56 protein-coding genes and 3 pseudogenes (1 of these 59 only partly in view) are annotated in these 56,238 nt (G+C 63.1%); 34 read left to right on the top strand and 25 right to left on the bottom strand.

Annotated elements, in window-relative coordinates; all coding sequences use genetic code 11:
* Positions 1–1,423: the 5' portion of an alpha-keto acid decarboxylase family protein gene (locus DN412_RS25860; RefSeq protein ID WP_115214189.1), read on the bottom strand. Its footprint begins 329 nt before the window's first position; the window shows 1,423 of its 1,752 coding nt (coding positions 1–1,423); the start codon lies at positions 1,421–1,423; its stop codon lies off the left edge, out of view.
* A gap of 200 nt (positions 1,424–1,623) precedes the next feature.
* Here DN412_RS25860 and DN412_RS25855 point away from each other — a divergent pair, with 200 nt between their 5' ends.
* Positions 1,624–2,310, top strand: a complete 687-nt coding sequence (locus DN412_RS25855) for a Crp/Fnr family transcriptional regulator (RefSeq protein WP_115214188.1) — start codon at positions 1,624–1,626, stop codon at positions 2,308–2,310.
* Here DN412_RS25855 and DN412_RS25850 read toward each other — a convergent pair.
* A complete protein-coding gene (locus DN412_RS25850; RefSeq protein WP_115214187.1) occupies positions 2,291–3,682 on the bottom strand; it encodes an MFS transporter in 1,392 nt (463 codons plus the stop codon). The genes DN412_RS25855 and DN412_RS25850 overlap by 20 nt on opposite strands.
* A gap of 354 nt (positions 3,683–4,036) precedes the next feature.
* Here DN412_RS25850 and DN412_RS25845 point away from each other — a divergent pair, with 354 nt between their 5' ends.
* The 3 genes from DN412_RS25845 (at position 4,037) to DN412_RS45945 (ending at position 5,945) form a co-directional block, all read left to right on the top strand.
* Positions 4,037–4,792: a class II aldolase/adducin family protein gene (locus tag DN412_RS25845; RefSeq protein ID WP_115214186.1), complete on the top strand. Its 756-nt coding sequence runs from the start codon at positions 4,037–4,039 to the stop codon at positions 4,790–4,792.
* Positions 4,793–4,843: 51 nt separating this feature from the next.
* Positions 4,844–5,560 (top strand): haloacid dehalogenase type II, encoded by a 717-nt coding sequence (locus DN412_RS25840; RefSeq protein WP_115214185.1) that lies wholly within the window; start codon positions 4,844–4,846, stop codon positions 5,558–5,560.
* A 76-nt stretch (positions 5,561–5,636) separates the two neighbouring features.
* Entirely contained in the window at positions 5,637–5,945 is a 309-nt protein-coding gene (locus DN412_RS45945; protein WP_244222784.1) for a DUF302 domain-containing protein, read from the top strand.
* Positions 5,946–5,977: 32 nt separating this feature from the next.
* Here the strand turns inward: DN412_RS45945 and DN412_RS25830 are convergent, their stop codons facing one another.
* On the bottom strand, positions 5,978–7,114 hold the full coding sequence (locus tag DN412_RS25830) for a zinc-binding dehydrogenase (RefSeq protein ID WP_115214183.1): 1,137 nt from the start codon (positions 7,112–7,114) through the stop codon (positions 5,978–5,980).
* 356 nt (positions 7,115–7,470) lie between these two features.
* A complete protein-coding gene (locus tag DN412_RS25825) occupies positions 7,471–7,779 on the bottom strand; it encodes a hypothetical protein (RefSeq protein ID WP_133303083.1) in 309 nt (102 codons plus the stop codon).
* Positions 7,780–8,123: 344 nt separating this feature from the next.
* On the opposite strand from DN412_RS25825, the gene DN412_RS25820 reads away from it, so the two are divergent.
* The 12 genes from DN412_RS25820 to DN412_RS25765 all read left to right on the top strand — a co-directional run bounded on the left by DN412_RS25820 (position 8,124) and on the right by DN412_RS25765 (position 20,373).
* Positions 8,124–9,803, top strand: coding sequence for an ABC-F family ATP-binding cassette domain-containing protein (locus DN412_RS25820; protein WP_115214181.1), 1,680 nt, complete (start codon positions 8,124–8,126; stop codon positions 9,801–9,803).
* A gap of 183 nt (positions 9,804–9,986) precedes the next feature.
* Positions 9,987–10,247, top strand: a complete 261-nt coding sequence (locus DN412_RS25815; protein WP_115214180.1) for a YtcA family lipoprotein — start codon at positions 9,987–9,989, stop codon at positions 10,245–10,247.
* On the top strand, positions 10,247–11,296 hold the full coding sequence (mdtN, locus tag DN412_RS25810) for a multidrug transporter subunit MdtN (protein ID WP_115214179.1): 1,050 nt from the start codon (positions 10,247–10,249) through the stop codon (positions 11,294–11,296). Before DN412_RS25815 ends, mdtN begins: the two co-directional genes overlap by 1 nt.
* The gene (locus DN412_RS25805; RefSeq protein WP_115214178.1) at positions 11,277–13,265 is read left to right on the top strand and encodes an FUSC family protein; all 1,989 of its coding nucleotides are present in this window, start codon (positions 11,277–11,279) and stop codon (positions 13,263–13,265) included. Before mdtN ends, DN412_RS25805 begins: the two co-directional genes overlap by 20 nt.
* The gene (locus tag DN412_RS25800; protein ID WP_115214177.1) at positions 13,252–14,793 is read left to right on the top strand and encodes a TolC family protein; all 1,542 of its coding nucleotides are present in this window, start codon (positions 13,252–13,254) and stop codon (positions 14,791–14,793) included. The genes DN412_RS25805 and DN412_RS25800 overlap by 14 nt, the downstream gene beginning before the upstream one ends.
* Before the next feature lie 90 nt (positions 14,794–14,883).
* The gene (locus DN412_RS25795; RefSeq protein ID WP_115214176.1) at positions 14,884–15,162 is read left to right on the top strand and encodes a hypothetical protein; all 279 of its coding nucleotides are present in this window, start codon (positions 14,884–14,886) and stop codon (positions 15,160–15,162) included.
* Positions 15,163–15,372: 210 nt separating this feature from the next.
* Complete coding sequence (locus DN412_RS25790; RefSeq protein WP_115214175.1) at positions 15,373–15,696, top strand: ArsR/SmtB family transcription factor; 324 nt, start codon at positions 15,373–15,375, stop codon at positions 15,694–15,696.
* On the top strand, positions 15,693–16,103 hold the full coding sequence (locus DN412_RS25785) for an SRPBCC family protein (protein WP_115214174.1): 411 nt from the start codon (positions 15,693–15,695) through the stop codon (positions 16,101–16,103). The genes DN412_RS25790 and DN412_RS25785 overlap by 4 nt, the downstream gene beginning before the upstream one ends.
* A 42-nt stretch (positions 16,104–16,145) precedes the next feature.
* On the top strand, positions 16,146–16,565 hold the full coding sequence (locus DN412_RS25780; RefSeq protein ID WP_115214173.1) for a DUF1801 domain-containing protein: 420 nt from the start codon (positions 16,146–16,148) through the stop codon (positions 16,563–16,565).
* A 293-nt stretch (positions 16,566–16,858) separates the two neighbouring features.
* Positions 16,859–18,622, top strand: coding sequence for an ABC transporter ATP-binding protein/permease (locus DN412_RS25775; RefSeq protein WP_115214172.1), 1,764 nt, complete (start codon positions 16,859–16,861; stop codon positions 18,620–18,622).
* Positions 18,623–18,732: 110 nt separating this feature from the next.
* On the top strand, positions 18,733–19,770 hold the full coding sequence (locus tag DN412_RS25770; RefSeq protein ID WP_115214171.1) for a transporter: 1,038 nt from the start codon (positions 18,733–18,735) through the stop codon (positions 19,768–19,770).
* An 84-nt stretch (positions 19,771–19,854) separates the two neighbouring features.
* Positions 19,855–20,373 carry a hypothetical protein gene (locus DN412_RS25765; RefSeq protein WP_115214170.1) on the top strand — a complete coding sequence of 173 codons (519 nt, stop codon included), beginning with the start codon at positions 19,855–19,857 and terminating at the stop codon, positions 20,371–20,373.
* 39 nt (positions 20,374–20,412) lie between these two features.
* Here the strand turns inward: DN412_RS25765 and DN412_RS25760 are convergent, their stop codons facing one another.
* Positions 20,413–21,501, bottom strand: coding sequence for a lactonase family protein (locus DN412_RS25760; protein WP_115214169.1), 1,089 nt, complete (start codon positions 21,499–21,501; stop codon positions 20,413–20,415).
* 251 nt (positions 21,502–21,752) lie between these two features.
* On the opposite strand from DN412_RS25760, the gene DN412_RS25755 reads away from it, so the two are divergent.
* Together DN412_RS25755 and DN412_RS25750 are read left to right on the top strand one after the other, a co-directional pair.
* The gene (locus DN412_RS25755) at positions 21,753–22,754 is read left to right on the top strand and encodes a Bug family tripartite tricarboxylate transporter substrate binding protein (protein WP_115214168.1); all 1,002 of its coding nucleotides are present in this window, start codon (positions 21,753–21,755) and stop codon (positions 22,752–22,754) included.
* A 116-nt stretch (positions 22,755–22,870) separates the two neighbouring features.
* A complete protein-coding gene (locus DN412_RS25750; RefSeq protein WP_115214167.1) occupies positions 22,871–23,770 on the top strand; it encodes a GntR family transcriptional regulator in 900 nt (299 codons plus the stop codon).
* 173 nt (positions 23,771–23,943) lie between these two features.
* On the opposite strand, the gene DN412_RS25745 is transcribed toward DN412_RS25750, so the two are convergent.
* From DN412_RS25745 to phaP3, 9 genes are all read right to left on the bottom strand, one after another.
* Entirely contained in the window at positions 23,944–25,338 is a 1,395-nt protein-coding gene (locus DN412_RS25745) for an aldehyde dehydrogenase family protein (protein ID WP_115214166.1), read from the bottom strand.
* 71 nt (positions 25,339–25,409) lie between these two features.
* Positions 25,410–25,712, bottom strand: a complete 303-nt coding sequence (locus DN412_RS25740; protein WP_115214165.1) for a putative quinol monooxygenase — start codon at positions 25,710–25,712, stop codon at positions 25,410–25,412.
* Positions 25,713–25,727: 15 nt separating this feature from the next.
* On the bottom strand, positions 25,728–26,783 hold the full coding sequence (locus DN412_RS25735; protein ID WP_115214164.1) for an Ldh family oxidoreductase: 1,056 nt from the start codon (positions 26,781–26,783) through the stop codon (positions 25,728–25,730).
* Between the two features lie 54 nt (positions 26,784–26,837).
* On the bottom strand, positions 26,838–28,295 hold the full coding sequence (locus DN412_RS25730; RefSeq protein ID WP_115214163.1) for a CitMHS family transporter: 1,458 nt from the start codon (positions 28,293–28,295) through the stop codon (positions 26,838–26,840).
* A gap of 226 nt (positions 28,296–28,521) precedes the next feature.
* Positions 28,522–28,941 carry a cupin domain-containing protein gene (locus DN412_RS25725; protein WP_115214162.1) on the bottom strand — a complete coding sequence of 140 codons (420 nt, stop codon included), beginning with the start codon at positions 28,939–28,941 and terminating at the stop codon, positions 28,522–28,524.
* 358 nt (positions 28,942–29,299) lie between these two features.
* Positions 29,300–29,764 (bottom strand): ferritin-like domain-containing protein, encoded by a 465-nt coding sequence (locus DN412_RS25720; protein ID WP_115214161.1) that lies wholly within the window; start codon positions 29,762–29,764, stop codon positions 29,300–29,302.
* Between the two features lie 70 nt (positions 29,765–29,834).
* A complete protein-coding gene (locus DN412_RS25715; protein ID WP_115214160.1) occupies positions 29,835–30,266 on the bottom strand; it encodes a universal stress protein in 432 nt (143 codons plus the stop codon).
* A gap of 177 nt (positions 30,267–30,443) precedes the next feature.
* Positions 30,444–31,187: an acetoacetyl-CoA reductase gene (gene phbB / locus DN412_RS25710; protein WP_115214159.1), complete on the bottom strand. Its 744-nt coding sequence runs from the start codon at positions 31,185–31,187 to the stop codon at positions 30,444–30,446.
* 268 nt (positions 31,188–31,455) lie between these two features.
* The gene (gene phaP3 / locus DN412_RS25705; RefSeq protein WP_115214158.1) at positions 31,456–32,013 is read right to left on the bottom strand and encodes a TIGR01841 family phasin PhaP3; all 558 of its coding nucleotides are present in this window, start codon (positions 32,011–32,013) and stop codon (positions 31,456–31,458) included.
* A 482-nt stretch (positions 32,014–32,495) separates the two neighbouring features.
* On the opposite strand from phaP3, the gene DN412_RS25700 reads away from it, so the two are divergent.
* The 5 genes from DN412_RS25700 to DN412_RS25680 all read left to right on the top strand — a co-directional run bounded on the left by DN412_RS25700 (position 32,496) and on the right by DN412_RS25680 (position 39,308).
* The gene (locus tag DN412_RS25700; RefSeq protein ID WP_115214195.1) at positions 32,496–32,894 is read left to right on the top strand and encodes a hypothetical protein; all 399 of its coding nucleotides are present in this window, start codon (positions 32,496–32,498) and stop codon (positions 32,892–32,894) included.
* 69 nt (positions 32,895–32,963) lie between these two features.
* Complete coding sequence (locus tag DN412_RS25695; protein ID WP_115214157.1) at positions 32,964–34,265, top strand: TolC family protein; 1,302 nt, start codon at positions 32,964–32,966, stop codon at positions 34,263–34,265.
* Entirely contained in the window at positions 34,262–35,806 is a 1,545-nt protein-coding gene (locus tag DN412_RS25690; RefSeq protein ID WP_115214156.1) for an efflux RND transporter periplasmic adaptor subunit, read from the top strand. Before DN412_RS25695 ends, DN412_RS25690 begins: the two co-directional genes overlap by 4 nt.
* Positions 35,803–38,973 (top strand): efflux RND transporter permease subunit, encoded by a 3,171-nt coding sequence (locus DN412_RS25685; RefSeq protein WP_115214155.1) that lies wholly within the window; start codon positions 35,803–35,805, stop codon positions 38,971–38,973. Before DN412_RS25690 ends, DN412_RS25685 begins: the two co-directional genes overlap by 4 nt.
* Positions 38,970–39,308, top strand: a complete 339-nt coding sequence (locus tag DN412_RS25680; protein WP_115214154.1) for a copper-binding protein — start codon at positions 38,970–38,972, stop codon at positions 39,306–39,308. The genes DN412_RS25685 and DN412_RS25680 overlap by 4 nt, the downstream gene beginning before the upstream one ends.
* 82 nt (positions 39,309–39,390) lie before the next feature.
* Here DN412_RS25680 and DN412_RS44675 read toward each other — a convergent pair.
* Positions 39,391–39,492, bottom strand: a pseudogene (locus DN412_RS44675) (LysR family transcriptional regulator); the annotation flags it as partial.
* Positions 39,493–39,596: 104 nt separating this feature from the next.
* Positions 39,597–39,923 carry a hypothetical protein gene (locus DN412_RS25670; RefSeq protein ID WP_115214194.1) on the bottom strand — a complete coding sequence of 109 codons (327 nt, stop codon included), beginning with the start codon at positions 39,921–39,923 and terminating at the stop codon, positions 39,597–39,599.
* 281 nt (positions 39,924–40,204) lie between these two features.
* Between DN412_RS25670 and DN412_RS25665 the strand changes: the two genes are divergently transcribed.
* Positions 40,205–40,480, top strand: a complete 276-nt coding sequence (locus tag DN412_RS25665; RefSeq protein WP_244222783.1) for a hypothetical protein — start codon at positions 40,205–40,207, stop codon at positions 40,478–40,480.
* A gap of 1 nt (position 40,481) precedes the next feature.
* Here DN412_RS25665 and DN412_RS25660 read toward each other — a convergent pair whose 3' ends face one another.
* From DN412_RS25660 to DN412_RS25650, 3 genes are all read right to left on the bottom strand, one after another.
* The gene (locus tag DN412_RS25660) at positions 40,482–40,898 is read right to left on the bottom strand and encodes a TraR/DksA family transcriptional regulator (protein ID WP_115214152.1); all 417 of its coding nucleotides are present in this window, start codon (positions 40,896–40,898) and stop codon (positions 40,482–40,484) included.
* A 235-nt stretch (positions 40,899–41,133) separates the two neighbouring features.
* On the bottom strand, positions 41,134–41,466 hold the full coding sequence (locus DN412_RS25655) for a glycine zipper domain-containing protein (RefSeq protein ID WP_115214151.1): 333 nt from the start codon (positions 41,464–41,466) through the stop codon (positions 41,134–41,136).
* A 233-nt stretch (positions 41,467–41,699) separates the two neighbouring features.
* The gene (locus tag DN412_RS25650; protein WP_115214150.1) at positions 41,700–42,278 is read right to left on the bottom strand and encodes an elongation factor P; all 579 of its coding nucleotides are present in this window, start codon (positions 42,276–42,278) and stop codon (positions 41,700–41,702) included.
* A gap of 269 nt (positions 42,279–42,547) precedes the next feature.
* Here DN412_RS25650 and DN412_RS25645 point away from each other — a divergent pair, with 269 nt between their 5' ends.
* The 3 genes from DN412_RS25645 (at position 42,548) to DN412_RS43495 (ending at position 44,045) form a co-directional block, all read left to right on the top strand.
* The gene (locus DN412_RS25645; RefSeq protein ID WP_115214149.1) at positions 42,548–42,985 is read left to right on the top strand and encodes a universal stress protein; all 438 of its coding nucleotides are present in this window, start codon (positions 42,548–42,550) and stop codon (positions 42,983–42,985) included.
* A 500-nt stretch (positions 42,986–43,485) separates the two neighbouring features.
* Positions 43,486–43,827, top strand: coding sequence for a hypothetical protein (locus tag DN412_RS25640; protein WP_115214148.1), 342 nt, complete (start codon positions 43,486–43,488; stop codon positions 43,825–43,827).
* An 8-nt stretch (positions 43,828–43,835) separates the two neighbouring features.
* Positions 43,836–44,045: a hypothetical protein gene (locus DN412_RS43495; protein ID WP_161564044.1), complete on the top strand. Its 210-nt coding sequence runs from the start codon at positions 43,836–43,838 to the stop codon at positions 44,043–44,045.
* Positions 44,046–44,135: 90 nt separating this feature from the next.
* Here DN412_RS43495 and DN412_RS45940 read toward each other — a convergent pair.
* From DN412_RS45940 to DN412_RS25625, 4 genes and pseudogenes are all read right to left on the bottom strand, one after another.
* Positions 44,136–44,297 (bottom strand): annotated as a pseudogene (locus DN412_RS45940) (hypothetical protein); the annotation flags it as partial.
* Between the two features lie 177 nt (positions 44,298–44,474).
* Positions 44,475–44,663, bottom strand: a complete 189-nt coding sequence (locus DN412_RS25630) for a hypothetical protein (protein ID WP_115214146.1) — start codon at positions 44,661–44,663, stop codon at positions 44,475–44,477.
* Between the two features lie 352 nt (positions 44,664–45,015).
* On the bottom strand, positions 45,016–45,192 hold the full coding sequence (locus DN412_RS43490; protein WP_161564043.1) for a hypothetical protein: 177 nt from the start codon (positions 45,190–45,192) through the stop codon (positions 45,016–45,018).
* Positions 45,193–45,282: 90 nt separating this feature from the next.
* Entirely contained in the window at positions 45,283–46,314 is a 1,032-nt protein-coding gene (locus tag DN412_RS25625) for an NAD(P)H-quinone oxidoreductase (RefSeq protein ID WP_167471127.1), read from the bottom strand.
* Between the two features lie 151 nt (positions 46,315–46,465).
* On the opposite strand from DN412_RS25625, the gene DN412_RS25620 reads away from it, so the two are divergent.
* Positions 46,466–47,404 carry a LysR family transcriptional regulator gene (locus DN412_RS25620; RefSeq protein ID WP_115214144.1) on the top strand — a complete coding sequence of 313 codons (939 nt, stop codon included), beginning with the start codon at positions 46,466–46,468 and terminating at the stop codon, positions 47,402–47,404.
* 43 nt (positions 47,405–47,447) lie between these two features.
* Here the strand turns inward: DN412_RS25620 and DN412_RS25615 are convergent, their stop codons facing one another.
* Both DN412_RS25615 and DN412_RS25610 read right to left on the bottom strand, forming a co-directional pair.
* Positions 47,448–47,912, bottom strand: coding sequence for a YaiI/YqxD family protein (locus tag DN412_RS25615; protein ID WP_115214143.1), 465 nt, complete (start codon positions 47,910–47,912; stop codon positions 47,448–47,450).
* 300 nt (positions 47,913–48,212) lie between these two features.
* Complete coding sequence (locus DN412_RS25610) at positions 48,213–49,793, bottom strand: isocitrate lyase (RefSeq protein WP_115214142.1); 1,581 nt, start codon at positions 49,791–49,793, stop codon at positions 48,213–48,215.
* Between the two features lie 638 nt (positions 49,794–50,431).
* Here DN412_RS25610 and DN412_RS25605 point away from each other — a divergent pair.
* The 6 genes and pseudogenes from DN412_RS25605 to DN412_RS45935 form a co-directional block, all read left to right on the top strand.
* Positions 50,432–51,451 carry an amino acid ABC transporter substrate-binding protein gene (locus DN412_RS25605; protein WP_115214141.1) on the top strand — a complete coding sequence of 340 codons (1,020 nt, stop codon included), beginning with the start codon at positions 50,432–50,434 and terminating at the stop codon, positions 51,449–51,451.
* A gap of 93 nt (positions 51,452–51,544) precedes the next feature.
* Positions 51,545–52,741, top strand: a complete 1,197-nt coding sequence (locus DN412_RS25600) for an amino acid ABC transporter permease (protein WP_115214193.1) — start codon at positions 51,545–51,547, stop codon at positions 52,739–52,741.
* Between the two features lie 3 nt (positions 52,742–52,744).
* Positions 52,745–53,848 (top strand): amino acid ABC transporter permease, encoded by a 1,104-nt coding sequence (locus tag DN412_RS25595; protein WP_115214140.1) that lies wholly within the window; start codon positions 52,745–52,747, stop codon positions 53,846–53,848.
* A 77-nt stretch (positions 53,849–53,925) separates the two neighbouring features.
* The gene (locus tag DN412_RS25590) at positions 53,926–54,654 is read left to right on the top strand and encodes an amino acid ABC transporter ATP-binding protein (RefSeq protein ID WP_133303084.1); all 729 of its coding nucleotides are present in this window, start codon (positions 53,926–53,928) and stop codon (positions 54,652–54,654) included.
* Between the two features lie 528 nt (positions 54,655–55,182).
* On the top strand, positions 55,183–55,647 hold the full coding sequence (locus DN412_RS25585; RefSeq protein WP_115214138.1) for a cupin domain-containing protein: 465 nt from the start codon (positions 55,183–55,185) through the stop codon (positions 55,645–55,647).
* A 6-nt stretch (positions 55,648–55,653) separates the two neighbouring features.
* Positions 55,654–55,830, top strand: a pseudogene (locus tag DN412_RS45935) (MFS transporter); the annotation flags it as partial.
* Positions 55,831–56,238 lie beyond the last annotated feature (408 nt).

Below are 56,238 nucleotides of genomic sequence, written 5' to 3'. Positions count from 1 at the left end.
CCAGGATCATCCGCTCGATCGTGTATCCGCCATTGTTCAGCAGAAAGATCACGGGCTTCAGGTCTCGGCGCAGAATCGAAGACAGTTCCTGTGCAGTGAACTGGAAAGACCCGTCGCCGATGAAAAGCAGGTGCCGCCGCGACGACGCACCCACATGCGAGCCGAACAGCGCCGGCAACGAAAAGCCGACTGCCCCCCACGTTGGCGCGGCAATGTAAGTCGCGCCCGCCGGCAAGCTCATCGAGACAAGCGCCGCATGCGCAGTGCCGGCTTCGCCCACGATCACATCACCCGGCTGCAGGAAGCGGCTGACTTGCGGCCAGAGTGTGGCGTGCGTGAGCGGCTCATCGGCGGATACCGGGGCCGGATCGGTGAGGTTCGCAGTAGCAGGCAACTCACTCGCGGGTGGGCGAGACACTGGCTTCGCATTCATGAGGACTCCGGTGAGTACGTCCCTTAGTGTGACGCCGGGCATCTGCTTCGTGCCGATACTCAGATCGTGCCGGCGCAGATCGATGAAGGACTCCATGTTGATTCGCTGGGAGAACAGCGCCGTGCTCGAGTCGGTGAAGCGCAGTCCAACGCCGATCAGGCAGTCCGTGTTCTCGACAACGTGGCGCACCGATGCGGCGCTCGCGGCACCGGCGTAGCTGCCGATATAGTGCCTGGATGTTTCGTCGATTGCCCCCTTCGCCGGCATGAGCGATGCGCATGGGATGGCACACTTCTCCGCGATCCTGACGACAAGCTCCGTCACGCCAAAGCGATCAGCCTCTGCATCGACGAGCAGCACGGGAGCGCGCGCGGCGTCCAGCGCTTCGACAATGCGCTGCACCGCGACACGGAGTTGCCCCGGATCGCTCGCAGGATCGGCAAGCACGAGTGGCGTGTCCGGTACTTCGACGACGATGTGCGTGACATCCGACGGCAATTGCAGGTGTACCGGCCGGCGCTCCAGCCAGCAGGATCGCAGTATCCGATCGATCTCGTACGCGGCGTTGGCAGGCGTGATGCGCGCCTGGGCAACGGTAAACTCGGACATGCAGCGGCCGATGTTCTCGTAATCGCCGTCGACCAGCGTATGGTGGACGAGCGCGCCACTGTTGATGGCGTGCAACGGCGGTGCGCCCGTGATGTGTACGACCGGCACGTTCTCCGCGTACGCTCCCGCGATGCCTCCAATCGCGGCGAGATCCCCGACCCCAAAGGTCGTGACGAATGCCGCAAGACCCGAAGTACGGGCGTACCCGTCCGCTGCATAGGCGGCATTCAACTCATTGCAGTTTCCGACGAACTCGATGCCAGGGGCATCCTGGATCTGCTCAAGGAACGACAGGTTAAAGTCGCCAGGCACGCCGAAAACGTGCCGTACACCCGTTTCCTTGAGTCTGCGGGCAAGGAATGTCCCGATTTGCATACGCATGATGATGTCACTCCACGATGAGGGGTCATTGCAAGGCCGCAGAGCAGGAGGCCGCGAGCTCGAACCGCATACCGTACTGGCTCCGATCAAACCGTTACTGCAGTGCAGCGTGCTCGCATGCTACGAGCGGACCGTCTCGCCAGTCTGTAAGATGTCTTGCAATTGCAGGATTCGTTAAGCGCTTTCGACTTTGCCCCACCATGAACCTCAACGCGCCCCTCATTGAGAAAATGTCTGGAAACCCGTGGTTTCGGTCGCTGCCCCTGGCCGAGCGACAAAACCTGGTGGAAAACAGTACCCAGATGCGACTCGCTGTTGGCGAGTCATTGTTCCGGCGCGGCGATCCGCCGGCCGGATTTTTCGGTATCGTTGACGGACGCCTGAAGGCGTCAAGCGTCCGCAGTGACGGCAAGGAAGGCATCCTGGTTATCCTGGAGCCAGGCAACTGGTTCGGACAAATGTCCACCATTACCGGGTGGCCAAGCGCTTTTGACGTTACCGCGGTCGAGGCCGCGCTTGTCCTGAAGCTCAGCCCTGAAGCGTTCAATGCATTCATGCAGAATGCCGTGTTTGCGAGAGCCATCGCGGTACTGCTGTGCCAGCACACGAGCCTGCTCTACCAGATGCTCGAAGACGCGACGCTCCATTCCACTCGCACAAGGATTGCCCGTCGTCTGATGCGTCTTGCTCGTGGTGACGCAACCCTGGCTGCCGAGCATCGGGCGAAAATCCCTGTTTCCCAGGATACGCTCGCCATGATGCTCGGCATCTCGCGCCAGACACTTGCTCTTGAACTCAAGGCGATGGCTGCGCAAGGTGCCGTTGCTTTACGCTACGGCCACGTCGAGATCGTGTCCATGGACGTCCTCATGTCGTTCGACGACTAGCGGTGGTCGGAGGCGAAGCGCGATCCACGCCATGAAGCCGCGACATGACAATACCCGCAGAGACCAGCAGCGCCGCAAGGACATACAATCCAATTGAAGTGCTTCCTGTCGCTGTCTTCAGCAACCCCATCGAAGCTGGGCAGAGCACTCCGGCCAGGCCTGACAAGGTCGTTATTGCGGCGATCCCTATTGCGGCCACGTTCTTCGGCAAGACACTGGTCGCAATTGCCCAGAAGACCGGGAACGCCGATACGACACCAGCGGTCGCTGCCGAAACAAGTGCCATCGACATCCAGAGGCCGCCTGTTGCGCAGGCCGTCGCGGCAAGCCCGAGCGCTGCAACGCAAGTGGCAGTCACAAAGCTCTGCCTGTGACTACGGCGCGCGTCTGACCGACGTGCGACCCAGAACATGGCCAGCATGCCAACGGAGTATGGAATGAGCGAGTAGAAGCCCACTTCCTGTATGTTCGACACTCCCCAGCCATGAATCATCTCCGGCAGCCAGAAGCTGAGCGTGTAGGCGCCACAGCTAATGGCGAAGTAAAGGTACGCAAGGGAAAAGAGCGATGGATGTCGCCATATGGCGCGGATCCCGCCGCCGTCGGAACCAGGTATTTGCTGCGACTCATGGGCCGTATGCGAAGCAACCAGTTGGCGTTTTCTTTCGCTCAGCCATGTGGCCTGCCCCGGATGATCTGTCAGGTAGTAGTAGGCAATGATGCCCAGCAAGGAGGCCGGGAAGCCCTGCAGCACGAACATCCATTGCCATCCCTTCAGGCCCCAAAGGCTATTGAGGTTCTGAATGATCCATCCTGATAGCGGACCGGCGATCATGCCCGCGGCAACTCCGGCTGCCATGAGAATGGCAATGATCCTGGCGCGTCGCTCGGGTGGGTACCAGAACGTAAGGTAGAGCACTACGCCGGGAAAAAATCCTGCTTCGAAGACTCCGAGCAGGAAGCGGACGACATAGAACTCCAACGGGGTTCTGACAAACAGCGTTGCGGCCGATGCCAGGCCCCAGAGCAGCATGATTCGCAAGAGGGTCTTGCGGGCACCGATTCTCTGCATGGCAAGGTTGCTCGGTATCTCGCACAGCAGGTAGCCCACGTAGAACATGCTGGCCCCGATGCCATACACTGCGGCAGAAAAGCCCAGTTCGGATTTCATCTGCAGTTGCGCGTATCCGATGTTGATGCGGTCGATATGGTTGAGCACGCAGCAGATGAACAGCAATGGCATCAATCGAAGCGTGATCCCCCGGTAAGTCAACTCGATATCGCCGTCCGCGACTACCTGCTCGCCGGCCGCCAACGCGTCACCATGCAACTCGCGCACCGCGTCCGCCTGCATTCCTGAATGAACCTTCATCGTTATCTCCATCCGCTATTGATCCCGCTCGATTGGCGATGGTAGGCAAGCGGAGGCGTTGCGAATGCCAGAAAACTGACAATCCTCGGGATAACGCGGTGCTGCGGGCATATCGGGCGAAGGCCTGGCGGCCTAGCGCTGCGGGCTTTCGAGAGTTCGACCACCAGATTCCCTGGCGAATCGCCGTGGCACGCGCTTGCGCGACTTCTGGCGACAACACTGGGATAAACCCGGAATTGCAAGAACTCTTGCAGTTTGCCCAGCGCACGGCCTCTTACATTGGCAGAACCATGCGATCGGCCACGCAACCCGGCTAGCCGATCGAGCATGCATCGTCGTTGGAAGGAGTTCCCAATGCAAATTTCTGCCCTCAAAGACACCGTCAGCGCCCAGGAGTGGCAACTGCGCTGCGATCTCGCTGCCTGTTACCGGCTCGTAGCGCTTCATGGCTGGACGGATCTCGTGTTCACGCATATCAGTGCGCGCGTACCCGGCCCGGAGCACCGCTTCCTCATCAATCCCTACGGCCTGCTGTTTGATGAAATCACCGCGTCGTCTCTTGTGCTGGTGGATCAGGAGGGCAACAAGCTTCGCGACACGACCTTCCCCATCAATCGGGCCGGCTTCGTGATTCACAGCGCGATTCATGCCGCGCGCGAGGATGTGCAATGTGTACTGCACACCCACACACGAGCCGGCGTGGCCGTCAGTGCGCAGAAGTGTGGCGTGCTTCCCATATCACAGCAGTCCAGCTTCCTGATGCGCTCGCTGGCCTATCACGATTACGAAGGTGTCGCAATCCGGGACGATGAGAAGCCTCGCCTGCAAGCCGATCTCGGCAACGCAACCTACCTCATGTTGCGCAACCACGGGCTGCTCACTGTCGGTCCGAGCGTTGCGGACGCGTTCCTCTCCATGTACCTGTTCGAAACGACTTGCCAGATACAGATCTCGGCGCAAGCGGGTGGTGACCTATTTACGGTTGATCCCGAGATAATGGAGTTCAATGCCGGCAGCGCGAAGGCGCAGACCGAAGGACAAGGCGGCGCGTTCGTCTGGTCCGCCCTGCTGCGAAAACTGGATCGGATCGATCCCAGCTACAAGACCTGACCATCGCCCAGACAGGGCGCCGGCATCCGGGCATAACTTGGAACGAATTCAATGAAACTACCCAAAGCCTTGGCCTTTGATGTTTTCGGGACGGTGGTGGACTGGCGGACCGGCATTGCGGAGCAAGCGGCCGCCTTCCTGGCTCGATACATGCCCGGAACCGATCCCGGAGCATTTGCCGACGACTGGCGCAACCTCTATCAGCCTGCAATGGAGGAGTGTCGCAGTGGTCGTCGGCCCTTCAGGCTATTGGATGCATTGCATCTCGAAACGCTTGTCCAACTGCTGGAGCGCCGTGGGATCGGAACCGCAGCAATTGGTGAGGGCGAATTGCTGGACCTGGCTTACGCATGGCGGCGCCTGCGGCCATGGCCCGACGTGCCTCCCGGCCTTGCCCAACTCCGGAAGCTTTTCCCCGTGGTGACACTGTCCAATGCGAACATCGCGCTGATGATCGCGATGAACCGGTTCAACGGACTCGAGTGGGACGCAATCCTGGGTGCGGAAGTTTCGCGAAGCTACAAGCCGACACCACAAGCCTACCTTGCGTCAGCAGCGGCACTGTGTCTCGATCCTCAGGATCTGTGTCTGGTGGCTTGCCACCATAGTGACCTGGCAGCGGCGAGGGCATGTGGACTGCAGACTGCGTATGTCGATCGCCCGATGGAGTACGGAGGCGCACGAGCTCCGGATGGCTCCTATGAGCAAGCATGGGAGTGGCGAGCAGGCGATCTGCTGGAACTGGTACGGGTCTTCACGAGCCATTGATGGCCCAATCCCGCGAAGCCGGTAACCGCCGGCCACCCGCCTTCGACCCGGGGAAGGAAACCTGGCGATCTACATCGTGAAGGACAGACTACCGTTAGTAGTGCCCGCCAGGAAGGCCCAGAACTCCGACCATGCTGAGGCTGCACGCAACGCCGGGCTAGCAATGCCGCCGACGCAGATGCTGGTCTATGGCAACGCCAAGCGGGGAACGCCGTTGATGCTCGCGGCACCCGGCGTTGCGCTGGACTTGCCCCTGCGCGTGCTGGTGCGCGATGACTGTCAGGGCGGCACCTGGGTGAGCTTCCACACCGCCGCGGAACTGGAAAGCGCTCACCCATTGCCGGCCGGCCGCGCCGCTGGCTGTGGCGCAGCGGCTGATTCCTGACACTGTGGGCGCGCAAGGCGCCCCGGGGTGATTTATCCGGCCAGGCCCTTGTTAGGGTTGATCAGGTACTTCTCCCCCGTCGCGCGCTTGTTGTAGACGGCGATCACGTCCAGGTCCAGCACCTCGGCCAGCGAGATCTCTTTCGAATAGTGGCTGGCAAAGGTGGTCTTCAGCTCCGCCACCACGCGTTGCTTCAGCGCATTGGCCCGCTCGCGCCCGATCTTCTGCAGGAACGGGAACAGCAGCCAGCCGCCCATGCCCCACGCCATGCCGAAGTTGCGGTTGAACTCGGTCGGGCTTGTGTCCAGGCCGCCGTAGAGGTAGACCTGCTTGTGGGTGGTCGAGCCATAGCGGCTGTATTCGCGGGCCGTCTTGTTCAAGGCCGCTTCCATGCAGGTGAGGATCTGGCCGCCGAGCTTGCCGCCGCCCGTGGCGTCGAACGCGATCGTTGCGCCAGTGGCGACGAGTGCCTCGGTGAGGTCCTGCATGAACGTGGGCGACGCGGCGTTGCAGACGTGGACCGCACCTTGCGCCTTGAGCAGGTCCGCCTGCTCTTGCCTGCGCACGATGTTCACCAGCTTGATGCCATCCTTGAGACAGATCTGATTGAGCATCTGGCCCAGGTTGGAGGCCGCGGCAGTGTGCACCAGGGCGCTATGTCCTTCGCGCCGCATGGTCTCGACCATGCCCAGTGCGGTGAGCGGGTTGACGAATGACGACGCGCCGTCAGCAGGCGTGGCGCCTTCGGGCAGGACCAGGCACTGGTCCGCGGAAATGCAGCGGTACTGCGAATACATCGCGCCGCCGATGGCAGCTACGGTCTTGCCCATCAAGGCTTGCGCCGCAGGGGACGAGCCTGCATCGACGACCACGCCCGCGCCCTCATTGCCAACCGGCATGGACACATCCAGGCGGCCCGCCATGCTGCGCATCGCGCCTTCCGGAACGCGCGCGGTGACTATGGGGCGCTCGGCCGTGCCGCTGGCCTTGGCCGTGCTCATGTCGGCCGCACCGAACAGCAGGCCGAGATCGGACGGGTTGAGGGGAGAGGCTTCAATACGGATGAGCACTTCATCCGGGCCAGGGTGCGGTGTGTCGATGCTGTCTAGCGACAGCTCGAGTTCACCGCTGCTCTTGATTTGCGAACGAAGTTGAAGTCCGGTGTGCATTATGTCTCCTCGGTTTGCGGTGAGCGGGGCAGCAGCGTGGGGCTGCTTTCGCCAGCAGTCAGCAATGTAGCAAGTTCCTGCGAATCCCGTACTGAGCCGGAAATTCAGGTCATGCGTCGGCCGACAGGCCATCATGCATCGCACTGATAGCGGTGGATATATTCGGTAATTTCGAACCGGTCCGGCCAGGAGAGATCGGAAACGGCCGTCGACCGGTCCGTCGCTGGTAAGCGAGCAAGACTGAAATCTCGCCACGCCTGGAGATAGACGGGAATCGCTGGCTGGTGGGGATTGTTAAGCAATGCGCCAACGAAAAGACGCTCTGTTGCCAGCAGAGCGTCTCGCGTTCGTCAGAGTCAAGATGACGCCGACTGCAAAAGTTCCTCGACGCCAGGCTGCTCTTTCGTCCGGCTTTGACTAGTTTTGTTGACGTAGCCCTCCGGAGCGCACTCGCTTGGCATAACGCCTTGGTTGCGAAGGTGGGCCGCGACCATCTCGCACCATTTGAGCAACTGGTGCTTGTCAAGATCCGCGACCACGTCTTCACCGAAAAGATTCGAAAGCTCAAGCGCGACGCCTGAAAATTCGGCGCCGTCATCTCGAATGGTCAATACCCCGTCACCATCTTGGTCGCACATCTCAATCCTTGTGGCAGACATATCCATTACCTCCTGAAGCTGCGTAACCGTCACTTGACTCGTAACCGTCATATCGGGCGCTCCCTGCCTTGTCGGTCGCCTGGCCAGCGTCTCTATGCTAGAAGATCGACTTCCCTGCCACCAAGGGGGGCGGCCGATTCTCTGCCGTTTGCTCAGGACTCAGCAACGGCGATTGCCGGCCAGGAGCCGTCATTCACCGCTATGTTCGCTGGCCCCGCAGCCGGAACGCCGGGTGCGCCAGGGGTTCCTTGCTTTGTGGCCGGTGTGCACCGTCAAGCGTTGCGGCCAGAAAAGAGACAGCCCCCACGTCCGGTCGGCTATCATGCCAATCCCCTCCGAAGTGGCTCCCTATGATTTCCGTCCGTAATGTCACGCTGCGTCGCGGCGTCAATGCCGTACTCGACCGCGCGTCCGTCACCTTCAACCCCGGCGAAAAGATTGGTCTTGTCGGCCGCAATGGCGCCGGCAAGTCGTCCTTCTTCGGCCTTCTCAACGGCACGCTGCACGAAGACAGCGGCGAGTTCTCGATTCCCGCTGCGTGGAAGATGGGCCAGGTCGCGCAGGAGATGCCGGAGACCGAGCAGAGCGCGACGGACTTCGTAGTCGAGGGTGACACCGTGCTGTTGGCCGCGCAGGCCGAAGTAGCCGCCGCCGAGGCCAGCGACGACGGCATGCGCATGGCGCACGCCTACATGGCCCTGCACGACGCCGGTGCACACGATGCCCCCGCACGTGCTCAAGCGCTGATCCTGGGCCTTGGCTTCAGTGCTGCGCAGCTTAGCCAGCCGGTCAACAGCTTCTCCGGCGGCTGGCGCATGCGACTGCAACTGGCGCGCGCGCTCATGTGCCCGTCCGACCTGCTGCTGCTCGACGAGCCGACCAATCACCTCGACCTCGACGCGCTGGTCTGGCTGGAAGCCTGGCTCAAGCGCTATCAAGGAACCCTGGTAGTGATCAGCCACGACCGCGAATTCCTGGACGCGGTGACGCAGGTGACGGTGCACGTCGACAACGCCAAGCTCGTACGTTATGGCGGCAACTACAGCAAGTTCGAAGACATGCGCGCTGAGCAGCTCGTATTGCAGCAGGCCGCGATGGCCAAGCAGGCGGACAAGATCGCCCACCTGCAGAAATTCATCGACCGTTTCAAGGCCAAGGCCTCGAAGGCGAAGCAGGCGCAGAGCCGGGTCAAGGCGCTCGAACGCATGGAGAAGATCGCACCGGTGCTTGCCGACGCAGAGTTCAACTTCGAGTTCAAGGAGCCCCTCAACGTCCCGAATCCGCTGTTGTCGATGCTGGACGCGAGCTTCGGCTACCCGGCGCCGACCGGCGCACTGCCGGGCACGCCGCCCACGGTCATCGTGCGGGGCATCAACCGTTCCGTGCTGGCCGGGCAGCGCATCGGCATTCTCGGTGCCAACGGCCAAGGCAAGTCCACGCTGGTGAAGACGGTGGCGCACGCGCTGGCGCCGATTGCCGGCGAAATCAGCGAAGGCAAAGGCCTGAATATCGGCTACTTCGCACAACAGGAACTCGACGTGCTGCGCCCGCTCGACACGCCGATGGAACACATGATCCGCCTTGCCAAGGACACGCCTGCTCACATGCGCGCCCCCGGCCAGAGTGGAACCGAACAATCCCTTCGCACCTTCCTCGGCACCTTCAACTTCAGTGGCGACATGGTCCATCAGGCGGTTAGCACGATGAGCGGTGGCGAAAAGGCGCGGCTCGTCTTGTGCATGATCGTGTGGCAGCGCCCCAACCTGCTGCTGCTCGACGAGCCTACCAACCACCTCGACCTGGCCACACGCGAAGCGCTAGGCATGGCACTCAACGAATTCGAAGGCACAGTGATGCTGGTCAGTCACGACCGGGCCCTGCTGCGCGCCGTATGTGACGAGTTCTGGCTGGTCACCAAGGGCGGCGTCGAGCCCTTCGACGGGGATCTGGACGATTACCAGCAGTTCCTGCGCGACGAAGCCCGTCGCATGCGCGAGCAGCCTGCCGCAGAGGAGAAGGTCATCGCCTGAAATGGTGGGGCAATGGGCAGATCAGCAGGATTGCGGTGGCGTCGGCCGCCGCCACGCACCCGGTCCCCGTGCACGGACCAGCGTCTTCACTTCCTGGCGGGCGCCGCATCCAGGCTACGCGCGTTTTGGACAAGCCCGAATCCGCGCTGTTATATTGCGTGCATCGCTTCTGCTCCGACTGTTATGGCACGCACGCTTTTGCCCGCCGCGCTGGCGGCATCGCTCTATGGCTGCGCCGGCGCCCCGTCCTTCAGCCTGTTCGGGGCGTATTTCCCGCTCTGGCTCCTGAGCGCGGTGCTCGGCATTGCCGGCGCTGTCGTGTCTTATCGGATCTTTATCAAGACGGGCTGGGCGGAAACGGTCCGCTACCAGCTTCTGGTCAACACGGCGATCGGCGTCATGATTGCTGAAATCGTCTGGCTACTGGGTACGGGACACATCTGATGAAAATGGCCGGCCTCCGCAAAAGCCCGCTGCGCGGCAAACTGATTGCCCTGGTCATCGTCCTGCTGGCCGCCCTGCTGTCCTTCTACGCCTACCATCGCACGCTTCGCTTCCCGGCCTCGGACGATGCCTCGCTCGATGCCGACCTGGTCCACGTAGCGTCGCCGGTCGGCGGCCGGGTTGCGCGCATCCATGTCGCGGACAACCAGCAGGTGGCCAAGGGCGATGTCCTGTTCGAGATCGACCCGGTGCCCTACCAGCTGGCCGTGGCCCAGGCCCGTGCCGACCTGGAGCTGGCGCAGGCCACGCTTGGCACGCGGCGGCGCACGATTGCCACCGAGCAGGCCACGGCGACGGTGGCGTCGGACCAGATCACCCGGGCCGAGCAGAACTATGCGCTCACGGCGCGCACGGTGGAACGGTTGCGCCCGCTGGTTGCGGACGGCTACGTGGCCAGGCAGCAGCTCGACCAGGCGCAGGTGGCGCAGCGCGATGCCGCGGTGACGCTGAAGCAGGCCAACGTGCAACACGCCGCCACGGCAAAGGCAGTCGGCGATGAAGCCGGTGCCATCGCCACCGTGCATGCGCGCGAGGCGGCGCTGGCAATCGCCCAGCGCGCGCTGGACGACACCGTGGTGCGCGCTCCGCACGCCGGCCGCGTGAGCGGGCTGACGGTGCTGTCCGGTGAAGTCGTGATCCCAAATCAGTCGCTGTTCCTGCTGGTGCATACCGGCGAATGGTTCGCGGTGGCGAACTTCCGCGAGACCTTCCTGGCGGATATCCATGCCGGCGACTGCGCCACGGTCTACTCGATGATCGACCGGCGCCAGGCCATCCGCGGCACCGTCGAGAGCATCGGTGTCGGCATCACCGATACCGACCGCATCAACCTGCCGCGCTCCCTGCCCTATGTCCAGCCGTCGGTGAACTGGGTGCGCGTGGCCAAACGCTTCCCGGTGCGCATCAAGCTGGCCGATCCGCCGGAGGCGTTGGCCAGGGTGGGCGCGAGCGCAACCGTCGAGATCCGGCATGGCGCAGCCTGCCGCTGACAAGCTGCGCCTGGGCCTGGCGGATATCCGGGCCCTGCTGGCGCCGATCCCCGGCCGCGCGGCGGCCACCACGCGCATCACGGTAGCCTGCACCCTGACGGTGCTTGTAACCAGTATCTACGGCACCCCTGAGGCGGCCATCTCCGCCTATGTGGTCTTCTTTGCCAACCGGGCCGACCGCACCTCCAGCATCGTCATGAGCGTGGCCGCGCTGGTGCTGGTCAGCATGATCATCGGCCTGGTGATATGGCTCGCCGATTTCAGCGTCGACGACCCGCTGCGCCGCGTGGCGTGCATGGCGATGGTGTCGGCGGCCGTACTGTTCCTGACCTCGGCCAGCAAGCTGCGGCCGGTCGGCGCCATCGTGGCAATGATCATCGGCTTTGGGCTCGACGAACTCGGACTGGTGCCGTCTGGCGAGATCGCCACGCGTGCCCTGCTCTATACCTGGCTGATGGTGGCGATTCCCCTCGGCGTCAATGTGGTGGTCAACCTTGTGCTGGGCCCGGCGCCGCGCCGGCTGGCAACCGACCGCCTGGCCCATTGCCTGCGGCTGGCATCACGCAGCCTGCAGGCGCCCGATGGCGACCCCGATGCGCTGCATGAAGCGTTGCGCGACGGGGTCCAGCCCATTACCGGCTGGCTGAAGCTGGCGAAGATCGAAGGCAGCGTCAATGCGCAGGATCTGGCGGCACTGCGGCAGGCCGCGTCGTCGACCATGGCGATCCTGCTGGCGGCCGACGTCGCGCGCCGGCAACCCGGGGCGCAACTGCCGGCAGCCATTGCCGCGCCGATCGCCGCCACGCTCGACGACATGGCGCGCATGCTCGATGCCGGCGGCTATCCGGTGGAAATCGGGCTGGGCGTTGCCGGCCTGGAAGCGCTTTCGCCCGTGCAGCAAGCGGTTGCCGCGGATCTGGTCGGTGCCATCAACCGCTACGCGGAGCCGGACGAAGCGGACGAACGGGCACCGCAAGAGCAAGCCGGCAAGGCGCATGGCGGCTTTCTGGATGCCGACGCGTTCTCGAATCCGGTCCATGTCCGCTATGCCCTCAAGACCACCGGCGCGGCCATGTTCTGCTACTTCCTGTACCAGCAGCTGAACTGGCCCGGCATCCACACCTGCTTTATCACCTGTTATCTGGTATCGCTTGGCACCACGGCGGAAACCGTGGAAAAGCTGTCGCTGCGCCTGGCTGGCTGCCTGGTCGGCGCGGTGCTCGGCACGGTAGCGATCGTCTACGTGGTCCCCTCACTGACGTCGGTGGGCGGGTTGCTGCTGCTGGTGTTTGCCGGCACGTGGATCTCGGCATGGGTGGCACAGGGCTCGCCGCGCATTGCCTACGCGGGCTTCCAGGTGGCATTTGCGTTCTACCTGTGCGTCATCCAGGGCGCTGGCCCGGGCTTCGACCTGACCGTCGCGCGCGACCGGGTGATTGGCATCTTGCTGGGCAATCTGGTTGTGTACCTGGTCTTCACCCGGATCTGGCCGGTCAGCATTGCCAGCCGCATCGAGGCGGCACTGGCGGCGCTGGTGGCGCAATGGCAGCAACTGGCCACAGCGTGCCAGCCCGACGCACGGCGCGGGCATGCCGCAACCGCCATGGCATTACACGGCGAAATCACCCAGGACCTGATCCTGGCCAACTATGAACCCGCCTCGGTCGGCCCGGCGCGGGACTGGATCGACGACCGGCGCCGGCGCCTGGACGTGCTGGATACGATTGCGGGACCCATGTTCCTGCTGGCGGAACGCTTTCCGGGCGACCCCGAAGTGGCAAGGCGATTGCACGCGCTACAGGCGAGCGGCGCTATACCGCCAACCGCGCACGCTGCCGATGGCCCCCACGATAGTCAAGCCGACAAGGTCCGCCAGGCCCTGCTGGCCATTGTCGACCGACGACTGGCGGAAACGCCCGTCGCAACCCCGGTTGCGACCTCTCCCGCTTCCATTCATGCACAAACCTGATTCGCAGGCGATCCCGCTGACACTGGCCGTCGTGACGCTGGCCGGATGTGCCACCGCGTCGCTCGACCTGGCCCCGCCGGCCTCCGACCGGCCCTGGCAGCCCGAGACCACCGCGTCCGGCGAGATCGTGCCGGGCGCGGCCAGCAAGCCGGCGCCGGCAATCCGGCCATCCGACTACACGCTGCCGGCCAATACCGCGCTGGCGTTCGTGTCCCCGCCTGCAGCACTCGACGCCACACACGCCTACACGCTGCCCGAACTGATCGACCTGGCCGAGTCCACCAATCCGCTGACCCGCATTGCCTGGAACGACGCGCGCAATGCCGCACTGGCCGCCGGCATCGCCAGGAGCAGCTACCTGCCGTACATCTCCGCGGCGGCGATGGGCGGCTACCAGAACGGACATAGCGCCACGTCCACGGCGCTGGGCACGCTGGGCGCCAACACGTCGACCCATGGCACGGTCTCGGTACTGTCGCTGCAGTGGCTGCTGTTCGATTTCGGCGAGCGCGCGGGCATTGTCGATGCCGCGGAACAGGTGTCAGTTGCCGCGAACATTGGCTTTACCGCGGTACACCAGAAGATCATCCACGAAGTCAGCATCGCGTTTTATCGCTACCAGGCCGCGCGTTCGCGCGCCACCACCGTGCAACAGGCGATGCGCAATGCCGATGCCGTGCTTGCCGCCGCCAGGTCGCGCTACCAGCGCGGCATCGGCACCGTGGTGGAGGTCGCCCAGGCCACCCAGAATCGTGCGCAGACTAACCTGGCCACGGTGCAGGCGCAAGGCGCCGAGACCGATGCCTACCTAGCACTGGTCACGGCCATCGGCATCTCCCCGCTTTCCAAACCCCGCATTGTCGAGATGCCGGCACGGCCCCTGTCGCCGGCCATGCGCGGCTCGATCGAGCAGATCGTCGAACGTGCGATTGCGAGCCGGCCTGACGTGCTGGCAGCCTATGCCGTGGAACGCGCCAGCCAGGCCAGGGTAAAGGCCGCCGAGGCCGGCTACATGCCGAAGGTATTCCTGTCGGCATTCACGTCGTATGCGTCCGGCGGTTCGGCCATCACCGCGATTCCGCCGATCGGCCAGCAGCCGCCCACCGTCAACCTGAACGGCTACCGCTACGGCGCCAGCGTGTTCCTGGGCGTGACCGTGCCGATCTACGACGGCGGGGTGCGCTCGGCGGTGCTGGCGCAGGCGCGCAACGATGCCGACAGTGCATCGGCCAGGCTGACGCGCGCCAAGGAAGAATCCGTGCGGCAGGTCGTGGTCAGCCAGAGCGCGCTTGAATCGAGCCTGGCCGCCTACGATGCGGCCAGCGCACTGGCCGAGGCGGCGCAGACCACCTATGACGCGGCCTTCGCCGCCTATAGCAAGGGCGTGGGGACTGTCACCGAAGCCAATCTGGCGCAGAACCAGTTGCTGCTGGCACGGAATGCGTCAGCCGACGCCTATAACGGGGCGTTGGCCGCAGCGGCGACATTGGCGCTGGCAACCGGGTCGGTTGGCGCGGCCGGCCATTAACAATAGCTTACATACCCGGACATCCGGTTGAATTATGCTCCCTGCCTTATTGATGGCCCCCGGGCCTTACAAAACAGGAAGCAGGCGCCCATGAAAATCCTCCACCCGATCCCCCTGATGGCCATGGCCATGCTGACTGCCGTCTCGGGCGCTGCTCTCGCGCAGCATGTTGTGGGTGGAATGGGTGAGGAAGTCAGGATCGGCGCATTCTCCGGCCCGACGCACCGCATCAATGGCCGAGCCGAAGGCCTCAGACTTGATTCGTCAAAGCCGGACAAAGGCCCCCGGCAGAGCGCCAACCAGCATGCCGCGCGCCCGACCGGCGGGCACGGACCCGTACCGACATTGCCAGGCAGGCATTTGCCATAAGCGGGAGAGGCACTGCGTAATTCAGCTGGACCCACTGAATTGCGCCCGAGGGATGATGCATAACTCGAAAGCTATGTTATCCCCCGCAGTACACCGCCCCGGATCGGTGCCATAAGTCCCACGCAGGCTAGAAACGATTGTTTCTTTCTTGACTTCCACACACCCGGCTGCTTATATGTAAATCCATAGCCAGCCAGTTATCAATGCAAGATGCCGAACGCTCACGACGTGCTTTTCAGAACGCTCGGCGACCCGACCCGGCGGGCCATCTTCGAGCGGCTGTGCCGCGACGGAGAGCAGACCGTGGGGGCACTGACGGCACGGGCCGGCATTTCGCAGCCGGCCGTCTCCAAGCATCTCGGGGTCCTGAAGCAAGCCGGCCTGGTGCGCGACCGCCACGAAGGCCGCCAGACGCACTATAGCGCCCAGCTCGGCGCCCTGGCTCCGCTGATCGACTGGACCAGCCAGATGGCCGGCTTCTGGCAAAGCCGGTTCGATCGTCTCGAAGACCTGCTAAAGAGGATGGATCAATGAACAAAGCATCGGACGAAACGCTTTCCGTCGTGGTCGAACGTGACCTGCCTCATCCGCCGGAGAAGATCTGGCGCGCGCTCACGCAACCGCAGCTGATCCAGGAATGGCTGATGGCGAACGACTTCCAGCCTGTCGTGGACCACCGCTTCAAGCTGAGCGCGGACTGGGGCGCCGTGGATTGCCTGGTCCTGGCAGTCGAGCCGCACAAGACGCTGACTTACACGTGGGACGCGTATGGTCTCGAAAGCGTCGTCACCTGGACGCTTACCCCTACGGGCACCGGCACCCTGCTGCGCATGGAGCAAGCGGGCTTCCGCCCCGATCAGCGCCAGGCCTACCAGGGCGCCAAGGGCGGATGGCCGCAGTTCTTCACCGCCCTGGAACAGGTATTGGCGCGCATCGAATGATGGCCGAACCTCCGGCGAGAACCATTCAAGGAACAAGCATCGATGAATCCGTCCGAACGTATCGACGAGCTGATCGCAGGACTCACGGACTGGCGCGGCAAGACCCTGGCCAGCCTGCGCAAGACCTTCCTTGAGGCCGACGGCGAGATCGTCGAGGAATGGAAATGGATGGGCAGCCCGGTGTGGTCTCGCGACGGCATGATCGCCGTCGCCAACGCCCACAAGGGGAAGGTGAAGGTCACCTTCACCAACGGGGCCAGCCTGCCGGATCCAGATAACCTCTTCAACGCCGGCCTCGACGGCAACAAGTGGCGAGCGATCGATCTGCTCGAGGGCGACAAGGTCAACACGCGCGCGCTGAAGAACCTGGTCCGCGCCGCGATTGCATTCAACCAGAGCAAGCTGAAGAAGAAGGCGCCTGCGGGGACTCGGGCAAAAGCGAACAAGAGCGAAGCGGCATGAACCGATAGCTGTAGCTTCGGCCACTGCATCGATCCGGCCCGGTCTTCCATGGACGGCGCCACCCCAGGCGCCGGACGGACATAGCCAATCACCTCCCATCTGCGTCGTCATCGTCATCACCGCCGCGCGCGGCCGACCTCGACAAAAAAGCGGCGCTGTCACTTGCGCGAAATAGCCGGGCACCGTTTTTGCTGGCTATATTTCAAGAGTGATTTTCCGACGCCCGCCAGTCTGGCGACGTCGGGATCCCATGTGACGCGTACGCAATCCGCTCAGCGCCGGGGAGGTGGATCATGAGCGCCGTGCCAGAGCCGCAGATCGCCGACCGCACTTCGGCCCGAAGGGAACGCATCGCCACCTCCACCCGGCACGTGTGGACCCGCTTCTGGGTCATTGCAAAACCTTACTGGGTTTCGCAGGAACGATGGAAGGCCGCCGGCTTGCTGTTGCTGCTGGTCCTGCTCCTGTTGGGCCAGACCCAGGCCGAGGTACTGATCAACGAACAGACCGGTGAATTCACCTCGGCATTGGCAGCCGGGGATGCTGACCGCTTCTGGGCCTCGATCCGGTCGTGCCTGCTCATCCTGATCGTCGCGATCCCCCTCTACGCGGTCTACCACTACATCCGAAACAGGCTGGGCCTGCTCTGGCGGCGCTGGATGACCCACCATTACCTGGACGGGTATTTCAAGAACCGCATTTTCTACAAACTCAACTCGGATGCCACGATCGACAACCCCGACCAGCGGATTGCCGAGGACATCAATACCTTTACTCGGCAATCCCTCTTCTTCCTGTCGATCGGCATCGGCGCGCTGCTGCAGCTCATTGCCTTCAGCGCCGTCCTTTGGCTGATCTCCAGGGAGCTGGTCTACTTCCTGGTGGTCTATGCCATCGCCGGCACCTTTGTATCGGTTTACTTCTTCGGGCGCGTGCTGATCGGGCTGAACTTCTTTCAACTGAAGCGCGAGGCGGATTTCCGCTTCAGCCTGATCCGGGTTCGCGAGCACGCCGAGTCCATCGCGTTCTATCGGGGTGAACCGCAGGAGTCTGCGCACGTGCAGGGCCGTTTTACCAGGGCGTTCCAGAACTTCAACAGGCTCATCAGGTGGCAGCTGGGCCTGAATATGTTCCAGTATGGGTATGGTTTCCTGACCATTCTGCTGCCCAGCGCCATCGTCGCCTCACGTGTGCTGGATGGCGAACTGGAGGTCGGCAGCGCGATCCGCGCCGCCGGCGCGTTTGCCGCCGTGCTGAACGCACTGACGGTGATCGTCGACAACTTTGAAGACCTGAGCCGGTTCGTGGCAGGCCTGGACCGCCTGGACACGTTCGCCAGTACCCTGACCGGCAAGGCAACTGCATCGCCAAAGCCAGCCAGCACGATCGAATCCATCCATGATTCCCGCCTGGCGCTGGAACACGTCACCCTGCAAACGCCGAACCAGGAGCGAACGCTGGTCACCGACCTCAGTGTGTCGGTCAACCCGGGCGAAGGGCTTCTCATCGTCGGCGCCAGCGGCGGGGGCAAGAGTTCCCTGATGCGCGCCATCGCCGGATTGTGGAACAGCGGCACGGGCTGCATCGTGCGGCCAACGCCGCAGGAGATGCTGTTCCTGCCGCAGCACCCATACATGGTGGTCGGCAGCCTGCGCAGCCAGCTGCTATACCCGAACCACCTTGGCCGGCAGGTTCCTGACGATGAGCTTGTACAACTGCTGGAGACGGTCAACCTGCGCGACATCGCCGGCAGGTTCGGCGGCCTGGACACGGAAGTGGACTGGAGCAAAGTACTGTCGCTTGGCGAACAACAGCGGCTGACCATCGCGCGCGTGCTGCTCGCAAAGCCGCGCTATGTGATGCTGGACGAGGCCACCAGCGCCCTGGATATCAGCAATGAGGAAGCCCTGTATCAGTTGCTGGCCGGCATGCAGGCCACGCTGGTCAGCGTCAGCCACCGGCCCACGTTGCTGAAGTATCACCACCAGGTGCTGGAACTGCCCGGCAACGGCAAGTGGTGGCTGCATCCGACCAGGGACTATCGTTTTGGCTGGTAGCCGCCGGCCTGCTACCAACGGGATATCCTCGACGCCGATGCTGCATTCCTCAACCATCACAGTGGTGTGCTAACGTCACGCGAGGCACATTGGATGGGGAGGAAGTTTGCATGCAAGCGGGCATTGTCGAGTCGGGCTATGGCTCGGACCCGGTCGGTCTGGTCAGCGGGTTCCTGTTCGAGCCCGGCGCGCCGGTGCGCGAAATTGATTCCCATGCCGCGGCCGCGTGGCTGCGGCAGAATCCGTCGGCGCCGCCGGACCAAGCGCATCATCGCCCCTTCCTGTGGCTGCACTTCAACCTGTCGCACAGCGCCTGCGAACGCTGGATGAAGGGCCAGCTTACCCTGCCCGAAGAATTCTTCGAGGCCCTGCGGCAAGGCTCCCGCTCAACGCGGATCGAACGCCTGGACGCCGCATTGCTGGCCGTCGTCAACGACGTGATCTACAACTTCGGCGTCACGTCCACGGACATCTCCACCTTGTGGGCCCACGCCGACCACCGCCTGCTGGTGACGGCCCGCGCCCGGCCGCTGCGCTCCGTGGACCGGCTGCGCGAGGCGGTGCGGCGCGGCGAGTCCTTCCGCTCGCCGCTGGACCTGGTGGTGCACCTGTTGCGCGACCAGGCCGACGTGCTGGTGCAGATCGTGCGCGAGACTGGCGTGAACGTCGACCAGATCGAGGACCAGTTGTTGTCGCAGCGCCTGCAAGGCAACCGGGCCGACCTGGGTTCGATGCGGCGCGGGCTGGTGCGGCTGCAGCGACTGCTGGCGCCCGAGCCCGGCGCCCTCTTCCGCCTGCTCAACCGGCCGCCGGCCTGGCTGCAGGAAACGGACTTGCAGGAGCTGCGTGAATCGACCGAGGAATTCTCCCTCGTGCTCAACGACCTGGCCGCGTTGGTCGAACGCATCAAGCTGTTGCAGGAAGAAATCGCCGCCAAGCTCAACGAGCAGACCAACCGCACGTTGTTCACGCTGACGCTGGTAACGGTACTGGCACTCCCGATCAACATCGTGGCCGGCTTCTTCGGCATGAACGTGGGCGGCATTCCGCTGGCGGATCACCCGCACGGCTTTTGGGTGCTGGTGGCGCTGGTGGCCAGCTTCACGGTGCTGGCCGGGCGCTGGGCGTTCCGCAAGCAGGCCGGGTAGGCAGCGCCGGGGCGACACGCCGCCCCGCGCGCCGTAAGCTATGCTGAACTAGTTCGCATCCGCCGCACTTTCCGGAGATCGATCATGCGCCATCGCCTGTCCGTCTGGCTGGCCGCCACAGCGGCAACCCTGCTGTGCGCTTGTGCCACGCTCCAGCCCGTGGAAACCGCCCAGAAGATGATCGGCAGCCCGCAAAGCGCCGTGCGCGATACCTTCGGCGCCCCATCCGAGACCTACCAGCTCGCCAACGGCACCAGCCGGTGGATCTACTCGAAGCAGCCGCTGGGCTTCGAGGTCTACGCGGCGGACTTCGACGCCGGCGGCAAGCTGACCAACTTCCGCCAGATGCTGACCGAGAAGGAGATCTATGAGGCCCGCCCTGGCGTCTGGACCAAGCAGGACGTTGCCGAGCGCTTCGGCAAGCCGCGCGAGCCGGTCGAGTACTACCCCTTGATGAAACGCGAGGCGTGGTCCTACCGGCTCTACGCCGGCGCGTATCAGCCGGCGCACTTCAGCGCGTACTTTGACGACCGGGGCGTCCTGGACCGCACCATGATCATCGTCGATCCGCTTGGTGGGGATGCGCGCGACGGCAGCAAGTAGGCGCTGCATTGGGCTGGCGATCACTCCGGCTACGGCGCCCTAGTGAGCGTCAGTACGGCAATCGGCACTGTAGAACGCCACGCATGTCGGGCTTCCGGTTTCGGCGAGCGTCCGCGGCAAGCCCCCGGCGGACTGCCCTGGCATGCCACGCAGCGCGAACGCCTTGATGGTGTCCGAGTCCTCGTTGGCCACTATGAGGTCGCAGCCGGAAGGATCGGTCGTGATAAAGCGCGGCGTCCTTCCCTGCGTCGAAACCCAATGCGTCCGCAAGGGCACGCCCGTCGCACTGTCGAGCGCCATCACGGCAAGGCTGTCGTGCCCGCGATTGCTCACGATGATGCGGCGGCCGCCCTCATCCAGCACGATGCCCGCAGCTTGGTTATGCCGCTGGAAATCCACAGGCAGCAGCGGACAAAGGTGCAGCAACCGGCATCCGCCTTCAGAGTCCAACGAATAAGTCGCCAGGGTCGAGTCAAGTTCGTTGACCACGTAAAGCAGTTCGCCGTCAGCGCTCAATACCGCATGGCGCGGGCCTGATCCGGGCCGGGCCTGGATCCACGTCTGCGACCCGGCCACCCATTGGCCTTGCGATGCATCGAAGTCGACTATCCGGACAAGGTCGCAGCCTTTGTCGGGAAAGATCAGTCGATTGGTATGCGGGACGCGCAGCGCCTGATGCGGGTGTGGCCCGCGCTGGTCCGCGCCGCGTGGACCGGGGTGGCCCTCGAAACGGAGCAGATTGGCCACGGGCACGAGCGAACCGTCGTGCCGGACTGGCAGGGCGGCCGCCGTGCCAGTCGCGTAGTTTGCGATCACCAGGAAGTCGGCCTCCCGGGTCAGGCAGAGATGGACCGGATTCCTGCCTTCGGTGCTCTGCCGGTTCAGCAGCGCCAGCATCCCGTTGCGCGGGTTGATGGTGAAGGCGCTGACGTAGTCCTCATCGCCGTGCACGGCGTACAGGACCTCGCGGTGCCGGTCCACCAGCAGGTAGGACGGATTCACCAGACCGTCCAGGCGCTGCACATGGCGCCAGCTTCCTGCATTGTCCACGGACCAGACCTCTATGCCCTGGCCTCGCGCCGCGCGTGCGCGTGATGTCCGGCATCCGGTATAGGCGTAGGCCGCCATCTTGCCTCCCACTACTACTTATAACTTCTGCGCTTCATAACGCAATCTGATCAGCCGAGGATGGCTACCGTCGGCACCACAACTACGTGCCGGCAGGATAGATCATCCACGAAATTACCCCGTCAGATTCGTACCCTATGCGTAAGCAGGCGAACTCATAACACGCAAGCAAATTTCCTTGCTGCTTGATTCAATGCATTATATGATCACAAAACGCTAAATGCACGCATATCAAAAAGGAGACACCGATCATGAAGACTGCCTGCAATCTGCGCCGCCGCTCAATCATCCAGGGACTGGCCATCGCGCCGTTCGCCGGCGTCGGCGCCCTCACCTCCCCGGCAGCCAGGGCCCAGGGCGCATTTCCGGCCAAACCCGTCACGTTTATCGTGCCGCAGGCCGCCGGTGGCGGCGCCGACCTGTTGTGCCGCACGGTCCAGGCGAAGGCCCAGGAAGTGCTGGGCCAGTCGATCATCATCGACAACCGGCCCGGTGCTGCCGGCAATATCGGCACGGTCGCAGGCGCCCGCGCCGCTGCGGACGGATACACGATGACCTTCGTCAACCTGTCCACCATGGCGCTGAATCCGCACCTGTATTCCAAGCCAGGCTATTCGGTCGCCGACTTTGAACCACTGGTCTGGATGGCCTCGGTGGCGAACATCCTGGTGGTCAATCACAATGTCCCGGCGAAAACGCTGCAGGAATTCATTGCCCTGGCGAAATCGAAGCCAGGCAAGCTGACCTACAGTACCGCCGGCAACGGCAGCGGCAACCATCTCGGCGGCGAAATGCTGAAGACCATGGCACAGATCGATCTGGTCCACGTGCCGTACAAAGGCGGCGCGCCGGCGGTGGTCGCAGTCCTTGGCGGCGAGGTCGACGCCAGCATTGCCGACCCGCTTGCGGTGCTCCCGCATATCAGATCCGGGAAATTGCGCGCGCTCGCCGTGACCAGCGCCAGACGCGCTGCCAGCTTGCCTGATGTGCCGGCCATTGCCGAAGTGGTGAAAGGCTATGAAGCCACCTCGTGGGCTGGCGCGGTCGTGCCTAAAGGCACCCCGGCGGCAGCTTCCCAGAAGCTCAGCCAGGCCCTGCTGGCCGGCCTGAAGGATCCGGCCAACGCCGAGAAACTGCGCAGCCAGCTATATGAGCCCACTGCGGCACCGGGCCCTGAATTCGCCGCGCTGATCCGCAAGGAGAATGAAAAGTGGTCCAGGCTTATCAGGCAGCTAGGCATGCGCATCGACTAAGCGCGCGGCGCAAAGCCAGGTTTGCCCGGCGTCGTGGCAAAATGCAGTGTGCAAACACCGCAGCCCGTCGGCAGCCCAGGCTCGCCGACGCGACGACCGCCGCCCAGCATCCGACCATGAACCTGTCCCAACTCCAATCCCGGGTTGCCCGGGAGATTGTTGCGCTAGCACGCCTCGACAGCCTGCGCGCGGGCGATCACCTCGCCGAAAGCGCCCTGGCGGAACGGATCGGCGTGTCCCGCTCTCCGGTCAATGTCGCCCTGCGCTTCCTGGTGGAAATGGGCGCCGTGGTCCACGACCACAACCGCGGCTACTTCCTTGACAAGGATGCCTCGGCGCTTTCCGCGATTGCCGAGGAGCTGTCCGCGGAGCCTGACGATCCGCTCTACCTCAAGATCGCCGAGGACCGGCTGAACAAGACCTTGCCGGACCTGGTGAACGAGGCGGACATGATGCGCCAGTACAACGTCTCGCGCAGTGCGTTGCGCAAGGCCCTGTCCCGCATCCAGGAAGAAGGCTGGGTCGAGCGCTCGATCGGGCATGGCTGGACCTTCTTGCCCATGATCGATTCGGCGCAGGCCTATGAAGAAAGCTACCTCTACCGCACCGCGCTGGAGCCCACGGGCCTGCTGAGCCCCTGGTTCAAGGCCGACCTGGTCGAACTGGCGTCGCTGCGCCGGCAGCAGCGCGCGATCGTCGAAGGCGGCTATAAGTCGATGACGCCGATCGAGCTGTTCGAATCCAACAGCCGGTTCCACGAAATGCTGGCGAAATGGTCTGGCAACCGCTTCATCATGCAGTCGGTCAAGCGCATGGATTCGATCCGCCGGCTGGTCGAGTACGGGCAAGCCAGGAACCGCAAGCCGCGCCAGGAACAGGCGATCGAACATCTCGCCATCCTGGATGCGATTGCCGCGCAGGACATGCTGAAGGCCGCCTCGCTGATGCGCGAGCATCTGGAAGGCGCACGACGCCGCAAGGTCCACACCGCCAACGTCTTCAAGAGCGCCGCGTGAGTTGAGCAAACCGTGTTCGCCGCGGCGGGCTTTTCCTCCCTACTGCATTTTGTTGACACACGGTTCAATTCCGCATGTATCGGCGCACAGCAATGCCAGAATAAAAATGCCCGGACCGGCAGTCGCGGGCCCGGGCATCAACAGGCATCAGCCGATCCGGCTGACCCGCCCTTTTACTTCTGAGCGACCGACCAGAAGGTCCGGGCGTTGGTGAATTCACGGATGCCGGCCGCGGCAAGCTCGCGTCCATAACCAGACTTCTTGGTCCCGCCAAACGGGATGCGCGCATCCGATGCCGTGACGGCGTTGATGAATGCTGCGCCGCTGGTCACGTTCCTGGCCACCTTGAGGGCGCGCTCCGTGGAAGCCGACCAGATGCTCACCGACAGCCCGAACGGCGTGGCGTTGGCAAGGCGTGCGGCATCCGCATCGTCTTTGGCCACGGCAATGGCGGCCAGCGGACCAAAGGTCTCTTCGTCAAAGGCCGCCATGCCAGGCTTCACGCCGCCCAGCACCGTGGCCTCATAGAAGAAACTGCCGGCACCGTCCACAGGCTTGCCGCCGGCCAGCAACACCGCGCCGGCCTCCAGCGATTGACGAACCTGCCGGTCCAGCGCATCGCGCAAATCGCCTCGCGCCAACGGCCCCATTTGTGTCGCAGGCACAGCCGGATCGCCCACGACCAGCGCGCGAGCGCCCTCGACGAAGCGCTCGGTGAACGCTTCCGCAATCGCCTCCGACACAATGAAGCGCTTGGCACAGACGCAGCTCTGGCCGGCATTGTGATAGCGCGCCTTCAGCGCGGCGGCCACGGCGGTGGGAAGATCCGCGTCGTCAAGGACGATAAAGGCGTCCGAGCCGCCCAACTCGAGTACAGACTTCTTCGAAGCGCGCCCGGCGGCGGCACCCACCGCAGCTCCGGCGCGATTCGAACCGGTCAGCGTCACGGCGGCAATCCGGTCGTCAGCGATCAGGCGATCGATCGTCTGCGGCACCTCCGACTCGGCGATCACCATGGCCGTCACCAGGTGCTCAGGCAAACCCGCGTCCAGGAACAACTGCTCCAGTGCAAGCGCGCATCCCGTGACGTTCGGCGAATGCTTGAGCAGCACACCATTGCCCGCCGCGATGGCCGGGATCGCAAAGCGCATCACCTGCCAGACCGGGAAATTCCACGGCATGACCGCCAGCACCAGCCCGATCGGCTCGTAGCCGACCCAGGCATCGACGCCGTCGATGCTCACCTTCTCGTCTGCCAGGATCTTTTCCGCGTTATCGGCGTAGTACAGCGCGGTGACGGCGGACTTCTCTATCTCGCCGGCGGCTTCGCCGAGCACCTTGCCCATCTCGGCGGTGATCAGCGCGGCAAACTTGTCACGCTGATTCCGCAATTCCGCGGCCAGGCGCCGCACGGCCTCGACGCGCGCCGCAAGCGGCTGGCATCCCCATGCCGTTGCCGCGGCATGGCCCGCGGCAACGGCTGCTTCGATCTGCTGCGCCGACCAGGCTTCATAGGTCTGCAGCGGTACTCCGTTGAACGGATTGACGGTGGTGATGGTTGTGGTCATGACTTTCGATTCCTGCCGGATGTCTGTCGCGGCCAGCGCGCCTGCGATGCACGGCTGGCCGGGATCGCCTGCTAGGCGTGGTGGAACAATTGGGTACACAGGGTATTGACCTGGCTGCCTTTCACGACGCATGCGTCAGCGGCCTCGCGCCATCTGGCGAAATGCGGTGCGGCCCGATGGGCGTCGATGGCGGCCTCATCCTCGTACAGTTCGTAGAAGATGAATCGATGCGGGTTCTTCAGGTCCCGCGTGACATCGAAGTACTTGCAACCCGCTTCGTCGTTGAACGTGCGGGCCGCGTTTTCCTCGATCGCGGCCAGGAACTGGTCCAGCCGCTCCGGGTAGACGTCCAGGGTGACAATGAGTGCAATCATGTGAAGCTCCGATAGTCAGGCGGTGGTCGCAGGCGGCAGTGCCGCGCCGGTTTCCGTGCCGAGTTTTTCCAGGCTCTGCCACGTGGTGTCGGCAATGGGGATGCCGGCTTCCTTGCGCTGTTGCGTGCTGCGGTCTTCGAGCTCACCGGGGAAGAAGATCTCCTGCACCCCTTCGGCGGTCGGGACGGCCTTGACCTCTTCGATCAGGGCCTCCATGCGCTGCTCGAATTCCTCAAGCGCCATCATCGACTTGATGTCGATCGTCAGCAGCAGATGTCCGCAGCCGCTCTTGCGGTTTGCCTCGTAGGGCCCTGCCACGTTGGCGCCAAAATGGCTTCCGGTCAGCACGCCCGACAGCACGTCCATCATGAAAGAGATGACATAGCCCTTGTGTCCGGCCATCGGCAGGATCAGCCCATGGATGGCTTCGCTCGGGTTGGTGGTGGGTACGCCATTGGCATCCGCGGCCCAGCCGTCGGGAATCGGCACGCCACGCTCGGCGGCCAGGTAGATCTTGCCTCGCGCCACAGCGGTGTTGGCAATGTCCATTACGGCAACGCCGCGCTTGCCGGCCGGCGCGGCAATTGACCAGGGATTAGTGCCGATGCGCTTGGCGCGCCCGCCCCACGGCGCCATGGCCGGGCTGGCATTGGTCGCAAGCATGGCGACACACCCGGCCTCGGCAGCCATGCGGGTAAAGTAAGCCGCCGTGCCGAAGTGGTTGGAATTGCGCACGCCCACGGCGCTGATGCCATGCTGGCGGGCGCGTTCGATGCCAAGTTCGACAGCCTTCGCCGTCAGCACCTGGCCGATGCCATGGTTGCCATCGATCACCGCCACCGCGCCCGCATCCACCGCCAGCGAGGCATCGGCCACGGGCGACATCACGCCGCTGCGCAGCCGCTCCACATACCAGGGCAGGCGCAGCATGCCGTGCGACGAGTGGCCCCAGAGTTCTGCAGCCACGAGACTGTCCGCGAGCAGGTGCGCGTCGGCGGCGGGAACGTGCAGGGATTCCAGCACGGCCGTGCCGAACCGGGTCAATTCATTTGCCTGAGCGATCTGCGGCATTTCAAGCTCCTAGGAATTCCAGATATGCGTGAGTCGTGTCCGGGGTCGCGCGGCCTATACCGCGAATGCGCCGGTAAGCCCGCCCACCGCCAGCATCACCAGCCCAACCAGGACGGCACGCCAGATTGTCTTGCGTGCGTGTTCGCCGATCTCGACCTTCGCCAGGCCGACCAGCAGCAGGAACGACGCCACGAGCGGGCTCGACTGGTGCAGCGGCTGCCCGACGATGGCGGCGCGAGCCATCTCTTCCGGCGAAATCCCGAAGTGCGATGCGGTCTGCGCCAGGATCGGCAGCACGCCGAAGTAGAAGGCATCGTTGCTGGTGAAGAAGGTCATGGGGATGCTGATCAGCCCGGTGACCAGCGCCATATGGGGCCCCCACGCTTGCGGAATCACGTTGACCAGCCACTTCGCCATGGCTTCCACCATGCCGCTGCCGCTGAGGACGCCGGTGAGGACCGTCGCGGCGAACACCATGCCCACCACGCCAACGATGCTCGACGCATGGGACTTGATCTGCTCCGATTGCTCCGCGACCCTGGGGAAGTTGATCACCAGCGCAATCGCGACACCAAGCAGGAACACGACCGGAGAGGGAATGATGTCGACCACCAGCAGCGTCATCAGCGCCAACGTCAGCAGCGCATTGAGCCAGGTCAGGTGCGGCTTTGCATACGGTCGATGCAGAATCAGTCCACCTTCCGAAATCGGGACCGAGAAATCATCGGGCGTTCCGCCCGTGACCGTGGGCTGACTTGCATGGTGCTCCACCTGCATCGCTGCCACGCTGCCCGCCTCTTCCATGGCCACGCCAACGGTAGCGGCGCCAATGCCTGCGAGAGACGGCTCCGGCTGCAGGATGCCGGGGCCAACGCGCGTCGCCGGCTTCCACTCGACATGCCCGATGCGCGCACGCTCCTGACGACCAAGCACGTAAGCCAGGGCCAGCAACGCGCCGATTGACGCGACGATGGCCGGGATCATCGGCACGAAGATATCGACCGGGTTCAGTTTCAGTGCTGCTGCCGCGCGCGCGGTCGAGCCGCCCCATGGCACTGTGTTCAGGATGCCGTTTGCCGTCGCGGCAATGAATGTCAGAACCCATGGGCTCATGCCGAGCCTGAGATAGATCGGCAGGAATGCGGAAGTGACGATGATGAAGGTGGTCGACCCATCCCCGTCCAGGGAAACAATAGTCGTCAGCAAGGCCGTGCCGATCGTCAGCCGTACCGGATCGTGCTGGACAAAACGCAGGATCAGTCGGATCAGCGGATCGAACATGCCCACGTCGATCATCATCCCGAAGTAGATGATCGCGAAGAACAGCAGGCAAGCCGTAGGCGCCGCCGTCTTGATCGACGCGACGATGGCCTTGCCCAGGTCCAGCCCGCCACCGGCGACCAGGCCAAACAGGATGGGGACGATGATCAGCGCAGCCACCGGCGTGATCCGCTTTGTCATGATCAGGTACATGAACGTGGCGATCATGCCGAAACCAAGGAAAACCAGCATTTTTTGTCTCGCGTCGTTGTATTCGGGCTTTGCGGTCGACGTGGGGGAACCATCGATGTCGACTTGCTTGCAGCGAGGCGTGGCCTCGCGGACTGCCCGTATGTGATGAAGCGCAACGCGTGCAGACCCAACTGATTCAGCTGGCCCGGACTTGCGCAATGCCCGTTGGCAAACGGGGGGAAAATGCCTCCCGTGCGAGAGGCCTGGCTGGAGAGGACTCGCCCGATCAGCGCTTGCCGTGCTCGGCGGCCACCGGATTGGTCGCGCCACTCTCCGTCAGCGTCCGTGTTGCATCCACAGTCGCGTAGATCCACAGGATCTTCATCGGCTTGGTCGTGGAGATGTTGCGGAAGCGGTGATTCACGTTCGGCGGGATGAAGGTCACGTCGTGCGGCTTGAGTTGGTACTCAAGGCCATCGATGTCCAGGATCGCCTCGCCCTCCATCAGCACGACGCTCTCCTGGCAGTTGTGGCTGTGGAAAGGGATCTCGACACCGGGATCGAACAAGGTATAGCCGGTGATGAAGCTGCTGGTGCCGAGTTCGCGCGAAACCAGGGGCGTCGTGCGCGCGCCACCGCCGCGCTCGTGGACCGGCAGCGTTTCGGGCTTCAGCAGAACGGCACCTGAGGGGGTCTTGTTGCTCATGCTACGTCTCCATGCAAGAGATTGGGCGATACCGGAGGCGGTCACCCGATGGACGCAGTATAGCTTTTTGTGAAAATATAATGCAATGAGAGCGACCCAAGAGTAAACCCTGATTCGCGGGTTTTCCTAGACCTATCTGGGCGATAAGATCAAATGAAAAGGGAAGCCGGAACCGTCAATGCACTATGGAATGACATTAGTCATTCAAGTGAATGAGCCGGCAGCGGCCCGCCCCGAGACATGAGGCGCCGCTTACGTTGCTTTCACTCGAGAACCAGAAGGGTCGCCGACCAGGCCTGGCTTGCCTGGACGGGCATCCCACGGCGCTCCGAAATCGGCCTCAAGCCGCTGGCTATGGTCAGCCCTGCTTGGACTGCCCCGCCGCCGCAGCACCAGGCTTGCGCAGCATCTTCTCAACCTCACCCGCATGCAGTTCCTCCAGCTGGATCAACTGCCGCGCATACTCCTCCAGCGCGACGGAGCGGCCTTCGACCAGGCCCAGCAACTCACGGTACAGCGCCAGGGCCTGCATCTCCGTCGCCAGCGATTCACGCAGGATCGTGCCGATATCGGTCGTGTGGCTGTCCAGCAGTTCGCCGATGCCGAGCGAAGGATAGGCGCCGAGGGTCGTGATCCATTCTCCGGCCTGGTGCGCATGCAGCAGCGACTCATTCGCCTGTTCACGCAGCCACGACACGATCGGAATGCGGCCGAAGCCGAAGATCAGGAATGAATAGTGCGTGTAGCGCACAACACCGGCAAGCTCGGCCTCGAGTATCCGATTGAGCACGCCGACGATCTTGTCCTGTTCGATTTCCGTCATGGCATTTCTCCCTGAGGTGGGGTTCGACGGTAAGCCTGTACCGCAGCCGGAGCGCTGCGCGCTCCCGCCACTAGCGGTAAACAAGAACAGGGATCCGGCAGTGCGTGAGTACCTTCTGGGTTTCACTTCCCACCAGCAGGCCCTCCAGCCCTCTGCGGCCGTGCGACGCCATGAAGATCACGTCACACCCGTGCCTCGCGGCGGCATCGATGATGCCTCTGTAGGGCACCGTTGTCGTCATATCCGTTTCGCAGGTCACGCCAGCCGCCTTGGCTGCGGCGACAACCTCCTCCAGCACCGCGCTGGCCCGCTCGGCCTCTTGCTCCTCGAAGGCCTTGCGCCTGGGATGGCCGGCATCGCCTGACGCCACGTACGGATACTCCTCCATGCACGTATAGACTGTCAGCCTGACGCCACCGGCTTTGACAAAACCGATAGCCGCCTCCATCGCCATTTTTGAAAGTTCTGAGCCGTCGGTGGCCAGCAAAATGTGCTTGAACACGGTACCCCTCCATACACGGTTGTTCCCGGCGGAATGAGACTGTCCGCCAGTCAAAATCCAGTATGGACAAGAATCCGTCTCCCGGCAGGGACGCCGCGATGGCACCGGCCCGGCACTTGCGCCTCGCCGCTTCGGGGAACAGCTTCGCCGAAGCGGCGAGAACGATGCCGACCAGCCTTACTGCATGTGCTGCCCGCCGTTAATGGCGATATTGGACCCGGTCACATAGGCCGCTTCCTCCGAGCACAGGTAGGCAATCAACGCCGCGACTTCTTCCGGCTTGCCGACGCGGCCGACCGGAATCTGCGGCAGGATCTTGGTCTCCATGACTTCCTTGGGCACGGCATTGACCATCTTGGTGGCAAGGTAGCCCGGCGAGACCGTGTTGACCGTCACGCCCTTTCTTGCCACTTCCAGCGCGAGCGACTTGCTGAAGCCGTGCATCCCGGCCTTGGCGGCAGCGTAGTTGGTCTGGCCGAAAGCGCCCTTGGAGCCGTTGACCGACGAGATGTTGATGATGCGTCCCCAGCCGCGCTCGACCATGCCTTCGCAAAGCGGCTTGGTGAGGTTGAATACCGAATCCAGATTGGTCCGCATCACGGCATCCCAGTTCGGCTTGTCCATCTTCTTGAAGGCCATGTCGCGGGTAATGCCGGCGTTGTTCACCAGGATATCCACGCGGCCCACGTCAGCCAGGATCTGCGCGGCGCATGCCTGGCAGGCGTCGTAGTCGGATACGTCGACCTCGTAGGCGCGCATCTCGCGGCCGGTGGCGGCCATCGCGGCAAGCCAGTCCTGCGCGTTGGCATTGCCCGGCGAATGCGTCACGACCACGGCATAGCCAGCGTCGTGCAATCTGATGCTGATGGCTTCTCCCAGTCCACCCATGCCACCTGTTACTAGAGCGATTCTCTTCGTCATGCTGCGTATTTCTTTGTCGAAAGGTTGAAAAGCCCCTGCCTTGCCGGAAAGGGCTTTTCCCCGATTGTTACTGGCAATTTCCCGTTGCCCTGGCGCGAAAAAAGCGCGGGCCAGCCGGACCGGAAAATCCGGTCCAGCTTTGCAGATTTCTTCGGGAAGGTTGGCGTCGCGGCGCGGCAAGCCAGGGGACCTGACGTCCCTGGCCTGCAAAAAGCCCGCGATTTCTGTTCAGCGCGCTGGCATGGCCTGCTTTGCCAGCGGTACGCCGTTACTGCTTGGAAGCGCGGGGCGCTGCCTGCTGTGCCGCGCCGTTGGCGGCAGCAGCTGTCGTGGCAAAGTTGGTCTTGGCAACTTCAGCCGTCTGCTTTGCCACGCTCTGGAGGGACTGATAGGTGCTGCTGGCAGCGGCCACGCTGGATTGCAGCAGCGCGGTCAGCGCTTCCGACCCGGCCGGCGCGTTCTTCACGAAGGTGTCAACGAAGGACTGCACATTGCGGTTGTGCTGTTCGTACTGGGCCTCGACTGCCCGGGACAGTTCCGCCTGCGTGTTCGACGCGATCTCGTACACATTGCGCGCATAGGCAACGGCCTTCTCCGCGGCAGGCTGGCCCAGATTGCTCTGCACGGCGAACACTTCGCGCAGGTCCTTGCCGGCCAGCACGGCCTGGACATTTTCCTGGCCTTCGGCAAGCGTCGTCCTGGCTGCCTGCAGGTTCAGCTCGGTCAACTTCTGGAAGCCGTCAAAGGCCATGTTCGTCAGCGCGAACAGGTGATTCAGGTTCGACTTCTGCACTGCAGCAAATTGATCGGGCGTAAAAGGTGACATGCGTATCTCCTTTGGATTGATCGCACGGATTGGCGCAGCAGTGCTGGCAATCCGCCAAGGTCAGGGTTTCCGGACTGGCGGCGCCGCCAATCCTGCAGCGCACCATCCGAGTCCGAATCCTAGAGCGTTTCCTCTAATTTAATCCCTAGGTACAAACCCAAAAAGTATTGAAGACATGACAACAAAAGTGCCTCATGAAGCATCTAACTTACATGTGCTTACGTAGAAATGGTGCAGTGCATAACAGATGTAAGGCAGGCTTAACTCGGCAGGTCGGACGGTCCGGTCAACCGGCGAAACATCGTTGCAGGCTGGAAACGGCAGCTGGGCCGTCGACCGGGCATCGACAGAGAAGAGAATCTTGCGGGAGCTGGCTGCCCCCCCGCTGCGTCGCCCAACCGTGCGACGAGCTGCCGCAGTGGTGAAGCTGCCTGGTGGCGCTGAACACTGCTATATTGCTCGCCAAAACAGGCACCGCTCTCGTGGGTAAATCGCATCGCCGGCCATGGTTCACCGGCCTTCTCCTCGTTGTCTTCCTGGCAGCTCAACTGGCAGCGGCGGCGTACGCCTGTACCGGCAGCCGCTACCAGATGGAGCACGGCGACACGATGGCGGCGATGACCGAGTCCTGTGCCGATATGGCAGCCAGCGACGGCGAGAAGGGTGTCGACCAGAGCGGGCTTTGCCTCGCACATTGCCAGGCCGATTCCAGGCACGCCGACCATGCTTCGCCGCAGCTTCCGGCCTTCATGCCGGTGCTGATGCGCGTCATCGAGCCAACGCGCGTGGCCATGGCAGAGGTTCGCGTTGCGCTGCGCCCCCAAGTAGAGCCGCGCGGCCCGCCACCGCTCAACATCCTTCACTGCAGTTTCCAGACCTAGCCTCCGGTCCGACGTGATCTCGTCCTGCCCGCTTCCACGCGGGCAGCAGTCGTCGTTCCTGGAGGCTTTATGTTTTTTCTACGTCACCTGACCGTGGCGCTGCTCAGCGCGCCCGCGGTCGGCCTGGCGGCGCCGCAAGGCGCGCCCGGGCAATCCGCCCCTTCCCTTTCCCTCGAGGAAACCGTCGCAATCGCCAGTGCCTATGCCGGCGATGCCGAATCGTCGCGCGGCGCTGTGGAGGCCGCCGGGCAAATGGCGGTCGCCGCCGGCCGTCTGCCGGACCCCGTACTCAAGCTCGGCATCAACAACGTACCGGTCAACGGCCCGGACCAATTTTCGCTGAGCCGGGATTCCATGACCATGCGCTCGATCTCCGTGATGCAGGAGTTCACGCGCGCGGACAAGCGCCGCGCCAGGGCCGCGCGCTTCGAAGCCGAAGCCGCCGCCGCCGACGCGCAGCGCGCGGTGGGCCTGGCAGGCGTGCAGCGCAATGCGGTCAATGCCTGGCTCGACCGGTGGTATGCGGAACAGGCCGGCGTGCTGCTCGGCCACCACAGCCATCCGCTTGAACTGGCGCTGCAGGCCGCCACCGCGGCCTATCGCAGCGGACGCGGCTCGCGTGCTGACGTGCTGGCGATGTCGCTGGAAATACAGAAGCTGCACGACCGCGAGGACGAGAACCGCGCCGCACTGGCGAGCGCCATGCTGAACCTGGAGCGCTGGGTCGGCGCCGCGGCCGGGCGCCCGCTATCGGCGCGGCCACCGCTTGAAGTGCCGCAAGGCGCCCGGCAGTTGGCAAGGGGAGAGTTCGATGCCGTCCCCGAACTGTCGGCTGCGCAGCGCGACGTTGCACTGGCCGAATCGGAGATCCAGGTGGCAACAGAAGCCCGCAAGCCGGACGTGACCGTCGAGCTGATGTACAGCCAGCGCGGCTCGGCCTACTCGAATATGGGCTCGCTCAATGTCAGCTTCCCGCTGCCGTGGGACCGGGGCAACCGCCAGGACCGCGAAATCAGCGCGCGGCTGGCGCAGGCCAACGACGCGCGGGCCAGGCTGGAAGTGGTCCGCCGCAACACCCAGGCCATGGTCGGCGCCAGGCTGGCCGAGCTGCAGCGCAACCTTGACCGGCTGCGGCGCTACGACGACAAGACCTTGCCGCTCGCCAGGGAGCAGGCGGACGCGGCGCTGACGGCATACCGCGCCAACACTGGCTCATTGCTGGCCGTCGCCGAAGCCAACCATCGCGCCATCGACACGGCCATGGATCGCCTGCTGCTTGAGGCAAAGACCGCGAAGCTCTGGGCGGACCTGAATTACCTGGTTCCGCTTCCCACCGCCCAGACCGAAGCCGCCGTGAAGGAGGCCAAATGAAGAAGCACGCCATTGCAGCAGCGGCCGGGCTGGTCGTCGTCTGCCTCGCCCTCTACGGCGCTTACCGCTTCGGGGTTGCACGCGGCACGCAAACTGCGCAGCCGTCGAGCACGCCTGCCGCGCAATCCACCTTGCTCAAGGCCGGCGACATCGATCCCAAGACCGGCAAGAAGATCCTCTACTGGCACGATCCCATGGTGCCGGGCCAGCGCTTCGACAAGCCCGGCAAGTCGCCCTTCATGGACATGCAACTGGTGCCGGTCTATGCGGACGGCGATGGCAGCGGGAGCGGCGTCACCGTCGACAGCCGTGTCGCGCAGAACCTCGGCATTCGCACGGCCGAGACTAAGCCTGGACGGCTGGCCGCGATGCTGCAGGCGCCAGGCAATGTCGCCATCGACGAGCGCAGCGTGCAGGTCATCCAGGCGCGCACCAACGCATATGTGCAGCACGTTGGGGTCAGGGCAACGCTTGATCCGGTCAGGCGCGGCCAGGCGCTGGTCACCCTGTATTCGCCCGACTGGGTTGCGGCGCAAGAGGAATACCTCGCCGTGTCGCGCATGGCAGGAAGCGAGCATCTGGGCGATCTGCGCGGTGCCGCCAGGGCGCGCATGCTGCAGGCGGGCATGACGCCAGGCCAGGTCGGGGAGATCGAGAAATCCGGCAAGCTGCAGCCCGGTGTTGCCATTGCAAGCCCGCTCGATGGCCTCGTGACCGAGGTCGCGGTGCGCGACGGTATGACCGTGTCGCCGGGCATGACGCTCTTCCGCCTGGCCGATCTGAGCCAGGTCTGGGTAATTGCCGAAGTACCGGAGGGCCAGGCCGGCACCATCCGGCCCGGCATGGCGGCCACGGTACTGCAGAGCGGCGCGCCCGCCCCCATTGCCGGCAAGGTCGACGCCATCCTTCCCGACGTCAACGCGGCGACACGCACCATCAAGGTCCGCATCGTCCTGCCCAACCCGGGCAGGCGCCTGTTGCCGGGCATGTTTGTCACGGTCAGCTTCGACAGTAGCCCGCAGCAGGAAGCGTTGCTGATCCCGTCGGAGTCGGTCATCCGCACGGGTCAGCGCAATCTCGTCATGGTCGATGCCGGCCAGGCAGGGTTCGTTGCGACCGAGATCAAGACTGGCCGCGAGGCCGATGGCATGGTCGAGGTGCTGGACGGGCTGGCACCGGGACAGAAGGTGGTCACGTCCGGGCAGTTCCTGATCGACTCGGAAGCCAGCCTGCGTGGCAGCGTGGAACGGATGACGGCCACGCCCGCAGCGTCTGCACCCGCCGCGCCGGCCGCCGAGCATGAGGGCACGGGCCGCATCGAAGCCGTCAACGGCAGCGAGAGCCTGACCATCTCGCACGGCCCCATCCCGTCTGCACAGTGGGGCGCGATGACCATGGACTTCGCCGCACCGCCAACAGGCCTGCCAAAGGGACTGAAGCCTGGCGACCGCATCCGTTTCCGCTTTCACCTGGACCGCGATGGCGCGGCCACGCTGTCGTCGGTCGAGCCCGCCGGCAATGCCCAGGGAGCCAGGCCATGATCGCGCGCCTTATCCTGGCTTCGATCCGCCACCGCTTCCTGGTCCTGCTGGCCACGGTGATGCTGACCGCATGGGGCCTGTGGGCGGTGCGGAACACGCCGCTCGACGCCCTGCCCGACCTTTCCGATGTGCAGGTGATCATCCGCACGCCATTCCCCGGCCAGGCACCGCAGATCGTCGAGAACCAGGTCACGTATCCGCTGACCACCACCATGCTTTCAGTACCCGGCGCCAAAACGGTACGGGGTTACTCCTTCTTCGGCGATTCATTCGTCTACGTGCTGTTCGAGGATGGCACCGACCTGTACTGGGCACGCTCGCGGGTGCTGGAATACCTGAACCAGGTGCAGTCCCGCCTGCCCGCCGCGGCCAGGCCGGCACTGGGGCCGGACGCGACCGGCGTCGGCTGGATCTACGAGTACGCGCTGGTGGACAAGACCGGCCGACATGACCTCGGCCAGTTGCGTGCGCTGCAGGACTGGTTCCTGCGCTTCGAGCTGAAATCACTGCCCAATGTGGCCGAGGTCGCTTCGCTGGGCGGCATGGTGAAGCAGTACCAGGTGGTGCTGATGCCGGACCGGATGCGCGCCTACAACCTGTCGCAGGGCAAAGTGCTGGCGGCGCTCAAGGGCGCCAACCAGGAAGCCGGCGGGTCGGTGCTGGAAATGGGCGAGGCAGAGTATATGGTCCGCGCCAGCGGCTACCTGAAGACGCTCGACGATTTCCGGCAGATCCCGCTGGCGACCAGCGATGCCGGCATTCCGGTGCGGCTCGGCGATGTCGCCATCGTGCAGCTTGGCCCTGAGATGCGGCGCGGCATCGCCGAGCTCGACGGCCAGGGCGAGGTTGCCGGCGGCGTGATCGTGATGCGCTCGGGCAAGAACGCGCTGGAAACCATCGAGGCGGTCAAGGCAAAGCTCGCCACGCTGCAGAAGAGCCTGCCGGCCGGTGTGCAGATCGTCACCACCTACGACCGCTCTGCCCTGATCAACCGTGCCGTGGACAACCTGACACACAAGCTGGTCGAAGAGTTCGTCGTCGTCGCGCTGGTGTGCCTCCTGTTCCTGTTCCACCTGCGTTCCGCGCTGGTGGCTATCGTCTCGCTGCCGCTGGGCGTGCTGGCCGCCTTCCTGGTGATGCGCTACCAGGGCATCAACGCCAACATCATGTCGCTGGGCGGGATCGCCATTGCCATCGGCGCCATGGTCGATGCCGCAGTCGTCATGATCGAGAACGCGCACAAGCACCTGGAGCACTGGCATGCGGACCATCCCGGCCGGGAACTGAGAGGGGACGAGCGCTGGAGCGTGATCGGCCGGGCCGCCTCCGAGGTCGGACCGGCGCTGTTCTTCTCGCTGCTGATCATCACGCTGTCGTTTATCCCGGTCTTCACGCTGGAGGCGCAGGAGGGCCGGCTGTTCTCGCCGCTGGCCTTTACCAAGACCTACTCCATGGCCGCGGCGGCGGGCCTGTCGGTAACGCTGGTGCCGGTGCTGATGGGCTACATGATCCACGGCAGGATTCCTTCGGAGCAGTCCAACCCCTTGAACCGATGGCTGATCCGCGCCTATCGGCCCGTGCTAGCACGGGTGCTGGCCTATCCGAAGACCACCCTCGCGATCGCCGCGGTGCTGCTGGCCGCGACGGCGTGGCCGGTGATGCATACCGGCGCCGAATTCATGCCGCCGCTCGACGAGGGCGACCTGCTCTATATGCCGTCGGCGTTGCCCGGCCTTTCCGCCGGCAAGGCCGCGCAACTGCTGCAACAGACCGACCGCCTGATCAAGACCGTGCCCGAGGTGGCGACCGTGTTCGGCAAGGCCGGCCGTGCCGATACCGCGACCGATCCGGCGCCTCTGGAGATGTTCGAAACCACCATCCAGTTCAAACCGCGCGACCAGTGGCGTGCCGGCATGACCCCCGACAAGCTGGTGGAAGAGCTCGACCGCGTGGTCAGGGTGCCGGGCCTGTCCAACATCTGGGTGCCGCCGATCCGCAACCGCATCGACATGCTGGCCACCGGCATCAAGAGCCCGGTCGGCATCAAGGTGGCGGGCGCGGACCTGAAGGAGATCGATCGCCTGGCAACGCGCATCGAGGAGGCCGTCAGGACGGTGCCGGGGGTGACGTCGGCGCTGGCCGAGCGGCTGACCGGCGGACGCTATGTCGATATCGACATTGATCGCGTAGCGGCCGGCCGCTATGGGCTGAACATCGCGGATGTGCAGAGCGTGGTGTCGTCGGCCATCGGCGGCGACAATGTGGGCGAGGTAGTCGACGGACTGGCGCGCTTTCCGATCAACGTCCGCTACCCGCGCGACTACCGCGACTCGGTGGAGCAACTGCGCGGCCTGCCCATCGTCACCGACAAGGGCCAGCAGATCGTGCTGTCCGACGTGGCGCGCACCCAGGTGGTGCAGGGACCGCCGATGCTGCGCAGCGAAAACGCGCGCCTGTCGGGCTGGGTGTATGTCGACATCCGCGGGCGCGACCTGCGCTCGGCCGTCCGGGATATGCAGGCCGCCGTCGCGAAAGCGGTGCCGATGCCGGCCGGCTACTCGCTGAGCTGGTCGGGGCAGTTCGAGTACCTGGAGCGCGCCGCCGCAAAGCTGAAGGTGGTGGTGCCGTTCACGCTGCTGATCATCTTCGTGCTGCTATACATGGTGTTCGGCCGTCTCGATGAGGCCCTGCTCATCATGGGCACACTGCCGCTGGCGCTGATCGGCGGCTTCTGGCTGCTCTACCTGCTGGGCTACAACCTGTCGGTTGCCGGCGTAGTCGGCTTCATTGCGCTGGCGGGCGTGGCGGCGGAATTCGGCGTGATCATGCTGCTCTACCTGAAGCAGGCATGGGCCGCGCGCGAGCACCAGGGCGATGCCAGCCTGCCCGCGCTGCTTGAAGCCATCCAGGAAGGCGCGGTGCTGCGCGTGCGCCCCAAGGCAATGACCGTCGCCGTGATCCTGGCCGGCCTGGTGCCGATCATGTGGTCGCATGGCACCGGCTCCGAGGTCATGCAGCGCATTGCCGCGCCGATGGTGGGCGGCATGCTCACCGCGCCATTGCTTTCACTCTTCGTGGTGCCGGCGGTGTATTGGCTGATACGCAGGCGCCAGACCAGTCCTCAACCTGTTCCCACCCACCCCTCACTTCATAAGGAACCGCAATGACATCCATCAAGACGCTCGCCCTCTTCCTTGCTTTCGCCACCACGCCGGCCGCATTCGCAGCCGGGTCGATGGATGGCATGAATATGAAGGCGCCCGCGCTCTCACAGCAGGCACCGCAACCCGTGGCGGCCGAGATCAGGAAGATCGATGCGCAGACCGGCAAGGTCACGCTCAAGCACGGGCCGATCACCAATCTTGGCATGGGTCCGATGACCATGGCGTTCCCCGTCAAGGATCGGGCATCGCTGAAGGATTTCAAAGAGGGCGAGGCGGTATCCGTGACGTTCGACAACGTTGATGGCAAGCCTACCGTCGTGGAAATGCGGCGCAAGTGAGGCGGAGCTTCGCGGAAGGTGATTGCGCGTTCGATGCGCAATCACTGGATCACGGCCGGGAACAGCTTTGCCTTTGCCCAGCTCACGTCTTGGTGCCCAATCGCTCCTTCAGGAACTCGATGAAGCGCTGTGTCTTTGCCGGCAGCAAACGTGTCTCGGTCAGGGCATAAGCCGGCGTCGGCCTGGTGCCGGTTCAACTTGGCCTTGCCCGCGGCCCGAGATCGTGCGCGCCTTGACCGCGGCGCATGCAATCAGCCCCGGCAGGTTGGACCGGGGCTGTCAGATTGGTTAGTGCAGTTGGCGCTTCAGGTCAGCAAGTTCCGAATGCATCGAACTGACTGCATCCTTGACCTTTGCATCGAGACCGCCGGCCTGCTGGCAAGCGCGGTCTGCACGATCACCGATCCGTTCGAGATCATCGACCCACTGCCGGATCCGATCCTGATCCTTGGAGGACGCGACCTTCGATGCCGATTTGCATTCCTTGTCGAGCTCATCCACCCAGTTCATCAAGTCTTGTGGAATCCTCGCATCGGCATGACAAGTCCGTGATGCCTCGCTGATGGTTTGCTGCAGATGACTAAAACGTTGCTGCATTTCACTGGCTTGCAACATGATGCCCCCTTCGTGAACATCAATCCACATGAATTCAGGCAGCAGATGATTGTGTGTTGCCTGTGCCATTGTCATTCGCCCGCATCAATCGGCTGCCACTGAAGTTGCGTTGCGCAGCCCCGAAGCACGCGAAGGGCACTTTTTCAGTCTAGGTCAAAATCGACCGCACGCTCCGATGTGATCCCCGGGGTTCCGCGGCATCACTAGGCATTAGCCGCGCCTCGCTATATCTTGAACTCAAGACAGTCCGGCGCTCGGACTGAGCCACGGACCTGCGTAAATTGCCGGAGGCTGAAATGCTGGAAAAAAAGCGGTCTTACAAGGGATTCCACGTTGCCCTGTTCGTGCCGGAGGTGATTGAGCCAGGCAAGCCAAGCGGGCGAGTCCAGATCTCCACGCGCAATAAGGACATGGACATGGGCATCCGCTTTACGCCGGACTGGCCCCATCCGCCCGCAACGCTGCAGGAGGCAGAGGACTGGCTTTTTGCCTACGCCGCCGGGATCATCGATTGTGAACTGGCTGGCGGCTTCGGCATTGATCTCAGGAACGAGTAAGTCAGTTCGACGACGAAAGATCTGCGGATGCCGGTCGGCGCGTCTCCTGCGCCTGGCGGGGATGGCGGTGTTCATGGAGATTCTGGCATGCCGTGCAGCGCATGGCGGTCGGGTACGCCTGCAAGCGGGCGAATGGGATGGCCTGCTGGCAGTCGATACAGGCGCCATACTGGCCACTCCTCATCCGTGACCGGGCTGCTTCAATGTCGGCCAGTTGCCTGCGATAGTGTTTCAGCATCGCGTCGCCCTGGCGCTGCACGGTCTTTTCGTCCGCCACTTCACCCTCGTCAAGGTGTTCACGTTGTGTTGGCGCCACGACAGGCGAATCCGCGGTTCCGGCGACGGCACGTATGCGCAACTCCTCAGCGTCCATTTGGGCCACCAACTTCGCCAATTCTTCCTTTGTCAGCCCTTCCATGGCTGGCCTCCTGGATAAGCATCCTGCGGGTCGCACCTCAGCAGACCGTCCAGCGTAGCGCGCTTGGGCAATCGCATTTGGCGGGCACAGTTGCCGTATTGCCGCTCAGATGTGTCGCCACTCAGATCGAGGCCCCCGCAAGGGGCCGTAGCCATTTGCCGGCATGGCAAAAACCACGTGTCCCTTGCGGGACCAGCACGTGTCACAGCCGTGCCGGCGCCGCAGTCGCGAATGCCTAACGGTGGCTGGCAGCCAGCGCGACGATAGCGCCTGTGGTTGCCGCGATGGCGGCCACGGTACCCATGCTTTGCCATGGATGCTCATGGACGTAGCGATCGGTCGTTGTCGCCCACTCGGAGACTTTGGCGCGGCTTTCTTCGCGCAGCGTAACGATGCGCTCCTGCAGCGCGCGCTGCCGGGCCTTGAGTGCATGGCGCTCAAGGCTGGTCCCTACGCCGGTTTCAGCTTTGACATCATGAAGAAGTGCCTGCACGTCGGCCATCAGCGTATCGACGTCGCGGGTCAATGCGTCCTTGCGCATAGAGAAATCGGATCGGATGTCGTTCATCTTGCCCTCCTGTTAGCGAAATCATCGCGGTGCGTCGCGCAGCACGATTGGCACTGTGTCAAATATAGGATTGGGTTGACAGCCCGGCATGACAAACAGCAAGCCACGCCCCACACACGAGGCGCAAAGTGCAGGACAGGTGCCGGATACGGTACTGCCGACGCTGCAGGCCCCGTCCCGGCGGGACTGTGCGCGGCGCTGCGCATGCAGGGAGCGATGGCGCGGCACTGGAGTCACGACTTTCGCGTCCCTCGCCTTACCCGCTCCAGATACTTTCCTGAAGCGACCTCGATTCGCACCGTGTCCCCTTCCTTGACGAACTGAGGAACGAGAACTTCCATGCCGTTCTCCAGCGTGGCAGTCTTGAAGGTAGAGGTTTCGTGCTCGTGCAGGCCCGGTGGCGCGGACATGATGGTTAACTCGACCGCAGGGGGGAATGCGATGGTAACTGGCTCGCCCTCATAAAGCTGCACCGGGATTCGCATATTGGGGTGAAGAAATTTCTGGTATGCGCCCATGGTTTCCACAGGAAAACTGATCTGCTCGAAGGTGTCGGGATTCATGAAGAAAAAGGCGACACCGTCGGTGTACAGATATTCCATCTCCTGGTGATCGAGCACGACCTCTTCGAGCTTGTCGCTCGGGTGTAACCGCAACTCCTTGACGTGACCAGTCTTAAGGTTCTTGAACTTGGCGAAAACTGCGCTCCCCTGTTGGCCGCCGCCGGCGTGGTACCCGGCGCTGATAGCGCTATGAAGTTGGCCCTCAAGCATGATGATCATGCCCGACTTCAGTCCGGAAGCTTCGACCATTGGTGTCTCCGCCTGGGCGGCAAGATTTCGCCTTCAGCCTAGCACCGCAGCGCCCCTTCAACAAAGGGCCGGCGGCGACAGCGGGATGTTGCAGCGCCGCATGCACAAGGCTGACAAGGAGCCAGACCGCCACGAGTCGCCCTGTCCCCTGATCAGGGAATCAAGAAGCGCGTCACGCCAGAGCGTGAACGATTGTCATACCATTAAGTTCGTAGCGCGTGCCAGGGGGGCCGAGACGGATGGCCCGGCCGGCCGCAGAGGAGGCCAACATGTTTCAGCATATCTTGGTGCCCACCGATGGATCGGAACTTTCCGACGCTGCCGTTCGCATGGCGGTGACACTCGCCAAGGCATTTGAGGCGAGGATCACTGGATTGCATGTCATCCCGGAATTCCATGTCCTCACGCATCGGGTTGACATGCTGGAGGATACCCAGGAGCGCTATGCACAACTTGCCGAAATGCATGCGGAGCGATACCTGGCGGTGGTCGCACAAGCGGCAAAGGAAGCGGCGGTGGCATGCGAGACGCTCAGCGTTACCCACAATCACCCCTATGAGGCGATCATCCGGACCGGGGAGGAGCGTAACTGTGACCTCATTGTCATGGCGTCGCATGGCCGAGCCGGCCTGCAGGGGTTACTGATCGGCAGCGAAACCCAGAAGGTCCTGACGCATTGCCGGATCCCGGTTTTCGTGTTCCGCTAGTCAATACTGCAGACCAACCGCATGCGGCGCAGCGGCGAGCGCCAACCCAACCCGGCCCTTGACCTGGAACCGCAGCTGAAGCTGCGGCATCCGATCCTGCAAGCGTATTTCCTCATGCAGCGACAAGAGCAAAACTCGATTCATTCATCGTGCGAAGGCTCCCCCGCAGTCTGATCAAGCTGCGCTTTGAGCATCGCTGAAGCAGATGCTGCGTGGCTTCCATTTGGTGCAAGAAGGAGCGTCAGCACGCGGTACAACACGCCAACCATCAGCTAGGTAGATTGGCGCAGCGACCCGGCAGGCCTGACAGCGCCTCTTGCCGGATCATCACAATGCTGCTGCCTTACTGGTTGTATTGGAAAGCAGTGAACCAGCACGCAGCCGGAAAATCTTCCGTTACAAATTCATCGCGCGTGCCGTCATCTTGGGCGATCCAGGTGCCGTTACTGGGTCATGTTCGGCGACCCGCGCCGGGCACCCACAACGAAGGGGAGCGTGAAATGATGACGAAGAAAATTCTGGGTGGTGTAGCGATCGCGGTCTTCGCGGCAAGCCTCGCCAGCGCGGCCATCGCGAACGATAAGGACACCCGCTGGGAACGCAACCACCCCCGTCGCGAGCAGGTCAATGAACGACTTGCCAACCAGAACCGGCGCATCAACCACGAACTGAAGGAAGGCGAGATCTCGAAGGCCCAAGCCGCCAGGCTACACCAGGAAGATCATCAGATTCGCCGGGAAGAGCGCATGATGGCCAGCCAGAACGGCAGCCATATCACGCGCCAGGAGCAGCGCACGCTGAACCAGCAGGAAAACGCTGTCAGCCACCAGATCGGTCGGTAACGCTTGCATTGCGCAGCGACATGGAAGCGGGGGCTTTGGGCCAGGGCTTATCGGCCGCTGAAGTACTCGCTGCGCAGTGGAAGGCTGCCCTGGATCTCATTGCCCCAAAGCTGGAGCAAGAGCTTGGCGCTTTCGGCGGAATCTCGGTTGTCGTCAACGACCAAAATTCGACGGCCGGTAATCTCGGCATCACGCCCTTGCGCGGCAGTCGACGGTGACACGGGCAGCTTTTCCGCGTCTCGCTGCAAGAGCGGCACAAGCAGAATGAACTCCGCACCGCGTCCAATTCCGTCGCTGTGCGCGCTGACTGTACCACCATGCAATTCAAGAATCTTCCGGACAAGGGATAGTCCGATTCCCAAGCCATCCGTGGCGTGTCGGCGCGCATCGGTACGAAGTACCGAGCCAGGGGCCGCGAGTGACGGCTGGCATCCGACAGGCAGACAATTGTGTTGGATGGCGGGGAACACGTCCGGCCGTTCTGAAACTGCTGTCAGGCGGCGGAAATTCCACGCGCTGCAGCACAGGTTAGTTGAAAGGCGCGCACCGACACCGACCAATAAACCAGCCGCACCGCAGCCTAAAAATCCACATTTTTCAACAACTTGAATGGCAGTTCGTGGCCGTGGTGATCAGCGCTTCACGCCCTACTTGCCGCTGCGCTTGCCGCCGATGCCGACCTTGCCGCGCCCGACCTTGCGATGCGGCACACAGGGGCGCAGCCTCTTCCTGGAGCCAGCCGTCAACGTGACGTGCTCCGCAGGGTAGCGGGTCGTCCTATGCAGCGCGGCCTGGTAGGCGGGATGACCCGGATCTATGCGCCTGATAGCTGACATGACTGGCACCTCCTCATGGGATCCTAGTCCGAAAAGGCACGGCGATTATGCCGCCTTCCTGAACACGCCATGTGCTCGTTCTGGTGGATGCCGGCAATGGCGACCGGTTGCCGTCGGCAAGCCCGATGCGCCAGCGTACGGCCCTACCGGATTCGTAGTTTGGCTCGTATAAGCCCATAGCCGGTAACGGCAAGGCCCATGGACGCGCACACCACAAGGTACACCGTTTGGACATGCAGGACTGAAGGTACACCTCCCCCCAACAGGCCGTTGCCGACCCTCTCCGGACCCTTGGTCGAATTTTGCGAACGTCTCTAACCAGTTCAGAAGCGGCGGCTCCTGTCTACTGGTATCAGAACTGGTTCATGGTGTTGTCTTTACCCGCCGCTTTCAGGGCCGCTTCGCCGCTGCCACCCCCGTCCGCATCGGCCGCCACCTTGCACCGAACCGCCTTGTCATGGCCCCGATGACCCGCTCCCGCGCCGGACCGCAACACGTTCTTTGCGCCGCCGACGGCCACGGGGTACATCGACTATCCGGCGTTGGCTGAGGCCAAAGCGGCTTGAGGCATGAGGCACGAAACCGGCAAGAGGCTTGCCGTTTGGCGGCAAGCCAGGCTTCAGCCAATGAGATCGGCACCTGTCGTAAGGACAATCTTTCCAAAGTGTGTGCCGGAATCGATCAGCTCGTGCGCGCTGCGAGCGTCGACAAGCGCAAAGGTCTTGTAGACAACCGGCTTGATCTTGCCGCTCTCGATGTGCGGCCAGACCTGCCGCTCGAGTTCATTGATAATGGCCGCCTTGTCCGCGGATGTACGCGATCGCAATGTTGATCCCATATGCGTCAGACGTTTCGTCATCATCGGCACGACGTTGAGATCCTTCGCCGGCCCCTTGATCACGCCCACCTGGAGGATCCGTCCGTCCATGGCCGCGGCGTCATAGTTCCTGGCCACGTAGTCGCCGGCAATGATGTCGAGGATCACGTCGACGCCTGCTCCATCGGTAGACCGCTTCGTGGCGGCGACGAAATCTTCCTCGCGGTAATCTATCGCGAGGTCTGCGCCTAGCGCCAGGCTGGCCTCCCGATGCGCCTGCGAGCCACCTGTCGTGATGATTTTCGCAGCGCCGAATGCCTTCGCCAGCATGGTCGCCGTGGTACCGATACCTGACGCGCCGCCATGGATCAACACCGATTCGCCGGCAACCAGCTTGCCGCGCTGGAACAGGTTCAGCCATACCGTCATAAACGTTTCGGGCATGGCCCCCGCTTCCACCAACGTTAGGCCGTTGGGGATATGCATTGTGTTGCTGGCGTGCGCGACTGCATATTCTGCGTAGCCACCACCGGGAATCAACGCACACACCAGTTCGCCAATCCGGAATTGGGACACGTCGGAGCCAACGGCAACCACTTGACCTGCCACTTCCAGCCCTGGAATATCCGAAGCGCCGGGAGGCGGATCATACAGCCCTTTGCGCTGGAAAACGTCTGGACCGTTCACGGCAGCCGCGTGGATGCGGATCAGAACCTGATCGGCGGCCGGCATCGGCACCGCGCGCGTAGTCGGCACCAGGACCTCAGGACCGCCGGGCTGTTTGATCTCAATGGCCGTCATGGACGACGGCACGCGATAAGTTGAAGCAGACATGGATACCACACCTTCTGTAGACGAGACTCGATTGATCCGGGCGGATCATTGAACGAGGAACTCTTGCGTTCAGTTTAGGCCTCGACGTTGATGAACATATGCAGCATTATTCATGCTGTCAGATGCAAATTTGCATCATGAGGGTGGCACGATGAACTGGGATGACGCGCGCGTGTTTCTCGCGGTGGAGCGCGAAAAAACGCTCCGTGGAGCGGCCAGGACGCTCAATCTCGATCAGGCGACGGTCGGCAGACGGATCGCGGCACTGGAGCACGCGCTACGTGCAACGCTCTTCCTGCGCACCTCTGAGGGTTACGCGTTAACCGCCGCAGGCGAGGCCGCGTTGAGATCAGCGGAGAAAATGGAGCACTCCGCACACGAACTCGTCAGACGAACTCAGGGCACGGATACACGGCTTGCGGGGGACGTAAGAGTCACCAGCACCGACTCGATCGCGCTCGATTTCCTGCTTCCGGCCATCGAACGCCTGCATGCTATGCATCCCGAAGTGCGCGTCCTGCTCGACACGTCGACGCGCATGCTAAACCTGGCAAAGCGTGAAGCGGATATCGCGGTCCGGTCAGTCAGGCCGGAGAATCCCGATCTTGTCGCGCGGCGCCTGGCTCGCTGGCCCATGGCGCTCTTTGCGTCGAATGCTTACCTCGAGCGGCATGGCAAGCCGGCCGCTGGCTCCGCCTTCTCGGGGCACGATCTTGTCGTCTATCAGGGAAACTGGACCGGTAATCGATCACCGACGCTTGCCGGCGAACCGATACACGCGGGGCGCATCGTATCGACCTTCAACTCCAGCCTCATGCTGCGTACCGCGGTGAAGGCCGGCCTCGGCATCGGTGAGCTTCCGATACATCTGGCTGAACACGACGGCCTCGTGCAGATATGGCCGGAACCCGCACGTGGGGCGGTCTACGAAATCTGGCTCGTCACGCATCAAGACCTTCGGCATACCGCGCGCATCGCAGCAATGATTGATGGCATCGTCTCCGCGTTCGAAGATCACACAACCCACACAAAATACACGCACGACGTAGCCGCGGCCCTGCGTGTCGCGTTGCTGCAAACACAGCCGTAGCCCCAAGGCCGGCTCACTATTGCGTTGCTGTGGCTAACACGCTTCAGGCGACGGCACCTGGCGGCACATGGCGTGCCAGGAAACGGTCCAATTGGCCCGCGAACGCCTTGCTATCCTGTGGCGCGTACGGTGCCGGTCCGCCGGTATCGACGCCCGAGCCGCGGAGCTGATCCATCACCTCGCGCAGCGTCAGGCGCTCCTGGATATTCTCACGGCTAAACCAGCTTCCTCGTGGGTCGAGCACATAGGCGCCCTTGTCGAGGGCAGCTGCGGCAAGAACAATGTCCGCCGTAATGACGAGGTCACCGCTGCTGACCAGTTCAATGATACGGTCATCGGCGACGTCGAAGCCCGCCGGCACTTGCAGTGCCTTGATAAAGCGGGAAGGCGGCGTGCGCATATACTGGTTGGCAACCAGCGTGACGCATACCTGGACACGTTGTGCGGCCCGATACAACATTTCCTTGACGACAACCGGGCAGGCGTCTGCGTCAACCAGTACTTGCATTGCGGTACTTCCAATGGAGGGAGGGAACGCTCATATTACTGCCTGCACGCGTCTCGATGGGAACGAACGTTGGCAGGGGGATCGGGACCGTTCCCCGACGCGTGCCGGCGCCACGCAAAGCGTCTTCATCGAATCGCCGTCTGCGAATCCGCCGCTCGTCGTTCTCTACCGAGCCACACGTACAGCTTCTGCATGTAAGCGCACAAGAAATCGTTCGACGAGCCCCCCGCGAGCTATCTCGGCGGAAAAAAAACGCCAACCCGTTATGGGTTGGCGTTTTGCTGGGGGGCTTTACTGGTATCAGAACTGGTTCATGGTGTTGTCTTTACCCGCCGCTTTCAGGGCCGCTTCGCCGCTGAAATACTCCTTGTGATCGTCGCCGATGTCCGAGCCGGACATGTTCTGGTGCTTGACGCAGGCGATGCCCTGGCGGATTTCCTTGCGCTGCACGCCAGCCACATAACCCAGCATGCCCTGGTCGCCGAAGTATTCCTTGGCCAGGTTGTCGGTCGACAGTGCGGCGGTGTGGTAGGTCGGCAGCGTAATCAGGTGGTGGAAGATACCTGCTTCGCGCGACGCGTCGGCCTGGAAGGTCCGGATATTTTCGTCGGCGAGCTTCGCCAGTTCGGTCTGATCGTATTCAACGCTCATCAGTTGGGCGCGGTCGTATGCCGACACATCCTTGCCCGCGGCCTTCATCGCGTCATACGCCTGCTGGCGGAAATTCAGGGTCCAGTTGAACGACGGGCTGTTGTTGTACACCAGCTTTGCGTTCGGAATGACTTTGCGAATCTCGCTGACCATGCCGCCGATCTGGGCGATATGCGGCTTTTCGGTTTCGATCCACAGCAGGTCAGCGCCGTTTTGCAGTGCGGTGACGCAATCCAGTACGCAGCGCGCTTCGCCTGTGCCGGCGCGGAACTGGAACAGGTTGCTAGGCAGGCGCTTAGGACGCAGCAGCTTGCCGTCGCGCTTGATGATGACGTCACCATTGCCCAGTTCGTCGGCCGACAATTCCTCGCAATCGAGGAAGGAATTGTACTGGTCGCCCAGGTCGCCCGGCGTGTTGGTCACGGCGATCTGCTTAGTCAGGCCGGCACCCAGCGAGTCGGTACGGGCCACGATGACGCCGTCGTCAACGCCCAGTTCCAGGAAGGCGTAGCGGATGGCGCGGATCTTGGCCAGGAAGTCCTCGTGCGGCACGGTGACCTTGCCATCCTGGTGGCCGCACTGCTTCTCGTCGGACACCTGGTTTTCGATCTGAATGCAGCATGCGCCCGCTTCGATGAACTGCTTGGCCAGCAGGTACGTTGCTTCGGCGTTGCCGAAACCCGCGTCGATGTCCGCGATGATGGGCACTACGTGGGTGACATGGTTGTCGATCTTTGCCTGGATGGCGGCCTTGGCAGGACCCGCGGCAGCGTCCAGCTCGCGGAACAGACCGCCCAGTTCACGGGCGTCGGCCTGGCGCAGGAAGGTGTACAACTCGCGGATCAGCGCACTGACGGAGGTTTTTTCGTGCATCGACTGGTCCGGCAGCGGGCCGAACTCGGAGCGCAGCGCGGCCACCATCCAGCCGGACAGGTAAAGGTAGCGGCGGTCGGTGCTGTTGAAGTGCTTCTTGATGGAGATCATCTTCTGCTGGCCGATGAAGCCGTGCCAGCAACCCAGCGACTGGGTGTACTTGGACGAGTCGGCATCGTAGGCAGCCATGTCGGCGCGCATGATCTTGGCGGTGTACTTGGCAATGTCCAGGCCCGTTTTGAACTTGTTCTGGGCACGCATGCGGGCGGCATACTCGGGGTTGATGGCATTCCATGCGCTGCCGTGGTTCTCTTTCAAACCAGCAACTGCCTTGATGTCGTCTTGATACTGGGCCATGGGAATTTCCTAAGAAGAAAGCGCGTTTGAAGAAATGGTTGCGTGTGCCGCTACGGATGTCGAAGCAAGCAGCGTGGACTCATTGTATGGCGCTTTTGACGCGTCACGACGATGTCTTATATAAGACATAAGAGTTGGTTTATCCTTATTTTTCAATAAGATAGGTGGCAAATTTCATGATGTGGAACGCGTTTTTAAGGAACGAAAACATAGCGCCGCGGAAACTCGGGGTGAATTCCGCAATGTGAAAAGCGCTTTCAGTTGCCGGAGGCAAAGGCAAGCAAGGATGGGTCGAGCAACGATAGCTAGGGGGATTTTGCGGACGTCTGTCGAACGAACAGTGTCATGAATCGGCGCAGCAATACATGCGCCAACACCGCCATTCTGGCAATGGATAGCGACAACCGCCGCGACTTGCGAACGGGTCTTGCCTAATCTAGCCTTATAGGCGGTGAGTACTATGGTGCGCTTGTTCGCGTGGCTTGGGACTGCGCTGGCAGACACGAGTCGTTGTTGCACTCGCAAGCAACGTTGCGGCAGACAAGGGCGACAAGCCTCGCGCGCAAGCGCCTGCCGGCCACGCCCTGCGCGTGGGCGCGTCGTTGGCTGCTCAAAGGAACTGAACCGAGGAGGACGTAATGAGAACGCGCGCCGTAATCGCAGCAGTTTCGATGGTGGCCTGCGCCATCTTGGCCGGCACGGCGCACGCCGGCGCGACCTTCGAAGCCGTGAAGAAGAAGGGCTTTGTCCAATGCGGCGTGAATGTCGGGCTCCCGGGGTTCTCCGTCGCCGACGAGAAAGGCGTTTGGAAGGGGCTCGACGTCGACGTTTGCCGCGCCATTGCGGCAGCGGTATTCGGCGACGCTTCCAAGGTTAAGTTCACCCCGCTCACCGCCAAGGAGCGATTCACCGCGCTGCAGTCCGGGGAGGTGGACGTCCTCTCGCGTAACACCACGTGGACTGTGACCCGTGAAGGCGGGCTGGGCATCGCCTTCACCGGCATCACCTACATCGACGGGCAGGGCTTCCTTGTGAAAAAGAAGCTCGGCGTGAAATCCGCGCTCAAGCTCGACGGCGCGACGGTTTGCGTGGGATCGGGAACGACCACGGAACTGAACCTGGCGGACTATTTCGCGCTTCACAAGATGAAGTTCAAGGCCGTTGTCTACGACACGTCGGATGAAACGGAGAAGGGCTTCGCGGCCGGCCGCTGCGATGTACTCACCAGCGATCAGTCGCAGCTTTATGCGCTACGCCTCAAGCTCGCCGATCCCGACGGCGCTGTCGTGCTTCCAGAAGTGATCTCCAAGGAGCCACTCGGCCCGGCAGTGCGCCAGGGTGACCAGGAGTGGTTCAACGTCGTTCGCTGGTCCCTGTTCGCGATGCTGGACGCGGAGGAACTGGGTGTGAGTTCAGAGAACGTCGACCAGATGAAGCAGAGCAAAAACCCGGACATCAAGCGCTTGCTGGGCGTGGAGGTCATCAAGCACGGCCTCGGATTGCCTGACGACTGGGCCTACAAGATCGTCAAGCAAGTGGGCAACTATGGAGAGATCTTCGAGCGCAATGTTGGCTCCGGCAGCCCGCTGAAGATCAGCCGTGGCCAGAATGCCCTGTGGACAAAAGGCGGTCTGCAGTACGCGCCGCCGATTCGCTAGGCGCCCACGGAGATCCGCGGGGTGATGTGCGCGGCCGAGCGGCGCGGCGCCCGCCCGCCGCTTTCAGGCCAGGAATCTGCTGCGACCCGGACCATGGCCCAGACCAAGGAACCCCCTGAAGCGGCGCCGGCACGGCCGCTGCCCTGGAACGATCCCCGGGTCCGGGCCATCGTGCTCCAGGTGCTGGTGATCGCCGGTGTCATCGCGCTCGCGGTCTACCTGGTCCGCAACCTGATGCACAACCTCGAGGTACGCGGCATTTCGACGGGGTTCGGCTTCCTCTCGAACCGGGCGGGCTTCGCCATCAACCAGTCGCTGATTCCCTACAGCGAGGAGACTTCGACCTACGGGCGGACCTTCGTCGTTGGCCTGCTCAATACGCTCCTCGTCTCCGGGCTGGGCATCGTATGCTCCACCATCCTCGGCTTTATCATCGGCGTGGCGCGACTTTCCCGGAACTGGCTGGTGGCAAAGCTGGCGTCGGCCTATATCGAGACCTTCCGCAACCTTCCGCTACTCGTCCAGATCCTCTTCTGGTACTTCGCGGTCTTCCTGAACCTGCCGCCGCCGGGCGAGGCGCTGCACATCGGCGACTCGTTCTTCCTGACGCTGCGGGGCCTCTACCTGCCGCGCCCGGTCGCGCAGGCCGGATTTGGCTGGACGGTCCTCGCGTTCGTTGCGGCGATGGTCGCGTCCATCGTCCTCGTGTGGTGGTCGCGGCATCGCCGGGACCGTACGGGCAAGCGCTTCCCCGCGTATCTTGCTTCCACCGGCTTGCTGCTGAGCGTGCCGCTCGTCGCGTTCGTTCTCACGGGCCGACCGCTGCAATGGGTAAAGCCCGAGCTTGCGGGCTTCAATTTCGTTGGCGGCGTGGATGTGATCCCGGAACTCGCCGCGCTGCTGCTGTCGCTCTCCATCTATACCGCCGCCTTCATCGCCGAGACGGTGCGCGCCGGCATCCTCTCGGTGTCCCCCGGGCAGACGGAAGCAGCGTATGCGCTCGGACTGCGCCCGCGCTGGACATTGCGGCTCGTGATCATCCCCCAGGCGATGCGGGTGACGATCCCGCCGTTGACGAGCCAGTACCTGAATCTCACCAAGAACTCCTCCCTGGCCACGGCAATCGGATATCCCGACCTGGTGTCACTCTTTGCCGGAACCACCCTGAATCAGACGGGCCAGGCCGTAGAGGTGATGTCGATGACCATGGCGGTCTATCTCGTCATCAGTCTCGTGATCTCGATGTTCATGAACTGGTTCAACGCGCGGATGGCGCTGGTTGAGCGCTAGGCCATGACGACTTACCCGCAGCGCCACGCCGACCTGCCACCGCCATCCGCCCGGACGGCAGGGCTGGGCTGGCTGCGCAAGAACCTCTTCGACTCTCCCCTGAACTGCGCGCTCACGCTCCTCTCGCTGTATCTCCTTTACCTCGTTGTGCCGCCGGTGGTCGAGTGGGCACTGATCAAGGCCGACTGGCGGGGTGCCAGCAGTGAGGCCTGCTCCAGGGTCGGCGCGTGCTGGCCATTCATCCGCGTGCATCTCAACCAGTTCATGTACGGCTTCTATCCGGTCGCCCAGCAGTGGCGGGTGAACCTCGCGATCGTACTACTGGGGGCGCTCATCGCGCCACTGTTCTTCAGGCGCTTTGCGCTGAAGTCGTGGCTGGGCGCCGTTATCCTCCTCGTTTATCCCGTCATCGCGTTCCACCTTCTTGTCGGCGGCCGCTTCGGCCTGAGCCACGTCGAAACGAGCAAATGGGGAGGGTTGTCGCTTACGCTGGTGATCGCTATCGTCGGCATGGTGGCGGCCCTTCCGCTGGGAATCGTCCTCGCGCTCGGCCGGCGCGCCACCAACATGCCCATTCTCAAGGCCTTGTGCGTGGCGTTCATAGAGCTCGTGCGCGGAGTGCCGCTCATCACCGTCCTTTTCATGTCCTCGGTGATGCTGCCTTTCTTCCTGCCTGAAGGGCTGAACTTCGACAAGCTCTTGCGCGCCCTGATCGGCGTGGCGCTGTTTGCGTCCGCCTACATGGCGGAGGTGGTGCGCGGCGGCCTGCAGGGGATTCCGAAGGCCCAGTTCGAGGCCGCCGCCGCGCTGGGCCTGGGCTTCTGGAAGTCGACCGCACTGGTCATCCTGCCCCAGGCGCTCAGGCTGGTGATCCCGGGAATCGTGAACACGTTCATCGGGCTCTTCAAGGACACCAGCCTGGTACTCATCATCGGCCTGTTCGACCTGCTCGGCAGTACCCAGGCCGCCAATGCCGACACCAACTGGCTGGGGTTTTCGACGGAAGGCTACGTTTTTGCAGGATGCATTTACTGGGCCTTCTGTTTCAGCATGTCGCGCTACAGCCAGTGGCTTGAGAAGAGGCTGCAAGCCGGTCAACGACACTGAGATCCAATGAGGAGTCGCACATGAATGCCGTACATGCCGTCGACCCGGCGGCCAATGCCGCGAGCGCCGGCCCGGCCATGGTCGAGCTGCGTGGCGTGCATAAGTGGTACGACAGGTTCCACGTACTCAAGGACATCAACCTGAGCGTCGCGAAAGGCGAGCGCATCGTCATTTGCGGGCCCTCGGGCTCCGGGAAGTCCACGCTGATCCGCTGCATCAACCGCCTGGAAGAGCATCAGCGCGGCAGGATCATCGTTGACGGCGTCGAACTCACCAGCGACGTGAAGAACATCGAGAAGGTCCGCTGCGAAGTGGGCATTGTGTTCCAGCAGTTCAATCTCTTTCCACATCTCACGGTCCTGGAGAACTGCGTATTGGCGCCGATGTGGGTTCGCAAGACGCCGCGAAAGGCGGCCGAGCAGGCCGCGATGGAATACCTCGAGCGTGTGCGCATCCCCGAGCAGGCGAAAAAGTATCCGGGGCAGCTCTCCGGCGGCCAGCAACAGCGCGTGGCGATCGCCCGCAGCCTTTGCATGCGCCCCAAGATCATGTTGTTCGACGAGCCCACCTCGGCGCTCGACCCGGAGATGATCAAGGAGGTGCTCGATGTCATGGTGGAACTGGCCAGGAGCGGGATGACCATGCTCTGCGTGACCCACGAGATGGGCTTTGCGAAGACGGTCGCCAATCGCGTGATATTCATGGATGGCGGCGAGATCATCGAGGAAAACGAACCCGAGGCGTTTTTCACGCGCCCGCAGCACGACCGAACGAAACTGTTCCTGAGCCAGATCCTCAATCAATGAGGCCGTACCAGCCGCCTGTCGAATGCCACAGTGGCCATGCGCCCTTGAAACGTTCGCGCTTGCCTGCCGCAGGCTTGAGCCTCCCAGGCGCCCGAACAGGATCCGATCCGACCGATCGAGACAATGCCGGAATCCAGCGAGCCCTCCAGTATGTCTAACCTGTCCGACTAAAAATTAGATGAGTTGGGACTTTTCGCTTGTCGTACTACAGCGCGAAATCGAGATCAGTGTTTGCGGCTTGTGCACTTGCCTTCGTATGCGGTCTGAGCGTCGCGGAACGACTGAGGATTCAATCGGTCGATGCAACGATTGCGGCCGTCGGCGCGGACGTACCAGGCCCAGCTAACAGGCGTCCGACCGCGGGACAGGGTCTCATGATCGTGATGGCGTCCAGAACCCCCCTCCCCTGGCGCCTTTCCGTTCCTAAGTTGCGGCGCAGCGGCTTGTATCGTCATGCTTTTTTCCTAACATGAAGGCAATCCGCGCTGATGATCAGCGACTGCGGAAACCGGATCTGGGAGGCTAAAAATGAAACGGCTGGAATTTGCTCTGCTGCTTGCCTTGGCCATCGCGCCTCCTCTGTTCGGCCAGGAAGCCGCCCCGGTGGACAAGATGGAAATGCTGAATGCCGCGATCCTCAAATGGACAGATGCGCCCGACGCGCTCCCAAAGGGAGCCAAGATTGCAGTGCTATACGGCGACCCGATGAAGGAGGGTTCGTATGTGATCCGGCTGAAGCTGCCGGCCGGATACGAGATCCCACCCCATTGGCACACGCAGGACGAGAACCTGACCATTCTCTCCGGTGCACTCTATCTTGGGTCAGGTGACAAGTATGATATCAATAAGGCACATCAGCTAGTGGCCGGCGGCTTCCACCATCTACCTGGCAAGGCGCAGCATTACGCCTTTACGAAGCGGGCAACCATTGTCGAGATTCACGGAATGGGGCCGTTCGATATCCATTATCTCGACGAAAAGAAGAAGGGCTAGTCACCAGCAGCGGTGACGATCGCGCTCGCGATTGCGATTGCGTCGGTGCCGAACAGCCACAAGCTCGATGCGCCGCAACGGTTGGACTGGCCCGGCGCGCTTAGCGTCGCAGCAGGGCTCGCTGCCCTCACCTATGGTCTGACCGAGGCGTCCGCGCGCGGTTTCGCAGATCCGCTTGAACTGCTCGATGAACTGGACGTTCCCAGGGACGCACGCCGGACCGGGCAGTTGCTGGTACCGGGCGCGCAAGGCGGAGCGGCAGCGGGCGACGCCCATTTGCCGGCTAAGACACCCGTGGCGCTGGCGGAAGCCGAAGCTATCACCGAAGCAATGCGCGCCAGCGCCGGTGTCCGCTGTGTGGGCGTTCGCCGGAGCGGGTCTCGCGGTGGCGACCATCCATCCCCGCAGGGATATGCCTCGTGGCAACGGACGCGTCCGTTGCCTGTCGGCGCCCTCCCCTCAACTAGCCCGAAGTTTGAGAGCCCGAAACCCTGCCAAGCCAGAGGTGGCGCGCCTTTGCGCCATTTCTATCGTTTTATTTGTTCCCATGTAAATAATCTATTTTTGACGATATTTTCCTTGATTTGCAGG

Origin of the sequence: Cupriavidus lacunae (assembly GCF_003353055.1) — a bacterium.
Taxonomy (GTDB): domain Bacteria; phylum Pseudomonadota; class Gammaproteobacteria; order Burkholderiales; family Burkholderiaceae; genus Cupriavidus; species Cupriavidus lacunae.
The sequence above is the reverse complement of the archived record's forward strand: the minus strand, read 5'-3'. Positions and strand labels throughout refer to the sequence as shown.

Coding starts and splice junctions, on each gene's coding strand:
- DN412_RS25855 (WP_115214188.1), top strand. CDS start 1,624: ATGAACCTCAACGCGCCCCTCATTGAGAAAATGTCTGGAAACCCGTGG.
- DN412_RS25850 (WP_115214187.1), bottom strand. CDS start 3,682: ATGAAGGTTCATTCAGGAATGCAGGCGGACGCGGTGCGCGAGTTGCAT.
- DN412_RS25845 (WP_115214186.1), top strand. CDS start 4,037: ATGCAAATTTCTGCCCTCAAAGACACCGTCAGCGCCCAGGAGTGGCAA.
- DN412_RS25840 (WP_115214185.1), top strand. CDS start 4,844: ATGAAACTACCCAAAGCCTTGGCCTTTGATGTTTTCGGGACGGTGGTG.
- DN412_RS25830 (WP_115214183.1), bottom strand. CDS start 7,114: ATGCACACCGGACTTCAACTTCGTTCGCAAATCAAGAGCAGCGGTGAA.
- DN412_RS25825 (WP_133303083.1), bottom strand. CDS start 7,779: ATGGATATGTCTGCCACAAGGATTGAGATGTGCGACCAAGATGGTGAC.
- DN412_RS25820 (WP_115214181.1), top strand. CDS start 8,124: ATGATTTCCGTCCGTAATGTCACGCTGCGTCGCGGCGTCAATGCCGTA.
- DN412_RS25815 (WP_115214180.1), top strand. CDS start 9,987: ATGGCACGCACGCTTTTGCCCGCCGCGCTGGCGGCATCGCTCTATGGC.
- mdtN (WP_115214179.1), top strand. CDS start 10,247: ATGAAAATGGCCGGCCTCCGCAAAAGCCCGCTGCGCGGCAAACTGATT.
- DN412_RS25805 (WP_115214178.1), top strand. CDS start 11,277: ATGGCGCAGCCTGCCGCTGACAAGCTGCGCCTGGGCCTGGCGGATATC.
- DN412_RS25800 (WP_115214177.1), top strand. CDS start 13,252: ATGCACAAACCTGATTCGCAGGCGATCCCGCTGACACTGGCCGTCGTG.
- DN412_RS25795 (WP_115214176.1), top strand. CDS start 14,884: ATGAAAATCCTCCACCCGATCCCCCTGATGGCCATGGCCATGCTGACT.
- DN412_RS25790 (WP_115214175.1), top strand. CDS start 15,373: ATGCCGAACGCTCACGACGTGCTTTTCAGAACGCTCGGCGACCCGACC.
- DN412_RS25785 (WP_115214174.1), top strand. CDS start 15,693: ATGAACAAAGCATCGGACGAAACGCTTTCCGTCGTGGTCGAACGTGAC.
- DN412_RS25780 (WP_115214173.1), top strand. CDS start 16,146: ATGAATCCGTCCGAACGTATCGACGAGCTGATCGCAGGACTCACGGAC.
- DN412_RS25775 (WP_115214172.1), top strand. CDS start 16,859: ATGAGCGCCGTGCCAGAGCCGCAGATCGCCGACCGCACTTCGGCCCGA.
- DN412_RS25770 (WP_115214171.1), top strand. CDS start 18,733: ATGCAAGCGGGCATTGTCGAGTCGGGCTATGGCTCGGACCCGGTCGGT.
- DN412_RS25765 (WP_115214170.1), top strand. CDS start 19,855: ATGCGCCATCGCCTGTCCGTCTGGCTGGCCGCCACAGCGGCAACCCTG.
- DN412_RS25760 (WP_115214169.1), bottom strand. CDS start 21,501: ATGGCGGCCTACGCCTATACCGGATGCCGGACATCACGCGCACGCGCG.
- DN412_RS25755 (WP_115214168.1), top strand. CDS start 21,753: ATGAAGACTGCCTGCAATCTGCGCCGCCGCTCAATCATCCAGGGACTG.
- DN412_RS25750 (WP_115214167.1), top strand. CDS start 22,871: ATGAACCTGTCCCAACTCCAATCCCGGGTTGCCCGGGAGATTGTTGCG.
- DN412_RS25745 (WP_115214166.1), bottom strand. CDS start 25,338: ATGACCACAACCATCACCACCGTCAATCCGTTCAACGGAGTACCGCTG.
- DN412_RS25740 (WP_115214165.1), bottom strand. CDS start 25,712: ATGATTGCACTCATTGTCACCCTGGACGTCTACCCGGAGCGGCTGGAC.
- DN412_RS25735 (WP_115214164.1), bottom strand. CDS start 26,783: ATGCCGCAGATCGCTCAGGCAAATGAATTGACCCGGTTCGGCACGGCC.
- DN412_RS25730 (WP_115214163.1), bottom strand. CDS start 28,295: ATGCTGGTTTTCCTTGGTTTCGGCATGATCGCCACGTTCATGTACCTG.
- DN412_RS25725 (WP_115214162.1), bottom strand. CDS start 28,941: ATGAGCAACAAGACCCCCTCAGGTGCCGTTCTGCTGAAGCCCGAAACG.
- DN412_RS25720 (WP_115214161.1), bottom strand. CDS start 29,764: ATGACGGAAATCGAACAGGACAAGATCGTCGGCGTGCTCAATCGGATA.
- phbB (WP_115214159.1), bottom strand. CDS start 31,187: ATGACGAAGAGAATCGCTCTAGTAACAGGTGGCATGGGTGGACTGGGA.
- phaP3 (WP_115214158.1), bottom strand. CDS start 32,013: ATGTCACCTTTTACGCCCGATCAATTTGCTGCAGTGCAGAAGTCGAAC.
- DN412_RS25695 (WP_115214157.1), top strand. CDS start 32,964: ATGTTTTTTCTACGTCACCTGACCGTGGCGCTGCTCAGCGCGCCCGCG.
- DN412_RS25690 (WP_115214156.1), top strand. CDS start 34,262: ATGAAGAAGCACGCCATTGCAGCAGCGGCCGGGCTGGTCGTCGTCTGC.
- DN412_RS25685 (WP_115214155.1), top strand. CDS start 35,803: ATGATCGCGCGCCTTATCCTGGCTTCGATCCGCCACCGCTTCCTGGTC.
- DN412_RS25680 (WP_115214154.1), top strand. CDS start 38,970: ATGACATCCATCAAGACGCTCGCCCTCTTCCTTGCTTTCGCCACCACG.
- DN412_RS25670 (WP_115214194.1), bottom strand. CDS start 39,923: ATGTTGCAAGCCAGTGAAATGCAGCAACGTTTTAGTCATCTGCAGCAA.
- DN412_RS25660 (WP_115214152.1), bottom strand. CDS start 40,898: ATGGAAGGGCTGACAAAGGAAGAATTGGCGAAGTTGGTGGCCCAAATG.
- DN412_RS25655 (WP_115214151.1), bottom strand. CDS start 41,466: ATGAACGACATCCGATCCGATTTCTCTATGCGCAAGGACGCATTGACC.
- DN412_RS25650 (WP_115214150.1), bottom strand. CDS start 42,278: ATGGTCGAAGCTTCCGGACTGAAGTCGGGCATGATCATCATGCTTGAG.
- DN412_RS25645 (WP_115214149.1), top strand. CDS start 42,548: ATGTTTCAGCATATCTTGGTGCCCACCGATGGATCGGAACTTTCCGAC.
- DN412_RS25640 (WP_115214148.1), top strand. CDS start 43,486: ATGATGACGAAGAAAATTCTGGGTGGTGTAGCGATCGCGGTCTTCGCG.
- DN412_RS25630 (WP_115214146.1), bottom strand. CDS start 44,663: ATGTCAGCTATCAGGCGCATAGATCCGGGTCATCCCGCCTACCAGGCC.
- DN412_RS43490 (WP_161564043.1), bottom strand. CDS start 45,192: ATGTACCCCGTGGCCGTCGGCGGCGCAAAGAACGTGTTGCGGTCCGGC.
- DN412_RS25625 (WP_167471127.1), bottom strand. CDS start 46,314: ATGTCTGCTTCAACTTATCGCGTGCCGTCGTCCATGACGGCCATTGAG.
- DN412_RS25620 (WP_115214144.1), top strand. CDS start 46,466: ATGAACTGGGATGACGCGCGCGTGTTTCTCGCGGTGGAGCGCGAAAAA.
- DN412_RS25615 (WP_115214143.1), bottom strand. CDS start 47,912: ATGCAAGTACTGGTTGACGCAGACGCCTGCCCGGTTGTCGTCAAGGAA.
- DN412_RS25610 (WP_115214142.1), bottom strand. CDS start 49,793: ATGGCCCAGTATCAAGACGACATCAAGGCAGTTGCTGGTTTGAAAGAG.
- DN412_RS25605 (WP_115214141.1), top strand. CDS start 50,432: ATGAGAACGCGCGCCGTAATCGCAGCAGTTTCGATGGTGGCCTGCGCC.
- DN412_RS25600 (WP_115214193.1), top strand. CDS start 51,545: ATGGCCCAGACCAAGGAACCCCCTGAAGCGGCGCCGGCACGGCCGCTG.
- DN412_RS25595 (WP_115214140.1), top strand. CDS start 52,745: ATGACGACTTACCCGCAGCGCCACGCCGACCTGCCACCGCCATCCGCC.
- DN412_RS25590 (WP_133303084.1), top strand. CDS start 53,926: ATGGTCGAGCTGCGTGGCGTGCATAAGTGGTACGACAGGTTCCACGTA.
- DN412_RS25585 (WP_115214138.1), top strand. CDS start 55,183: ATGAAACGGCTGGAATTTGCTCTGCTGCTTGCCTTGGCCATCGCGCCT.